Source organism: Paenibacillus ehimensis NBRC 15659 (assembly GCF_004000785.1).
GTDB lineage: Bacteria > Bacillota > Bacilli > Paenibacillales > NBRC-103111 > Paenibacillus_G > Paenibacillus_G ehimensis.
Genome location: NZ_BILX01000045.1, coordinates 1 through 51290, shown reverse-complemented (window position 1 = coordinate 51290; position 51290 = coordinate 1). Strand labels below are relative to the sequence as shown.

The following is a 51290-nucleotide window of genomic DNA, read 5'->3' as shown; positions in this document are numbered from 1 at the left end:
GCCAGCCGCAGCCGCTTCCTCGCTCCCCCCGGACCGCCGAAACTGACTCAAATGCCGAACGCAGCGAAGCTCGCAGCCATCGATCCAAGCGGCTTCCTCCGCATTTTCCGTCGGTACGATAACCCGCGCTATTCCGTGCTCCCGGGCCGTTGCTATCATGGATAAGACGCCGGGGACCGATCGGACGGAACCGTCCAGCGCGAGCTCTCCGATGATCAACGTATCCCTTAGCGCTTCGTCCGGCAGCTGTCCGCTCGTCTTGAGAATGCCCAGGGCGATGGCCAAGTCGAAGGCGGAGCCTTCTTTGCGCAAATCCGCCGGCGCCAGATTCACCGTAATCCGCTGCAAAGGAAACGTAAAACCGCAATTTTTGATCGCCGCCCGGACACGCTCCATCGATTCTTTGATGGCCACGTCGGGCAGCCCGACGATCATCATCTGCGGCAAACCATTGCTGAGATCCACCTCGACTTCGACCAGCTTTCCGTCCACGCCATGCAGACAAGCGCTAATCACTTTTCCGTACATAAATAAACACACCTTTCCCATGTCGATTCATGGCCAAAGGTGCTTCCTTATCCGCCTTATCCATATAACTGCTATTTTAATATGTCCACTCGTTCGGCGCAACCGAATCGTACCGCTCCCGGGACGTTTCCGGATAAAAAATGTACATTTGGCAAAAATAATCGACGAGGTGATCATGACATGCAGGAAAAACCTTATTTTTGTCCGAATTGCCGTTCCAACCGTGTCAAATTCAGCATGATCTCAAGCTTTTCCCAGCCCTTTCTCAAGGACGCGCTTTCCGGAACCGTTCAAGAGGTGGCCGAGCCGCAGCGCATCGAAGAAACCGAGCCGACCATTCAGTGTATGGTATGCAGCTTCACCGGAAACGAAATGCGTTTCGTGAAGCAAGCGGAACGGGAGCCCCGGGCGGCGACGCCGACCAATTCGACTTATTAATAACAGAAACTGCGTGCGGCGCATCTATTTCGGTATGTCGAATACCGGATCGATGCGCTTTTTACATGTTTCGCTGTCATGCATGGTTAATTTTCCAAATAACTATTCTTTTCGACGCTTATAAAAAAGATGTATCAAATATTTAACACAAAATATAAGGAAACCGCTCGAAAAAAGTGGTACAATGATAAAGGTTTGCCGTTTAGGACATGCTAATGTTTGGCAACCGGACGTTTATTAGCGAGTGGACTCGTCCCGTGCTTGGGAAGGGTCGATTCCATATAGTAAGTCATTACCGATAGGAGGATTTTGCTAAATGAATATCCATGAGTATCAAGGCAAAGCAGTGCTGAAACAGTACGGGGTTGCCGTACCGGAAGGAAAAGTGGCTTTCACGGTAGACGAAGCGGTGGAAGCGGCCAAGTCGCTCGGTACTCCCGTAGTTGTCGTGAAAGCGCAAATTCACGCCGGCGGCCGCGGTAAAGCGGGCGGCGTCAAAGTTGCCAAGAACCTCGACGAAGTTCGTACATACGCACAGGAAATCTTGGGTAAAGTCCTCGTTACGCATCAAACCGGCCCGGAAGGCAAAGAAGTAAAGCGCCTTCTGATCGAGCAAGGCTGCGATATTAAGAAAGAATACTACATCGGTCTCGTGGTCGACCGCGCTACGGGCCGCGTCGTCATGATGGCTTCCGAAGAAGGCGGAACGGAGATCGAAGAAGTTGCCGCCCGCACTCCGGAGAAAATTTTCAAAGAAGTTATCGACCCGGCTGTCGGTCTGCAAGCGTTTCAAGCGCGCAAGCTGGCTTATGCCATCAATATTCCGGGCGAGCTCGTAGGCAAAGCCGTTAAATTCATGACCGCTTTGTATACGGCCTTCGTCGAAAAAGATTGCTCCATCGCCGAGATCAACCCGCTCGTCGTTACGGGAGACGGCAACGTTATGGCGCTTGACGCGAAGCTGAACTTCGACTCCAACGCGCTGTTCCGTCATAAAGACATCGTCGAGCTGCGTGATTTGGACGAAGAGGACGCAAAGGAAATCGAAGCTTCCAAGTTCGACCTGAGCTACATCGCGCTCGACGGCAATATCGGCTGCATGGTTAACGGCGCAGGTCTGGCGATGGCGACCATGGATATTATCAAATACTATGGCGGCGAACCGGCCAACTTCCTCGATGTAGGGGGCGGCGCTACGAAAGAGAAAGTAACCGAAGCGTTCAAAATCATCCTGTCCGACGAGAATGTAAAAGGAATTTTCGTTAACATTTTCGGCGGCATTATGAAGTGCGACATTATCGCCGAAGGCGTTGTGGCTGCGGCGAAGGAACTGGGTCTGGACCGTCCGCTTGTCGTACGTCTGGAAGGCACGAACGTGGATCTCGGCAAAAAGATTTTGAACGAGTCCGGCCTTAACATCGTGGCTGCGGATTCGATGGCCGACGGCGCGCAAAAAATCGTTGCGCTGGTGAAGTAATCTCTTTCGGCAACAGCACCTTTTTCTTTCATTACTATTAGAGGATGTGAACTTTAACCATGTCTATTTTGGTTGATAAAAATACGAAGGTCATCACTCAGAACATGACAGGCAAGACAGGCATGTTCCATACGCTGGGCGGCCTGGAGTACGGCACGCAAATGGTAGCAGGCGCAGTTCCGGGTAAAGGCGGCACGAATGTTGATTTCACGCTGGAAAACGGCACGACTGTAACTCTTCCAGTGTACAACACCGTACTGGAAGCGAAAAATGCGACCGGCGCTACCGCTTCGGTCATCTACGTTCCGCCGGCTTTTGCTGCGGATTCGATCATGGAAGCCGTTGACGCCGAACTGGATCTCGTCATCTGCATCACCGAAGGTATTCCGGTGCTTGATATGGTCAAAGTCAGCCGTTACATGGAAGGCAAAAAGACCCGTTTGATCGGGCCGAACTGCCCAGGCGTCATCACTCCGGGCGAGTGCAAAATCGGCATCATGCCGGGCTACATCCATATGCCGGGCCATGTCGGCGTCGTATCCCGAAGCGGAACGCTGACTTACGAAGCGGTACATCAGCTGACGACTCGCGGCATCGGCCAATCGTCTGCCGTAGGAATCGGCGGCGACCCGGTTAAAGGCTCCGAGTTCATCGATATCCTGAAGCTGTTCAACGAAGATCCGGATACCTATGCCGTGATCATGATCGGTGAAATTGGCGGCTCCGCGGAGGAAGAAGCGGCAGAGTGGATCGCGGCGAACATGAAGAAGCCGGTTGTCGGCTTCATCGGCGGCCAAACGGCGCCTCCGGGGAAACGGATGGGCCACGCAGGCGCCATCATTTCCGGCGGCAAAGGAACGGCAGCGGAGAAAGTCGCAACGATGGAGCGCTGCGGTATCAAAGTAGCGCCAACGCCTTCCGAAATGGGCTCCACCCTGGTAAGCGTATTGGAAGAAAAAGGCCTGCTCGAAAAGTGCATCACCAAGAAGTAAGCAGCCTTTCGCATCAATGACGAGATGGCAAGCAGCCTCTCAAATCCGTATTGGATACGGGTTTGAGAGGCTTTTTTTATTTTGGCTAGACCTTACAAATGAAGAAAGTTGTTTCTGACTAAAGGAGTGAGCTATACTATATGGACAACCGAAGCATGCTATTTGCCTTGCATCATATGGAAGGTGTCGGTTCGAAGACGATTGGCAGGCTGATGCGCCAGTTTCCTCAATTATGCGATATCCTTTCGCTCAGGAGCGCCGATTGGCTCGAATTCGGCCTAACCCCGGCCCGGGCCGAACAAATGGTTAGAGGACTCCGCAATTTAACCGAAGCTCAACTGGACGCCAAGCGATCCCGTTACGAGGAGCTGCACATCGAATGGGTAGTGCTCGGGGATGACCGTTATCCGGCGATGCTTCTGGAGACGGCCGATCCGCCTTGGATTTTGTATTACCGGGGAGAGCTGGATATCGTAAACCGCCCGTGCATTGCCATGGTCGGGACGCGGACTCCGACCGCTTACGGAAAAATGACGGCCGAGCGCCTGGCCGAATCGCTTTCTGCAGCAGGAGTATGCGTGGTAAGCGGACTTGCCAGGGGGATTGACAGCGCAGCCCACGAAGGAGCTTTGCGCAGCCATGGGGGCACGATAGCCGTGCTGGGCTGCAGCATCGAGACGGTGTATCCGCCCGAGAACAAATCGCTTTACCGTAAAATTTCCGAATGCGGACTGCTTCTTTCCGAATACCCGCTCGACACAAGGCCGCATCCCGGCTTGTTCCCGCAGCGCAACCGCATTATTGCCGGACTGAGCCTCGGCGTTGTCGTGGTGGAAGCGGCGCTGAAAAGCGGCTCCCTTATCACGGTCGACCAGGCGCTGGAAGCTTCGCGCGACGTTTTTGCCGTTCCCGGGCCGATCTCCTCCCCCAAGAGCGAGGGCACGCTATCCCTGCTGAAGCAGGGCGCCAAGCTGGTCACCGAAGCGGCAGACATATTGGAGGAGTACGCAGGCCGGATATCCTTGGATCAAAAGGCATACATTATGAATACAACGGAAGTAAAGCCAGCCTTGTCTAAAGATGAGCAAAAAATTGTTGACATGCTTCGGATCCGACCTCTTACGATCGACGAGCTGCTTTCGCAAAGCCAATTTACCTTTGGACATTTGCATTCAGTTCTGATAAATTTACTAATGACGCGCAGGATCGTCGAACTACCGGGTTCGGTGTACGCCGTACCTTGATGGTCATACATATTTCCATTGTCGAAGGGGGCAAGACCCTATGGCCGATTCGTTAGTCATTGTGGAGTCACCCGCAAAAGCCAAAACGATCAGCAAATATTTAGGAAGCAAATATATTGTAAAAGCATCGATGGGGCATATTCGGGATTTGCCGAAAAGCCAGATCGGAGTCGAAGTCAAGAAAAATTTTGAACCGAAATATATTACGATTCGCGGTAAAGGCTCCGTGCTCAAAGAGCTTAAGGACGCCAGCAAGCGCGTTAAAAAAGTATATCTCGCAGCGGACCCTGATCGCGAAGGCGAGGCGATTGCCTGGCATTTGGCTCATTATCTTGAGCTGCCCGATCAGGAGGCGTGCCGTGTCGTATTTAACGAAATAACGAAGCAGGCGGTCAAGGATGCCTTTAAGACGCCCCGTAAAATCAATCAGGACTTGGTAAACGCGCAGCAGGCGCGGCGCATATTGGACCGGCTCGTAGGCTACAAAATCAGCCCGCTGCTCTGGAAGAAGGTCAAGAAAGGGCTATCCGCCGGCCGGGTGCAATCCGTGGCCGTAAAGCTGATCTACGACCGCGAGAATGAGATTAAAGCGTTCGTGCCCGAAGAGTATTGGACCATTACGGCCAAGTTGTCCTCGGGAAAAGCCGATTTCGAAGCGAAATTTTACAGCGTAGACGGCGAAAAGAAAGAGCTGAAGAACGAAGCGGAAGTGAACGCCGTCCTGGCCGCGCTTCAGAAGGCCGATTTTATTGTAAGCGAAGTCAGGGAAAAGGAGCGTCTCCGCAACCCGTCCCCTCCGTTCATTACAAGCTCGCTCCAGCAGGAGGCGGCCCGCAAATTAAACTTCCGCGCGGCCAAGACGATGTCCGTAGCACAGCAATTATATGAAGGAATCGATCTCGGCAGCGAGGGGACGGTCGGCTTGATTACGTATATGCGTACCGATTCGACCCGGATTTCCCCTGTGGCTCAGGAAGAAGCCAAGGAGTATATCGTGCAAAAATTCGGGGAGTCCTTCTATCCCGAAACGCCGCGCGTCTATACGAAGAAGAATACGAACGCGCAGGATGCGCACGAAGCGATACGTCCGAGCTCGGTGCTTCGGGAGCCGGACCAGATCAAAGAATACTTGAGCCGCGATCAATACCGCCTTTACAAGCTCGTTTGGGAGCGTTTCGTTGCGAGCCAAATGGCTTCTGCAGTTCTGGATACGATGACCGTCGATTTAACGGCCGCCAACACCATTTTCCGGGCCGTCGGTTCGAAGGTGAAGTTCCATGGCTTTATGAAGGTGTACGTGGAAGGCAACGACGATGCTGCGGCAGATACAGGGGATGACGACAAGCTGCTCCCGCCTCTGAAAGAAGGGGACAAGGTCAAAAAGCAGCAGATCGATCCGAAACAGCATTTTACGCAGCCTCCGCCGCGTTTTACGGAAGCGCGTTTGGTTAAAGCGTTGGAAGAAATGGGCATCGGACGTCCGAGTACCTACGCTCCGACCCTCGAAACCATCCAAAAACGCGGTTATGTGGCGATAGAAGAGAAGAAATTTGTGCCGACCGAGCTCGGCGAGCTGGTCATTCAGCAGATGATCGAATTTTTCCCGGAAATTTTGGATGTGGATTTTACCGCCCATATGGAAGAGGGGCTGGACCACATCGAGGAAGGGAAGGAAGATTGGGTCCGCGTGCTGAGCGAGTTTTACGAATCGTTTGAGAAGCGGCTGGAAGTGGCCGAGGAAGAGATGGAAAAGGTAGAAATTCAGGATGAGGTTTCCGATGAGATCTGCGAGAAATGCGGCCGCCATTTCGTCTACAAGATGGGACGCTTCGGCAAGTTTCTGGCCTGCTCCGGTTTTCCGGATTGCCGGAATACGAAGCCGATTGTCAAGGATACCGGCGTCACCTGTCCGAATTGCCACGAAGGAAAAATTATCGAACGCCGGAGCAAAAAAGGACGCATCTTCTATGGATGCGACCGCTATCCGGACTGCGATTTCGTCTCTTGGGATAAACCTGTAGGGCACCCGTGTCCGAAGTGCGGCGCGATGCTCGTCGAAAAGCGCAACAAATCAGGAACGTTCACCCAATGCGTATCCTGCGACTTTAGAGAAGAAGCGAAAGAAGAGCAAGATCAGGACTAACTTGTCATCTGGCTTCATATAGGAGGAACGGAAGTTGACTGAGGTACCGAAAGTGACCGTCATCGGCGCGGGCTTGGCAGGCAGCGAAGCTGCTTGGCAAATCGCAAGCCAAGGCGTGCCGGTGGTTTTGTACGAAATGCGTCCCGTAAAAAAAACGCCTGCGCACATTTCCGATCAATTTGCCGAGCTCGTCTGCAGCAATTCGCTGCGGGCTAACGGGTTGACGAATGCCGTGGGCGTATTGAAGGAAGAAATGCGCATTCTGAACTCGTTAATCTTGCGCGCGGCCGACAAGCATGCCGTTCCGGCCGGCGGGGCGCTTGCCGTCGACCGGGAAGGCTTCTCGGGCGAGGTGACGTCCTTGCTGCGCAACCATCCGCTGATCGAGGTGCGCAACGAAGAGCTGGAGTCGCTTCCCGAAGGGATTGTCGTCGTCGCGACCGGACCGCTGACCTCGCCTGCGCTTTCCAAGCATTTGCAGGAGCTGACGGGCGAGGAGTATTTATACTTCTATGATGCGGCAGCGCCGATTGTGGAAAAAGAATCGATCGATATGAGCAAGGTTTACCTTGCCTCCCGTTATGATAAAGGGGAAGCGGCCTATTTGAACTGCCCGATGACCGAAGAGGAATTCACGGTGTTCTATGAAGCCTTGATCTCTGCGGAAACGGCGCCGGTGAAGGAGTTCGAGAAAGAGATTTATTTCGAAGGCTGCATGCCGATCGAAGTGATGGCGAAGCGCGGCCGGCAAACCGTCCTGTTCGGTCCGATGAAGCCTGTGGGGCTAATCAATCCGCATACGGGCGAATTGCCATATGCGGTCGTTCAGCTGCGTCAGGACAACGCGGCGGGTACGCTCTACAATTTAGTAGGCTTTCAGACCCATTTGAAGTGGGGCGAACAGAAACGTGTATTTTCCCTTATTCCCGGATTGGAAAACGCGGAGTTTGTCCGGTACGGCGTCATGCACCGCAACACTTTCATCAATTCCCCCAGGCTGCTGCGCCCTACGTACCAGTTCAGAAACCGGGACAACTTGTTCTTTGCCGGACAGATGACCGGCGTGGAAGGATACGTCGAGTCGGCCGCTTCGGGGCTCATTGCGGGCATGAACGCGGCGCGCTACGCCAAAGGCCAGGAGCTGTTCGTACTGCCCCCGGATACCGCGCTCGGCAGCATGGCGCAATACATCACGACGGCAGATTTCAAGCATTTTCAGCCGATGAATGCCAATTTCGGGCTTTTTGCTCCGCTTGATGAGAAGATCAAGAACAAGAAGCTCAAATACGAAAAAATTGCTATGCGTGCAATTGAGAAAATTCAGAATTTTTCACAAAACCTATACAATTCGCCTTGTAAATAAAACATGTACTGTGTTACGATAGATCCGAATATTATCTTGCTCCGCTATCGCGGAGCCTTCCCCGAACTAAGCTTGAAACAGCTTAGTTTTCGTCTTGTAGACAACTAAATTTATGCAGAAGCAACAGGTTCTGGAAGCCCGCAGCGAGTGTTATTGTGGGCGGAAAAGCGCTTAATCCGAAGCTTTTCTTTACAATGGAGGAGGAATATCGGGCTCATGGAGCAATTTCACGCCACGACGATTTTTGCCGTCCGCCATCAGGGCAAGGGCGCTATTGCAGGGGACGGACAAGTGACCTTCGGCAACAGCATGGTCATGAAAAGTCAAGCCAAAAAGGTGAGAAGATTGTATCGCGGCAATGTCATAGCCGGTTTCGCCGGATCGGTCGCCGATGCGATTACATTATTCGAGAAGTTCGAGGCGAAGCTGGAAGAGCACCACGGCAATTTGCAGCGGTCGGCCGTCGAACTGACTAAAGATTGGCGGCAGGATCGTGTGCTGCGCAGGCTGGAGGCGATGATGATCGTGATGGACCGGAGCGGGCTGCTGCTTCTGTCGGGTAACGGGGAAATCATCGAGCCGGACGACGGCATCCTGGCGATCGGTTCCGGGGGCAGCTTTGCGCTCGCGGCCGGCCGGGCGCTGCACCGTTATGCGCCGCAGATGAGCGCGAAGGAGATCGCCCATGCCGCGCTTACGATGGCGGCCGAGATTTGCGTGTTTACGAATCATAATATCATTGTCGAAGAAATCGAATGATCCAGGAGGTTATGACGTTGAAGCAAATAGCCTTAACCCCCAGAGAAATCGTAGCCGAATTGGATAAGTATATCGTCGGACAGAAGCAGGCCAAGAAGTCCGTTGCCGTCGCGCTGCGCAACAGGTACCGCCGGAGCTTACTTGAAGAGTCGCTGCGCGACGAGATCGCGCCGAAGAACCTGTTAATGATCGGACCGACCGGCGTCGGCAAGACGGAAATCGCCCGCCGAATGGCAAAGCTGGTCAATGCGCCGTTTATCAAAGTCGAGGCGACCAAATTTACGGAAGTCGGATATGTCGGACGCGATGTCGAGTCGATGGTCCGGGATTTGGTGGAAACGTCGATCCGCATGGTAAAAGCGGAGAAAACCGATAAGCTTAAGGACCGTGCGGAGCAAATGGTTCACGACCGGATCGTATCCATCCTTGTACCTAGTCCGTCCAAGCATCGGGGTCAGCGCAATCCGTTGGAAATGCTGTTTGGCCAACAAAATGCGGGCCATACGGATACGGAGCCGGAAACGGATTCGTCGATTGCGTCCCGCAGGCAGGAAGTCAGGGAACGTCTTCTGAGCGGCGAGCTTGAGAATCAAGTGATTGAAATCGAGGTGGAGGATAGTTCTCCTTCGATGTTCGATATGCTGGCGGGACAGGGCAACGAACAAGCGGGCATGAATATGCAGGAACTGTTCGGAAGCCTGATGCCAAAGCGCACGAAAAAGCGCAAGCTCCCGATCAAAGAAGCGCGCAAGGTGCTGCTTCAGGAGGAAGCGCAAAAGCTGCTGGATATGGACGAAGTGATCCAGGAAGCGGTGAAGCGGGCCGAGCAGGGGGGCATCATTTTTATCGACGAGATTGATAAGATCTGCAGCTCCAGCCGCGGCAGCGGGCCGGACGTCTCGCGTGAAGGCGTGCAGCGGGACATTTTACCTATTGTCGAAGGATCGACCGTCATGACCAAATACGGCCCTGTAAAAACGGATTATATCTTGTTTGTGGCGGCAGGGGCATTCCATATCGCGAAACCGTCGGATTTGATTCCCGAGCTTCAGGGGCGGTTTCCGATCCGGGTCGAACTTAGCAGTTTATCGGAGCAGGACTTTGTGCTCATATTGAAGGAGCCGAAAAATGCGCTGACCAAGCAATATACGGCACTGCTGGAAACCGAAGGGATTCGAGTCGAGTTTTCCGATGAAGCGATTCTGGAAATCGCCCGGATTGCCGCGGACGTAAATCAGAATACCGACAACATCGGCGCCCGCCGGTTGCATACCATTTTGGAGAAATTGCTGGAGGATTTGTCCTTCGAAGCGCCGGAAATCACCCTTGAGCAGATCGTAATTTCACCGGAGTATGTCAGGGAAAAGCTGTCCGGTATCGTGCAGAACCGGGACCTCAGCCAGTATATTTTGTAATCGTCAACTTTGGAGGCAAGAGTAATGACACTTTTGATGAAAACCAGAAGGCTGAATAAACTGCTGCAAAAGGAAGCGGGGAATCCGGTCAGTTTTATGGATATGGCTGCAGTCCTAAGCGATATTTTGCAGGCGGATATATTTGTCGTCAGTCGGAGAGGGAAGGTGCTGGGAAGCGCGTTTACAACGCCCGTATTCGAGGCCGGCGTGAACGAAACGGTGCTCCAGGAAAACCGGTTTCCGCCCGAATATAACCAGCTTCTGCTCAAAGTGGAGGAGACATCCTCCAACTTGGAGGCAGGCAGCGAATTCGATATCTTTCGACAAATTTCAACAGATTCAGGCTTTTACATGACGATTGTGCCAATTATCGGTGGCGGTGAACGATTGGGAACGCTTGTTCTTACGAAAAACAACGGCATGTTTATCGATGACGATTTGATTTTGGCGGAATACGGTTCAACAGTCGTGGCGATGGAAATTTTGCGCGAAAAAGCGGAGCAAATTGAGATCGAAGCCCGGGGGAAAGCGGTCGTTCAGGTGGCGGTCGGTTCGTTATCCTTCAGCGAGCTGGAAGCGGTCGAGCATATTTTTGAGCAGCTTGAAGGGTCGGAAGGCCTGCTTGTAGCCAGCAAAATCGCGGATCGTGTAGGGATTACCCGTTCGGTGATCGTCAATGCCCTGCGCAAGCTGGAAAGCGCGGGTGTCATTGAAACGCGTTCGCTTGGCATGAAGGGAACGTATATTCGCATTTTGAACGATCAATTGATGGCTGGAATCCAAAGTGTGAAAGCGTAGTCAGTATTCTCAAAAACGTGAAATATTTAACATTTTGGGCTCTATATGCAAATATAGGGCTTTTTTCATATTGTATTCACTTCCAAGATCTCTCAATATAGATGTAGTTCTCGTTTACTACATTTTACGACAAACCCTATTGTATTTTTTTTATGTTTAGATGTCGAAGGAAGGAGGATATTACGTTATCTTGTTGAATAACTAGATTCAGAATCATCCTTGGAAAGTGGGAGTCAACGCATGAATATTTTAAACAAGCCCTCATTTCAAACGCTGGAGCGTGCTCTTGATGCCGCCGCACTTAGGCAAAAAGTGATTGCCGACAATGTGGCAAATGTCGACACGCCCTTTTTCAAACGGTCGGAAGTTCGTTTTGAAGAACTGCTGCAGCAGGAAATGAACGGAGCCGGGATTGAAGGGTATCGGACCGATCCGAGGCATTTTTATATCGGCCGCCCGGCAAAGCCGGAGCCGCAAATCGTTCGTGACAACCAGTCCATGATCAATAACAACTTGAATAACGTCGATATCGATTACGAAATGGCGCTTATGGCCAAAAACCAGCTTCGGTACAACGTAATGGTTCAGCAAGTCAGCGGCGAGATCAAAAAAATCAGAACAGCTATCGGCGGGAGAGTGTAACGGATGAGACTTACAAACGGATTTGACATCAGTTCTTCCGCACTAACGGCGCAGCGCTTTCGGATGGACGTCATTTCGTCCAATATTGCCAATGCGGATTCGACAAGAGCACGAATGGTCAACGGTAAATGGGTCCCGTACCAGCGCAAGCTTGTGTCTTTCGAACCAAAGCAGCAAAATTTCGCCGAGTCGCTTGCCAATGCCATGTCCGGTAAAAATGCGGGAGCCGGGGACGGCGTTCGGGTAACTCAAGTGATCGACGATCCTTCTCCTTTTAGGCAGCATTACGACCCGACGCATCCGGATGCGGACGAGAACGGCATGGTACTTTTGCCCAATGTGGACATTTTGAAAGAAATGGTCGATATGATCTCGGCTACCCGGTCCTACGAAGCTAACGTCACCGCGCTGAACGCTTCCAAGGCTTTGATCGGGAAAGCGTTGGAAATCGGGAAATAGTTAACGAAAAGGAGTAATAATTCATGATCGAATCCCTGAAATTGCAGCAGCCGCAGCAGATTGCCGGCGCCGTTCAACCCAAAATCACAAGCGCGTCCGAAGTTACGGACCAATTCGGAAAATTTTTGAGCGACGCCATTGCCGATTTGAATGCTAAGCAGTCCACCGCCGATGCAATGAAAGGCCAGTTCGTCACAGGAGAAATCTCCGACGTGCATCAACTGATGATCGCCTCTGAAAAAGCGTCCTTGGGATTAGAGCTCACGGTTCAAGTGCGAAACAAAGTCATCGAGGCCTATCAAGAAATCATGAGAACGCAAATCTAATCTTCAAACGTACCTGACGAGGGTTCATCAGATGGGGTGAAACAGTGAACGAAAATGTGCTCCAATATTGGAATCGAACGAAACAATATTGGAATCAATTCAGCAAAACGCAGAAGTGGACTGTTATCGCAACTGTGATTTTAGTCATACTGACGGTAGGTATTATTAGTTATAATTTTTCTAAAACCGAGTACGCCTTGGCTTATACGAACTTGCAGCCTAGCGACGCAGCGGCCATCAAAGCGTATTTGGACGGCGCCAAGATTCCGTATCAGCTCAGCGAAGACGGAAAAAGCATCGGCGTTCCGCGCAGTCAAGTAGCGAGCGTCAAGCTTGCCGTCGAATCGCAAGGCTTGAACAAAAACGGCAATGTCGGCTACGGCGCCTTCAGCCAAAGCAGCACCTTCGGCACAACGGACAGAGAATTCGACGTCAAGTACGTCAATGCCATTCAAGGCGAGCTGCAGCAGCTCATCAACTCGAACAATGCGATCGCAAGCTCCAAAGTATTGATCAGCTTGCCACAGGAAAGCTTGTTCTTGCGGAAGGGGGAGGAACCGGAGAAAGCATCGGCCTCCGTCGTGCTTGATATCAAGCCTGGCTATACGCTTGATCAGGCCAAGGTCGATACGATGTATAACTTGGTTTCCCACAGCATTAAAGGACTGCCGATCGAAAACATAACGATTTCCGATCAAAACGGCGATTTGCTCGAGTACTCCAAGGCGAATGGCAAAGTGAGCGGAGCTTCCAATCTTGCTTTGCAGCAGTTCGAAATCAACAACAAATTCAGAAACGACGTGCAGCGCAACGTGCAGCAAATGCTTGGCTCCATTCTCGGCCGGGACAAAGTGATCGTAAGTGTGTTCTCTACGATGAACTTCGATCAGACGAGACGCAAGGAGCAGCTGGTAACTGCGCCGAATACGGTAGACCAAACCGGGCTCGATATTTCCATTCAAGAGATCCAAAAGAACTATACGAGCGACGGCAGCGCAGGGACGTCCGGCGTACCGGGAACGGGCGCGACGGATGTGCCGGGATACCCAGGCAGCAGCAACAGCGGAAAGACGAATTCCGAAGAGCTGCAAAAAACGGTAAACCGGGAAGTCAACCGGATTACGAACGAAATTGAAATGACGCCCTACATAGTAAAAGATTTAACCATTAACGTTGGCATTGAACCGCCCGATCCGCAAAATCCGGCCTCGCTTACGCCAGATACAATTAAAGCGGTTAGGGACATTCTCATCAACGTCGTGCGTGCAGGCTTGGCCGATAACAAGCAACAAATAACGGATGCAGAGCTTGAAAAAAAGGTAACCGTGTTTCCTCACGTGTTCGCTAAAACGAACGAAAATCAGGGAACGAGTACAAATTCGATGCTGCTCTACGGTGCGCTCGGCGGATTGGCTCTTGCTTTGCTCGGCGGAGGCGCCTACTGGTTTGTGCGCAGACGCAAAGCGCAGCAAGAGGAAGAAGAAGAGATCCTGGACGAGTCGCCGCGAGTGGAATTCCCGACCATCGATATCGATAACTTGAACAATGAAAATCAAGTGCGCAAGCAGCTGGAACAGCTTGCCAAGAAAAAACCGGATGAATTTGTTAATCTGCTCCGCACTTGGTTAGTAGACGAATAGAGGTGTGCAACACTTGGCTAAAGTACAGCAACCGGGTTTAACGGGGCGACAAAAAGCCGCAATTCTTTTGATTAGTTTGGGTCCGGAAGTGTCCGCTCAAATTTTTAAACATCTGCGTGACGAAGAAATTGAGCAGCTCACTTTGGAAATAGCCAATGTCAGAAAAGTTGACAATGCCGAAAAAGAAGCGATCTTGGCAGAGTTCCATCAAATTTGCTTAGCCCAAGAATTCATATCGCAAGGCGGTATCACTTATGCGAAAGAGATTTTGGAGAAAGCGCTCGGATCTCAGAAAGCATTGGATATCATCAATCGGTTGACGGCGACGCTTCAAGTGAGACCTTTCGATTTTGCCCGGAAAGCCGATCCTGCTCAAATCTTGAACTTTATCCAGAATGAAAATTCGCAAACCATTGCTCTGGTTCTTGCTTACCTGCAGCCGGAGCAAGCCTCCATCATTCTGTCTTCGCTTCCTCAGGAGAAGCAGGCGGATGTGGCGAAGCGCGTTGCTTTGATGGACAGCACGTCGCCTGAGGTCATCAGTCAAGTCGAGCGTGTGCTTGAGCAGAAGCTTTCCGCCACGGTTACGCAGGATTATACGAATGCCGGCGGGATTTCGGCCGTCGTTCAGATTTTGAACGGCGTCGACCGCGGGACGGAGCGTACGATCCTCGATTCGCTCGAGATTCAGGATCCTGAGCTTGCCGAGGAAATCAAAAAGCGGATGTTCGTGTTCGAAGACATTGTCAACATCGACAACCGCTCGATCCAACGGATTATCCGCGACATCGAGAATGCCGACCTCCAGCTGGCGCTTAAAGTGGCCAGCGAAGAAGTTCGGGAAGCCATTTTCAAAAACATGTCCAAGCGGATGGCCGAAACGTTCCGGGAAGAAATGGAATACATGGGTCCGGTTCGGCTGCGTGACGTCGAAGAAGCACAGACACGCATCGTAGCTACGATCAGGCGTTTGGAAGAAGCCGGTGAAATCATCATCGCCCGTGGCGGAGGAGATGATATTATTGTCTAATGTCATCAAATCGTTTCAATATGTAGCTATGGAAGACCGCAAGCTTGTAGAGCCTCCGGCACCTCCCGTTCTCAAACAAGAACCGCTGCAAGACGGCGAACTGACGGAGGAGCAACAGCTTGAGCTCGACAATCTAATGCAGATGAAGGACCAGATTCTTCAAGACGCCGAATCGTTTGCCGAAGAACAAGTACGCGCCGCCATGGATGAAGCCGCAGCCATCAGACAGCAGGCCCAAGCCGAGATCGAAGCTTGGTGGGACGAGCGCAGGCAGCTGGATCAGGAAACGATCGAGCAAGCGATGGACCGGGGCTTCGAGCAAGGCTATCAGGAAGGATTGGCCAGAGCCGAAGCGGAGCTTCGCCAGCAGTACGACAGCATGCTGCAGGAAGCGTCGCAAATTTTGGAACAATCGTACGTACTGAAGCAGCAGATCATTCAAGAATCCGAGCCGTTCTTAATCGAGCTCAGCTGCTCGATTGCCGAGAAAATCGTCGACCGCCAGCTGACGCTGGAATCCGAATGGGTCATCGAGCTGATCCAAAAGGTACTGTCTCGTCGAAGAGAAAAGGGAATTATTGCACTTTGTGTGTCGCCTTCTCAATTCTCCTATATACAAGACGCACGAGAAGAACTTTTGTTGCACTTAGATTCGCAAGCGGAGCTACAAATTATTCCGGATGCTTCGGTACAAGATCGCGGTTGCGTTATTCGTTCCTCCTTCGGAAGCATCGACGCCCGCATCGACACGCAGCTGAACGAAATCAAGAATGCGCTTCGGCAAGTGGCGCTGCGAAGCGAGGGATCTTAGATCATGCAGGTGCCATCCGCACAGAAGTACATAGAGCATTTAAGCCAGGTGGACCCGATCCGCGTTAATGGAAAGGTCACTCAGGTCATTGGATTAACGGTCGAGTCGGAGGGACCGGATGCGAGCATCGGCGACGTATGCTACATCTATCCGCTCAAATCGAACCAGCCGCTCAAGGCGGAAGTTGTCGGCTTTAAGAACAACAAGGTTATCCTTATGCCGCTCGGCGAGCTTCATGCGATCGGACCCGGCTGCGATGTGGTCGGTACGGGCAAGCCGTTGACGGTGCAGGTAGGACACGAACTGCTCGGCAAAGTGCTGGACGGGCTCGGACAACCGCTGGACGGAACATTTTTGCCGTCGCGCATGACACAATATTCTACTAATAATATACCTAGCAATCCGTTAAAGCGGCCGCGCGTTCTGGATCCGATAAGCGTTGGCGTACGCTGCATCGACGGTTTGCTGACGATCGGCAAGGGACAGCGCGTCGGTATTTTCGCCGGGTCCGGCGTCGGCAAAAGTACGCTGATGGGAATGATTGCCCGCAACACGTCAGCCGATGTGAATGTGATTGCGCTTATCGGGGAACGCGGTCGGGAGGTGCTCGATTTTATCGAACGCGATCTTGGTCCCGAGGGGCTGGCCCGTTCCGTTGTCGTTGTCGCCACGTCGGATCAACCGGCGCTCATCCGGATCAAGGGGGCGCTGATCGCGACGGCCATCGCCGAATTTTTTCGCGATCGCGGGATGAACGTGATGCTGATGATGGATTCGGTGACCCGCTTTGCGATGGCACAGCGCGAAGTCGGCTTGGCGGTAGGCGAACCTCCCGCAACTCGCGGCTATACGCCTTCCGTATTTGCAACGCTTCCTAAGCTGCTGGAGCGGTCGGGCACCGGGCCTAAGGGCTCCATTACGGCATTTTATACGGTTCTAGTCGATGGGGATGATATGAATGAGCCAATTGCGGATGCCGTACGGGGAATACTGGATGGTCATATCGTGTTGAACCGTAACATAGCCAACCGCGGGCACTACCCCGCTATCGACGTTCTTGCGAGCGTAAGCCGGGTGATGAAAGAAATTGTTCCTCACGAGCAGCAGCTTGCGGCCGAAAACTTGAAAAGATTGCTATCTGTGTATAAAGATTCGGAAGATCTGATCAATATCGGGGCGTACCAGCGAGGATCAAATTCAGAAATTGATCAATCTCTCGACGCTATCCAAGCGATATGGGATTATACGCGGCAGCGCGTCACGGAGAAGCTGACATACGCGGAAGCGCAGGAAAGGCTAATTCGAGAATTTTACAGGGGATGAGAAGGAGCATGCGGTTTCGATACGCTTTTCAAAAAATCGTTGATTTGAAGATAAACGAGAAAACGCAAGCGGAATGGATGCTGTCCGAAGCGATCGGCAAAATGCGTGCGGAGGAATCTTCTCTGGCGGATTTGGAGAAAGCCAAGTACGAGATGCAGGAAGAGCTGCATAAGTCTTCCAGCCAAGTGACGACGGTATCCAACCTGCTCATGCTGCAAAGTTACGTGAACCATATTGACGGGCGCATTCAGCTCAAGCATAGGGATGTGCAAGCAGCCAAAACGATCGTGCAGCTCAAGCAGGATGATTTGACCGGTAAGATGCTTGAAGAAAAAGTATGGACGAAAGCGAAGGAAAGAGCGTTTCAGCATTTTTCCAGCGAAGTTTTGAAGAAAGAGCAAAATCAATTGGACGAAATGGCGACGAATCGTTTTAAACGGCTTTCGTAACTAATGAACATGCGGGGAGGTGAGGAAGTGGCAAACACAGATACGGAGCAGTCCTCCTCTTACGGAGCTATGGAGCGGTTTTTAATATGGTTCCTAATCCCTTTTGTTTTTACAGCTGTACTGCTCGGCGTTCTGCTGACGATTTTCGATTATGACGTAATGAACAACGTCCTGCGGGCGGCCAATAAAATTCCAATCGTAAACAGCATCGTCCCGGATCCGAAAACGAAGGAGACGGCAACCCAGTCGGAAGAGGCTCAACCCGCCGGGGCCGAGTCGTCCGCACCGGCACAGGATCATGCGAATACCGATACGACGGCGAAGCTTCAGGAATTGGAGCAGGCGCTGAAAAAGGCTGAAGCCGCGCTGCAGCAGCGGGATGAGACCATAAAGGAATTGCAGCTTAAGAATAGTACATTGGAAGAAAGCGCAAAAAGCAAGACCTTAAGCGATGAGGAGTATGCGCAGCAGATTCAACAGCTTGCCACCATGTATGCGAAGATGTCGCCAAGCAAATCGGCGCCGATTATGGAGAACCTAACCTCCAAAGAACTGGTTCTGGTGCTTGGGATGATGAAGCCGGATGAGCGCGTAAAGGTGTTGGAGAAAATGGACCCGAAGAAGGCCGCTGACGCTTCGATTCTGCTAAAGGACCAAACGAACGTAAGAGATACGGAGATTGCAGCCTTGCAGGAACGCGTGAAGGAATTGGCGGCACAGAGCAAGCAGCCTGCGGACAAGCTGAGCAAAGACGATTTGGGCAGCACGTTCGCGAATATGACGCCGAAAAGCGCAGCTACCGTCTTGCTGGAGATGCAAAAATCGAATCCCGACAAAGTGATCTCTATCTTGAGCTCTATGGATAGCGGCGGACGCTCCAGAGTTTTGTCGGCCATATCGGAACAGTCCAAGGAAACCGCAGCGCTGATCTCAGCCAGGCTGGTTCAATAAATATAATGGAAAGGAGGTGAAAAAAGATGGAAATTTCGACACAAACCTCTGTGGCTGCTTCTGCCGGGACATCTGCTGCCGGATCGAACGCTTCCGCCAGTACGGGGAGCGCAGCCGGAGGGGCCGGATCCTTCTCGTCGGCGCTAAGCGGAATGATGACGGGCGATGCTTCCGGAGCGGGGACTACCACCGCAGGAACCGCCGGCTTATCAGCACTTGCCCAGCTGATCGCTCCTTTACTTGCCGCGCTCCCGCAGACGGCGGATCAGGCTCAGGCTCAAACGGTGCAACAAATCGACGGCTTAATCCAACTGCTTGACTCGGCTAAGGGCGAGGATGCGAGCACGCTGATGAACAACCCGGATTTGCAAGCGTGGTTGCTGCAGCTTCAAGCGCTGCTGGCGGCACTTCCCCTGAATCAGCAGGAGACCGATCAAGCGGCTGTTCCAACAGGTGAAGGAAGCAATCCGGAAGAGAGTGCGGATGCGCTGAATCCGCTGCTGTTTATTCCTTTGACGCCTGCTGTGGACACGTCGGCGGAGACGAAGACCGGTGAACTTGGCTCGATTCAGCAGCCCAAAGCGCTGACGGCGCAGGAAGCCGCCGCATTGTTGAAACAGTTGAAAGACCTGGTAGCGGAAGGAAAAACAGATCCGAAGCTTCAGCAAACCGTAAAAGAGCTGCCGGCTGTTCTGTTATCGGCCGCGTCCAAATTAAGCGAACTGCAAAAACCAAGCGCCGATCAGCACCGCGTTTCTTCTACTATACAGACTGCGGCGACAGCGGAAGCGGCCCCGTCTTCGGATGCCGGGAAGCTTGTCCAAGTGGTCGCCAGCCCGGTGCAGAAGCTCGAAGCGCTTACAGCGAAAGCCTCGATAGTACAGCTTCATTTGGACCCGCCGAAAGGCGACGAAGGGCCTTTGTTTGAACCGCTGAACGCAGGAATGGCAGAAGGTGCGGAAAATCAGCCGATGCCGCTGCACGAGTACATTAAGCAGCAAGGCGGACATGCGCAGGTAAAAGCGCCGGTTGTGCAGATGCAAGCAGCTACCTTTTCGGAGGACATGACGCAGTTTGTCGTTCGTTCCTTGGTTATGGGGACCTCGGCGGACGGGATGACGGAGGCGAAAATTTCATTGTATCCTCAGCATCTCGGACATGTTGAAGTGAAGCTGACCATGCAAAACGGTCATCTGATTGCCCAGTTCGTAGCGGACAGCTTGGCCGGTAAGGAAATGCTGGAGAGCCAGTTGTCGCAGCTGAGAACGACATTGCAAAGTCAGGGCATCCAAGTGGAGAAGCTTGAAGTAAGCCAAAGCCAGAACTACCAGTCCGGCATGTTCCAGGAAGGACGCCAGCAGCAGTCCGGACAATCCTCCAAGCAGCAGAAAGCGGCCAGCGGCCGAATTGCCGCGATGGAAGACGAAGTGAAGGAAGAAGCGAAGACTTCGAGCGCCGCAGGCAGCCTGGGAACCGGATCGATTGACGTTACGGCCTAAGCAAGCTTACACCGATGGAGCAGGGGGTGAAACCGTGCCCGATTCAAATGTCAGCACCAAGAACATATGGCCGTATTACGCCAAAGGAAATATTCAAAAGGCCGGCAAAGCCGAGGAAAAAGGGAAATTGGGACAAGACGAATTTCTTAAAATTCTCATGACTCAATTGCAAAACCAAGATCCGACGCAGCCGCTGCAGGACAAAGAATTCATCGCTCAGATGGCTCAATTTACATCCGTCGAGCAGCTTACCAAAATGAGTTCGGAAATGAAAATGCTTCGGCAGTCGCTAGGATTTGCTTCCAGTTTGATTGGTAAAAAGGTTACCTACACCTACGTTGACAAAAACAACAAATCCATCGTCAAAACCGGAACTGTGGAATCCATCCTTATGAAGAAGGACGAGCAGTATGCAAAAATTAACGGCGACGAAGTGAAGATCGATCAGATCAGCCAGATTTCCAATCCGGAGGTAACTCCATGACGGATCGAATAACGGTTGGTCGTCTGTTTCCGAATGCACTAGCACCGCAGCCCGTACGACGAACGGACCCGGAACCAAGGGTTCAGACAACCTCGTTCGATGCGATGCTGCAAAATCAGCTCGTTCGTTTCAGTCATCACGCGGAAGAACGTTTGCGGCAGCGGGGCATTCAGCTTGGGCCCGAGCAGCTTGTCAAGCTCAATACCGCGATTGACAAAGCTGCGAGCAAAGGGGCAAAGGACTCGTTGATGCTGCTCAACGATACCGCTCTGATCGTCAACATCAAGAATCGCACGGTAGTTACAGCCATGGACGGAGCATCGATGAAAGACAACGTATTTACCCAAATCGACTCGGCCATGATTATTTCGTAAGATAGGCCGGCCCGAATTTCGGAGGCCAAGGTTGTGGACCGACTGAAACAACCGCAGAACGAACGTATGATAGAGCTTGCTGTAACTAACCTTAATTACATCATCATTGACAACTGTTTTCATCCATCGATGCGCAGTTGCAATATGGGAGGATAACTATCGATGTTAAGATCGCTTTATTCCGGCGTTTCGGGTATGAGAGGCTTTCAAACGAAGCTTGACGTCATCGGCAACAACATCGCAAACGTGAATACGTACGGCTTCAAAGGCAGTCGCGTAGCGTTCAAAGACATCATGAGCCAAAAGATCTCAGGGGTGACGGCCCCGACGGATACTGTGGGCGGCGTGAATGCCAAACAAATCGGACTTGGCGTGACGGTTGGCGCTATCGATACTCTCCACACTCCGGGCAGTGCCCAAACGACGAATAAAATAACGGATTTGCGGATTGACGGAGACGGGTTCTTCCTTGTATCGCCAACTACTGATGTAGATGGGCAGCCGCTCCTTACACGTGCCGGCAATTTTGATCTGGATGCCCAACGTCGTCTCGTTACGGCGGACGGTATGTTCGTTCTGAACACCGGGGGTACGGCTGTGGCGCTGGAAGACACCGTGACCTCGTTCTCGATTTCGCAATCCGGCGAAATTATTGCGATCGGAGCTGACGGGGCTGCAACGCCAACAAATCAGTTCATCGCCGTAGCCAAAGTAACAAATCCGGGCGGCCTTGAAAAAGTCGGCGGCAACTTGTACCGGACGACGCCAAACTCGAATACGGAAGAAATCGATCCTGCTGCTTCCTTAGCCAACAACCCAGCTACGGGAACCGGCGCTATCATTTCCGGGCAGCTGGAAATGTCCAACGTGGATTTAACGTCCGAGTTTACGGAAATGATCATCGCTCAGCGCGGCTTCCAGTCCAACTCGAGAATTATTACTACATCCGACGAAGTGCTTCAAGAAGTCGTCAATCTGAAACGATAGTTTGCTTCAAGGGGGAGGGACTCTCCCCCGATTTTATCCTTTCGGAGGTAACCGATGGTCCGCCTGACACGGCTTAATGGGAAAGCAATCGTCCTGAACGCGCTTTTGATCGAATCAATCGAAGAAACGCCGGACACTATGATCACGCTGGTGACCGGTAAAAAAATCATGGTGCTCGAGCCGGTGACGGAAGTAATGGACACCGTACACCGCTTTTTGCAAACCGTAGGTCTTGTCGGCGGTACGGTTAAGAGCCTGAATTCGGAGGGGTCGTAAGTTGTTTAAAAGCAGAATTTTCATTATGATTGTTGCTATTCTTATTGCGATTACATTGATATTGACGGCTGCGTTCGTCCTGTGGAACTATATGGATAAAGCGAATCAGAACCCTCAAGAGCAGGCGCAAAGTTCTGCCCGCGACGTAAAACAAGCCAAGAAGCTGACCCCGGATGAGGTCAAGCAAAATACAGTCATCATGAAAGACGTGCTTACCAATTTGGCCGGGGGCAATGGCAAATTCATTAAATTGAGCTTTGCCTTTGAACTTGAAAACAAGAAGGCCAAGGAAGAGTTTGAGAAGCTGGACAGCCAAATGAAGGCCATTGTCATTCAAACGCTTTCCGATATGACACCGGAGCAAGTATCGGGAAGCAAAGGCTTCGACAATCTCACTTCCGCCCTTATGAATAAAATGAACCCTCTTCTCCAAGCGGGAAAAATGAATCAAATCTTGATTACGGATTTCGTACTCCAATAACTACATAGCATACTGCAGCAGTTCAAAGGAGGTGACGCTAATGGTTGATGTTCTTTCACAGAATGAGATTGACGCCCTGCTAGCGGCGCTTTCTTCAGGGGAAATGGATGCGGAGGAGCTTAAAAAGGAAGAGACGCAGAAAAAAATACGGGTTTACGATTTTAAACGAGCCGTGCGTTTCTCCAAGGATCATATCCGGAGCTTAACCCGAATTCATGAAAACTTTGCCAGGTATTTGACGACTTATTTTTCCGCCCAGCTTAGAACCTTTGTCCAGATCAACGTAGTGCAGGTCGAACAGCTGCCTTACGACGAATTCATCCGGTCCATTCCGAAGATGACAATTCTGAACATCTTTGAAGCGGAGCCGCTGGAAGGCCGCATGGTGCTTGAGGTTCACCCGAACGTAGCCTTTGCGATGCTGGATCGGCTGTTAGGCGGAGCGGGGACATCCCCAACGAAAATCAATGCCTTGACCGAGATCGAGACCATTGTCATCGAACGGATTTTCAGCCGGGCCTTCGACAGTTTGCAGGAGGCTTGGAAGACGGTTATCGATTTGTCTCCGCGGCTGGAAGCCCTCGAAACGAACCCGCAATTTATGCAGATCGTCTCGCCTAACGAAACGATCGCGCTGATCTCGCTCAGCACCAAAATCGGCGACACGACCGGGATGATCAACCTGTGTATCCCGCATGTCGTCATCGAACCGATTATGCCGAGACTGTCGGTGCACCATTGGTTCGTTTCCCAGAAAAAAACAAGCGCGCCGGAGGAGCTGACGGCTCTGCAGTCGAGGCTGCATAAAGCGAAACTGCCGATTATCGCGGAGCTGGGTTCCTCCCAAATTTCCGTGAGGGAGTTTTTGAACCTCAACGCCGGGGATGTCATTACGCTTGGCAAATCCGTGAATGAGCCGTTAGACATTCGCATAGGGGAAAAGCTGAAGTTTTACGGCAGTCCCGGAACGACGCGAGGCAAGCTGGCTGTCCAAATCAGCGAGATTGTCCAAGAAGAAGGAGTGGAAGAGAATGACGAATAACAAGGATTATTTGTCTCAAGAAGAGATTGATGCGCTATTGAGACAATCGGGCGATAGCGGCTCCTCCGCTATTTCCGAATTTGTTCCTCAAGTAGAAGATTATTTGTCTTCTTTGGAGCAAGATGCGCTTGGCGAAATCGGAAACATTACATTCGGAAGCGCGGCTACTGCACTTTCCACCCTGCTTGGCAAAAAGGTGGATATTACGACTCCGAAAGTATCCATCATCGCTCATTCCGAGCTCGCCGACGAGTTTCCGAAGCCGCACGTGGCTGTCCATGTGAATTATGTCGACGGATTTCATGGGATTAACCTTCTGGTGATCAAAACCCGGGATGCTCAGGTCATCGCCGATTTGATGATGGGCGGAGACGGAACAGGACAAACGGAAGAGCTCAGCGAAATTCATATCAGCGCAGTTCAGGAAGCGATGAACCAAATGATGGGCTCGTCCGCTACATCGATGTCGACGATCTTCAACCGGTTTGTCAATATTTCTCCGCCGGGAATCGACATATTAAATTTAGCGTCAGGGGAAGGAACTGCCTCCCTGCCCCCAGAAGATGTATTTATCAAAATCTCTTTCCGATTGACGATCGGCGACCTGATTGATTCGACAATCATGCAGTTGCTGCCGGTTCCTTTCGCCAGAGAGATGGTGTCTACTTTAATGGGAGGTGGAGACGCAACAGAGGAACCTGCACCGGCGCCCGCCCAGTCCGCTCCCGTTTCCCAACCGGCACCGGAGCAGCCGGCCCATGCGGCGCCGAGCGCTTACGGACAAGATCCTTATTCGCAGCCTCCGGCAGGGCATCAACCGCCGCCGCAGCACGCTTATCAGCAGCCGGCGTACCAACAGCCGATGACTCCGCCTGCAGCGCAAGCTTATCCGCCGCAGCCGGCCAACTACGGTGTGCCGACGGCACGGGGAGTGAACGTACAGCCGGCTCAATTCGCCAACTTCAGTCATCCGCAGCTGTCTCCTGCAGAAGATACGAATTTGAATCTGCTGTTGGATATCCCGCTTAAAGTGACGGTGGAACTGGGCCGGACGCATAAGGTCATCAAGGACATTCTCGAATTGTCTCAAGGATCGATCATCGAGCTGGACAAGCTGGCCGGGGAACCTGTCGATATTTTAGTCAATAACAAATTGATCGCTAAAGGCGAAGTCGTGGTCATTGACGAAAACTTCGGTGTCCGCGTGACGGATATTGTGAATCAATGGGATCGGATTCAAAAATTGCAATAAAAAACAACTAACAAGATTACTCAAGCATTCTATAGGAGGAATGGTTACCCATGGCAAACCGTATTTTGATTGTAGACGACGCAGCATTTATGAGAATGATGATCCGAGATATTTTAACGAAAAACGGTTATGAAGTTGTCGGAGAAGCGAACGACGGCGCACAAGCGATTGAAAAATTTAAAGAGCTCCGACCTGATCTGGTTACGATGGACATCACGATGCCGGAAATGGACGGGATCCATGCGCTTAAAGAAATCAAGAAGATCGACGGAAACGCCAAGGTCATCATGTGCTCCGCGATGGGGCAGCAGGCTATGGTTATCGATGCGATCCAGGCAGGCGCCAAAGATTTCATCGTGAAGCCGTTTCAGGCGGACCGCGTTATTGAAGCGATTAAGAAAACCCTGGGATAATTCAGCTGCGGGGTTAAACGATGGGTCTTGCGCAAATTTGAAAGGAAAGTGAAATGTTGAGAAGACTCATAGCCAAGTTATCGTCCGGTGTTGCCATGGTTTGGATGCAAACAGCAGTATGGCCTGCTGCTGTTTGTTTCGCGGAACCGGAAAACCCGGCCCCCTCTGGGGCGGGAATGCTGGGAACGCCGGATCGACTTGTAACGGAAGGCAGTTCAGGGGGCACGTTCTGGATGGTCTTCCAAGTCCTTTTTTTTCTTCTACTTATTATCGGAATTTTTCTGGTCATCGTGAAGATGATTTCGCAGAAAAATAAATTTTTATCCGGGCGGTCGATTCGATCCTTGGGCGGATTGCCGCTCGGACAAAATAAATCGATTCAAGTTGTCGAAATCGGCCGGTCGCTTTATATCGTCGGAGTCGGGGAGAACATTCAGCTGCTCGAAAAGATCGAGGACGAAACCGAGGTCGCTTTGATTACGGAGCTGATGTCCTCCGGTCCGGCGTTTGCGGGCCCGACCTTCGATTCCATCGGGGGCTGGCTCAAAAAGCTCCGCAACAAGCCGGCAGTCGAGGAAGACATGGAAGTGACCGCCTCGTTCCAAGAGGTGTTTCACACGAAAATCCAGCATATGTCGGAGCAAAAGAAACAAATGGAGCAGCTGCTCAAGCAAGACACTACTTCAGATCGGTTGAATGATAAATGATGAAATTCAATAAGAGGCTCATTTTCCTGCTGATTCTTCTTGTTCTGTGCGGTTCGCTCGCAAGCCCTGCCTATGCGGCCGATCCGATTCCCGGAATCAACATCGATATCGGGACAACCGACAATCCGCAGGGGGCTTCGAGCGCCATTACCATCGTGCTGCTGATTACTATTCTCAGCATCGCTCCGGCCATTCTGATTCTGATGACCAGCTTTACCCGAATCGTCATCGTGCTCGGCTTTGTCCGGACGTCGCTCGGTACGCAGCAAATGCCGCCGAACCAAATGCTGATCGGTCTTGCGTTATTTCTGACCTTTTTCATCATGGCGCCAACGCTTGGGGATATCAACCAAACGGCTGTGCAGCCATATCTCAAGGGCGAGCTGACCCAGACGGCAGCGCTGGAGAAAGCATCCGTTTCGATCAAGAAGTTCATGTTTCAGCATACCCGGGAGAAAGACTTGAAGCTGTTCCTGGATTACACCAAGGCGCCACGGCCCAGCGGAGTGGAAGATACGCCGCTTACGGCACTTGTTCCCGCTTATGCGATTAGCGAGTTAAAGACGGCGTTTCAGATGGGCTTTATGATCTTTATTCCGTTTTTGGTCATTGATATGGTCATTGCCAGTACGCTGATGGCGATGGGGATGATGATGCTGCCGCCGGTAATGATTTCGTTGCCGTTCAAAATTTTGCTGTTCATTCTTGTGGACGGTTGGTATCTCGTCGTTCGTTCGCTTCTGCTCAGTTACAATACATAGACGGACCAGCCGGGAGGAGAGCACATTGAGCTCGGAATTTGTAATCAGATTGGCCGGAGAAGCGGTATACACCACGCTCAAAGCCAGCGCTCCGATGATGGTGCTGGCGCTGGCAGTCGGCTTGATCATCAGTGTGTTTCAAGCGACGACGCAAATCCAGGAGCAGACTCTTGCCTTTGTTCCGAAAATTGTCGTTGTACTGCTTGCGATACTTATATTCGGTCCTTGGATACTGACGACACTCGTTGATTTTACCTATAATCTGCTGAATAACCTGTATAAATACGTGGGATAGGTTGTGGGTGAAATGGAGTGGGTTTTGCAGTATCTTCCCGGATTTTTGTTGTTTTTTTGTCGGATTTCTTCGTTTTTTGTCGTTGCTCCCGTGTTTGCGGCTCGTAATGTGCCGATGCAGCTGAAGGTAGGGCTATCGTTTTTCGTTGCTTTTATTACTTTCTTCAGTATCGGGCTGGCGACGCCTGTGGCTATGGATTCAATGTATATTCTTTCCGTTTTCCGGGAAGTGCTTGTGGGACTATGTCTGGGTTTCATAGCTTATATGTTCTTTCAGGTCGTTCAGATTTCCGGTTCGTTCATCGACCTTCAGATGGGGTTCGGTATAGCGAACGTGATCGATCCGCTGACAGGAGCGCAAAGTCCGATTCTTGGCAACCTGAAGTACATGATCGCCATGCTGCTGTTCTTGAGCTTCAACGGCCATCATTACTTGCTCGAAGGGATTATGCGAAGCTACGAATGGATTCCTTTGAATAACGAGTTGTTTGTTAAAAATTATAACGGTCAGCTTTCGGACTTTATGCTGAAGACGTTCTCTCAAGTATTTGCCATAAGCTTTCAAATGGCGGCGCCGCTTGTCGTCGCGATGTTCCTGACCGATGTCGGTCTCGGGCTTCTCGCTCGGGTAGCCCCGCAATTCAACATTTTCGTCATCGGGATTCCGGTGAAAATTATCGTTGGTTTTATTTTGCTGCTTCTGTTGTTTCCGGGATACGAATTGATCTACAAAGAGAAATTCTCGACCATGCTGGAAACGATGTCCAAGTTTTTCGGATTGTTCGCTGGCAGTTAGCGTGTGAGGAGGCAGGCCGTGGCTGCATTACGTTTAAAGCTGGATTTGCAATTGTTCTCGGGAGAGAAAACGGAAGCGGCGACGCCTAAGAAAAAACAAGAAGCCCGCAAAAAAGGGCAAGTGGCCAAAAGCATGGAGGTGCCGGCCGCCTTCATCTTGTTTTTCTCCTTCTTATCGTTTTTCTTGTTCGGGAGCTACATGAAAGAGCGGCTCGTCAGTTTATTTCGCTCGATCTTCATCGACTTTCTTAATATGAACGTCACCCTGGATAACAGTATGGTGTTATTCGAAAATATCGCCACGCAAATGTTATTGATTCTCGGCCCGATTTTTTTGATCTCGATGGTCATCGGCGTTGTCGGAAATTATGTGCAGATCGGCTTTTTGTTTACCGGCGAACCGCTCATGATGAAGTTCAGCAAAATCAACCCCATTGAAGGGGCAAAGCGGCTGTTCTCCATGCGGGCCATCGTCGATTTTCTCAAGTCGGTGCTCAAGATGACCGTGATCGGCGTAGTTGTCTATACGACGCTCATGGCGGAAAAGGACAATATATTGCAGCTTGCGCGGCTGCCGCTGGAAGAAATTATCGCTTTCACGGCCTCCTTGACACTGCAATTGGGAATTAAAATCGGATTGATTTTGATCGTCATGTCGATTTTGGATTACATTTATCAGCGCTACGAGCATGAGAAGAGCTTGCGGATGTCCAAGCAGGATATTAAAGACGAATACAAGAAAACGGAAGGGGATCCGCTGATTAAAGGGAAGATCCGCGAGAAGCAGCGCCGAATGGCACTGCAGCGGATGATGCAGGACGTTCCTAAAGCGGACGTCGTCATCACGAACCCGACGCATTTTGCCGTCGCGCTCCAATACGATGCCTCTAAGATGCAGGCGCCTACCGTTATCGCCAAGGGAACCGATTACATCGCCTTGAAGATAAGGCAGATTGCCAAGGATAACGGCATCATAACGATGGAAAACAAACCGCTCGCCCGCGCATTATACGCGCAGGTTGAGATCGGAGAATCGATACCGGCCGATATGTTTCAGGCCGTAGCCGAGGTGCTGGCATACGTATACAAAGTTAAAGGAAAAGCGAACTAATCCCGGAAAGGAGGACACCCTGCAATGAAAGCAAAAGACCTGGTCGTGCTGATCGGCGTGATCGGCATCGTTCTGATGATGGTCGTCCCGCTGCCGATATGGTTGCTGGATGTCCTGCTGATTATCAACATATCGGCTGCACTCATGATCATCTTGATCGGCATGAACACACAGGACGCGCTTCAGTTCTCCATCTTTCCGTCGCTCCTGCTCATTACTACCTTGTTCCGGCTTGCGTTGAACGTATCGACAACCAGAAACATTTTGGCCCATGGGGACGCGGGCAACGTGGTCAGCACCTTCGGTTCGTTCGTTGCCCAGGGCAACATTGTCGTCGGTTTTGTGGTCTTTATCATTTTGGTGCTGGTGCAGTTTATCGTCATTACCAAAGGCTCCGAGCGGGTCGCTGAGGTGGCCGCACGGTTTACACTCGACGCGATGCCGGGGAAACAGATGAGTATCGACGCCGATTTGAACGCGGGGCTGATCAACGAACAGCAGGCCAGAGAACGTCGCGAGAAAATTTCACGCGAGGCCGACTTTTACGGCGCAATGGACGGTGCGAGCAAATTCGTCAAAGGAGACGCGATTGCCGGCATTATCATGCTGCTGATCAATATCATTGGCGGCTTGATTATCGGAATGGCGATGAAAGGGATGTCGATCAAGGAAGCCGGGGAGCTGTATTCGATCCTGACGATCGGGGACGGTCTCGTCAGCCAAATTCCGGCGCTGCTGATCTCTACGGCGGCGGGGATTATCGTGACGAGGGCGGCATCTGAAGGAAACTTGGCGCACGACTTGACATCGCAAATCTTTTCTTATCCGAAGCTGCTCTATATTGTGGCGGGGACGATTACGGCGCTGGGTATTTTTACACCGATTCATTTGATCACGACATTGCCAATCGCTGCCGTGCTTGCCTTCGCCGCTTACAAAATGCAACAGACGATGAACCGCAAGCAAGCCGCTGAAGTCCAACTGGAGGAGGAACAGCAGATCGAAGAAGTACGAAGCCCCGAAAGCGTCATCGGCTTGCTGCAGGTTGATCCGATCGAGTTCGAATTCGGTTACGGACTCATCCCGCTGGCCGATACGCAGCAGGGCGGCGACCTGCTCGACCGAGTCATTCTCATCCGCAGACAGTGCGCTCTCGAGCTCGGCATCGTCGTACCGGTGATCCGGATTCGCGATAACATTCAACTGCGTCCGAATGAATATGTCATTAAAATTAAAGGCAACACGGTTGCGCGCGGCGATTTGCTTCTTGGCCACTACTTGGCGATGAGCCCGGGAATCGACGACGATTCGATTACGGGGATCGATACGCTGGAACCGGCCTTCGGACTGCCGGCGCTCTGGATTGATGAGGCGACGAAGGAACGGGCCGAGCTTTCCGGCTACACGGTAGTCGATCCGCCATCCGTCGTAGCGACGCATCTGACGGAAATTATTAAGAAGCACGCTCACGAGCTGCTGGGCCGTCAAGAAACGAAGGCGCTTATCGAGAACGTCAAGGAGCATCACCCGGCGCTGGTCGAGGATTTAATCCCGAATGTGCTGTCGATCGGCGACGTGCAAAAAGTGCTGGTCAAGCTGCTTCGCGAAAAAATATCCGTCCGCGATCTCGTCACCATTCTGGAGACGCTTGCCGATTACGGCACGTATACCAAGGATCCGGAAGTGCTGACGGAATATGTCCGGCAGGGATTGTCCAGGCAAATTACGCAGCAATACACGACCGGCGGCGAGTCGCTGAAAGTCATTACCGTCGGGCCGACGCTCGAGAAAAAGATCGCGGAATCGGTACAGCAATCGGATCAGGGCAGTTATCTCGCGCTCGATCCGACGTCCAGCCAAGTGATCTACCAGAAGCTTGCCGATCAAGTGACCAAATTGCTTCAAGCCGGACAGCAGCCGATCGTTCTCACCTCACCCACCATTCGGATGTATTTGAGGCAGCTGCTTGAACGCACAATGCAGGACATTCCGGTTCTATCTTACAGCGAGCTGGAGCCGAGCGTTGAAATTCAGAGCATGGGGGTTGTTAATCTATGAGAGTGAAGCGATATGTCGTAGACTCCATGCCGGATGCCCTGCAAAAAATTCGCACGGACCTCGGGAAAGACGCTGTCATCATCAACACGAAAGAGATTCGTTCCGGCGGATTTCTCGGCATGTTTTCGAAGAAAAAGATCGAGGTGATCGCCGCTACGGATTCCGCGGCCGGAAGCGGACAGCCGGCTTCCGGCAAGTCGGCGACCGCTACCTTGGCGAAGCCGGCCGCCCCGGCGGCTAATGCGCTTGTGGGCAGTACGGCTGCGGCCGCCGCCTACGGGATGCAGCGGGACCGGGAGCGGGAAGCGCAGCCGGCGCTGTCGTTTCCCGATGTGCCGGACGTACTGCCGGCAAGCCCGCCCCTCCAGGCCGTCCCTGCGGGGGCGCCGCCGGTATCCGCAAGTGGCAGAGTCAGGGAAGATACGCTTCTTGAAGAGATCAAGCAGATGAAAGAAATGATGAAGAAGCTGTCTTCACAGCGTATGCCGGAGGCAGACCGAGATCCGGTCTTAACGGAGTTGGAGCGTCGGCTGCTCGACCAAGAGATCGATTCGCAGATTGTCCAGGAGCTTTTGGCCCGGGTATCGGAGGAAGCGGAAGCCGAAGACGTTCCGGTCACGGAAGAATTCGCGATTCGTTCCCTCCGGATGCAGCTTCACACCCTTCTTCAGCCGCAGGGCGGCAAAGCGATCGCTTTCGATACCCGCATCGCGCATTTTGTCGGGCCTACGGGCGTCGGTAAAACGACGACGATTGCCAAGCTGGCTGCCGAGCAAGTGCTGAAGCACCGCCGCAAGGTCGGGTTCATCACCTCCGACACGTACCGGATCGCAGCGGTGGAACAGCTCAAGACGTACGCTACCATCTTGAACCTGCCGCTGGAGGTGGTCTTTTCTCCGCTGGATTTGAACAAGGCATTCGAGAATTTGAAAGACTGCGACCTTATTTTTATGGATACGGCCGGCCGAAACTTCCGCAACGAGATGTACGTTTCGGAGCTGAATGCGCTGCTTCAATCCGGAGGGAAGAGCGAAACGTTCCTGGTCCTCAGCTTAACGACCAAGTACAAAGATATGAAGGCCATTACCTATAACTTCAGCAAGTTCAAATTAGATAAAGTACTGTTTACGAAAAAGGACGAGACCGATTCGTACGGCGCCGTCGTCAACCTCATCCGCGATTTCGGATTGCAGACATCTTATATCGCCAACGGGCAGAGCGTTCCCGACGATATCGAGGAGTTGAACGAGCGGCAGCTGATCGATTGGATTCTGGAGGATAACAACCATGAATGATCAGGCACAAGAGCTACGGAATCTGATCAAGCACCAAGGCAAATCCGCAGAAAAGCCGACACGTATCCTTGCCGTTACGAGCGGTAAGGGCGGGGTCGGCAAATCGAACTTTACGCTTAATTTTGCTCTTGCGCTTCAAAAAAAGGGGTTCAAAGTCCTCGTTTTCGACGCCGATATCGGTCTGGCCAATATCGACGTGCTTATGGGAATTACCCCCAAGTACAATTTGTATCATTTATTGAAAAAAGAAAAGACGATTTGGGACATCATTCATAACGGCTATAACGACTTGCAATTCATCGCAGGAGGATCGGGGTTTAACGACTTGATCCGGCTGTCCGAGGAACAATTGGATTATTTTCAAGAACAGATCGGCCAGTTGAACGGACATGCGGACTTTATTATTTTCGATACGGGGGCCGGGTTGTCCAAAGAAACGCTCAAGTTTATCGTTGCCGCGCAAGAAACGATCGTGGTGACGACGCCGGAGCCGACCTCGATTACCGATGCTTATGCCATTATCAAAATGGTGAGCTCGATGGATTACGACATCCGCTTCCGGCTGGTCGTCAACCGGGTGACCGATTGGCGGGAGGGCAAGCAAACCGCCGAGAAGATCAGTATGGTCGCCAAGCAATTTTTGAATCTGGACATTCCAACGATCGGCTACGTGCTTGATGATGCCGCGGTATCCAAAGCCGTAAAAAAGCAGGTGCCTTTCACCGTAGCTTTTCCGTCGAGCGGCGCTTCCAAATCGATGTATCTTCTGACCGATCATTTCATTGCGAACCAAAAGCCGGCGGACATGAGCTCGGGGGCGGTCAAAGGCTTCTTGAACCGAATGATTAAGCTGCTTAAATAAAAGAGAACGTCCTCCGACCTTCAGAATCAGACACAACGCAGAGGAGTGAAACGGATGCAGCCTTATGATGTGCTCGTGGTGGATGATTCGGTTTTTATGAGAAAAATCATCACCGACCTTATATCGGGGGACCCGGCGCTGCGGGTAGTAGGAACCGCGAAGAACGGCAAGGAAGCCGTGGAGCTGGTCAAAAAGTTGAATCCCCATGCAGTGACCATGGATATTGAGATGCCGGAAATGAACGGGTTGGATGCGCTTCGCGCGATCATGAATGAGCACCCTGTTCCGGTCATCATGTTAAGCAGTCTGACCCAAGAAGGCGCGGCGGAGACAATCAAAGCGCTCGAATGGGGGGCTGTTGATTTCGTCGGAAAACCGTCGGGTTCGATTTCACTCGATTTGCATAAAGTCAAGCAACTGCTGCTCGAAAAACTGCACATCGCGGTAAAAACGAACATGCGCAAGCTGTCTCGCCCCGCGGTGAGCAAGCCGTTGCTTAAAGCGCCGGAGGCGCCGAAAGATCCTCGGCCGATCCCGGCACCGGCCCCAAGAGCGGAAAGGCGAACGGCTGCCGGTACGGCCGGATTCGAACATATCGTCGCCATCGGCACCTCGACCGGGGGGCCTCGGGCGCTGCATCAAGTGTTGTCCGATTTCCCGGATGGCTTTCCCGCCCCGGTCGTTATCGTCCAGCATATGCCTCCTAACTTTACCAAGTCGCTGGCGCAGCGGCTCGACTCGGTTTCGAGGCTGCGGGTGGTTGAGGCGGAAGCCGGCATGATTCTCGAGAGCGGCACCGCTTATGTGGCCCCTGGCGGTTACCATATGACCGTAGCCCGCAATGGGCCACATTCTTACAAGATCCATCTGTCAAAAGAAGATCCGCGCAGCGGACACCGGCCGTCGGTGGACGTGCTTTTTGAGTCGCTTCTGCCGATGAGAGAGCTTAAACGCCACATCGTACTCATGACCGGTATGGGCTCCGACGGAGCCAAAGGGATGCTGGCGCTGAAGCAATCCGGGGCAGTGACGACGATCGCCGAATCGGAGGACACCTGCATCGTTTACGGCATGCCTCGCGCGGCGGTGGAGCTGAATTGCGTAACGCATGTGCTCCCCCAGCAGGAAATTACCGCGAAGCTGGTACAAGCCATCGCCCGCGAGCCCTGACTTCCGGGTAAGCCTGGATAGAGCAATTACCATGATGGAGGTGTAGATATGGAAATGAATCAATACCTCTCGATGTTTATCGATGAGTCGAGAGATCACTTGCAAGCGATGAACGAACATTTGCTCAGTCTGGAGAGCAGCCCGGAAGACATAACGATCGTGCAAAATATTTTTCGGTCGGCGCATACGTTGAAAGGAATGTCGGCGACGATGGGATTCGAGGATCTGGCGTCGCTGACTCACGAGATGGAGAACGTGCTGGACCTCGTCCGAAACCATAAGCTGAAGATGGATTCGTTTATTTTCGACTGTCTGTTCAAAAGTTTGGATTCCTTGGAATCTATGGTGGAGGATATCATTCAAGGCGGCACAGGCCAAGCGGACGTAACCGAAATCGTCGCCGCGCTGAAATCCATCGTGTCCGGCGATTACACCAAGGGCGGCGCAGCCGGAGGCGCGACCGCCAAAGCGGCGCAGACCACTGCCGCCGGGGCCGAGCTTGACGAATTTCAATACTCGATTCTTCAACAGTCGATCGAAGCAGGCATCCCTGTACTTCGCCTCGAAGTAACCGTCCGACAGGATTGCGTCTTAAAAGCGGCGCGCGCTTATATGGTGTTTAATGTGCTCGAGCAGAACGGGGAGGTCATCAAGTCCAACCCCTCCGTGGAAGATATCGAGCAGGAGCGCTTCGAGCAATCGTTTGTCGTTTATTACATATCCCAAATTGACAGCGAGGAGCTGCATAAGCAAGTCGCCAGCGTATCCGAAATCGATAAAGTGGACCTCATCGTTTTGGATCAGGCCAAGCTGACGGAACTCATGACTCCTCCTTCCGGGTCCAACGCTGCGGCCGCACAGGCGCAGGCACAAGCCGAGACGGCAGCCGCATCGACACAGGAAGCGCCGAAGCAGGAAGCCAAAAAAGCGCCTGCCGCCGGCGGCGCCCCTGTAGCCGGTCGCACGATCCGCGTCGACATCGAGCGGCTCGACACCTTGATGAACCTTTTCAGCGAGCTGTTGATTGACCGGGTACGGTTGGAGCAGCTTGCGAGCGAAATTCGCCGCAGCGAGCTGACGGAAACCGTCGAGCATATGTCCCGGGTGAGCAGCGATTTGCAAAATATCGTACTCAAGCTGCGCATGGTGCCGATCGATACCGTCTTTAACCGTTTCCCGCGCATGATCCGGGACGTCGCCAAGACGCTGGATAAAAAAGTAGACCTGATTATCACCGGCGCCGATACGGAATTGGACCGGACGGTCATCGACGAAATCGGCGATCCGTTGGTGCATTTGCTTCGGAATGCCGTCGACCATGGGGTGGAACCGGCTGCTGAGCGTGTTGCCCTCGGAAAGCCTGAGACCGGAACGATTTATCTGCGCGCGTATCATAGCGGAAACCATGTTTTTATCGAGATCGAGGAAGACGGACGCGGCATTAACCGGGACAAAGTGCTGAAGAAAGCGTTGGAAAACAATGTTTTGACGAAGGAGCAAGCCGAGCGAATTACGGATGACGAGATCAATCAGTTGATTTTTGCCTCAGGCTTCAGTACGGCGGATAAAATATCGGACATCTCCGGCCGCGGGGTCGGACTGGATGTCGTGAAAACGAAGATTCAAAGTCTAGGCGGACAAGTCCAAGTCGATTCGGTATGGGGGAAAGGCTCGAAATTTTCCGTTCAGCTTCCGCTGACGCTATCGATTATCTCGGCGATGCTGATCCGGCTCAATAACGAGAAGTACGCCATTCCGCTTTCTTCCATTGTGGAAACGATGGCCGTTCGTCAAGAGCAGATCCGCTCGGTTCACGGCAATCGCATGGTCGAGTACCGTACCGGGGTCATCCCGCTCGTCTCCTTGGCCGATCTGTTCGATGTGCCGGGAGGAACGAATATTTCCGAGAACGAAACGCAAGTGGTCATCATACGCAAAGGCGACAAAATGGCGGCGCTCGTCGTCGACGAGTTTATCGGCCAGCAGGAAATCGTGCTGAAGTCGCTCGGCAAATATTTGACCAAGCTGTTCGCGATTTCCGGCGCAACCATTCTGGGAGACGGACAAGTCGCGTTAATTATCGATACGAATGCCTTGATTAAATAGCGGGACGCAAAGACGGCTACATTCACGCGATAACTTAAGGAGGCTGCGAGTATGGGAGAAGAATTGAAAGTCATCGTGTTTGCTTTAGGAAAGGAAGAGTACGGGGTTGAGGTCGAGAAGGTCCGCACCATTGAACGGATGCAGCCGATGACGCGGGTTCCGAAAACGCCTGATTTTGTCAAAGGCGTCATCAATTTGCGCGGCGTCGTTACCCCCGTCATCGATCTGCGCGGCCGCTTCGGATTTCCAGAGACCGAGTATACCGATAACTCGCGGATCATTATCGTTGCCGTCGGCGACATCGAAGTCGGCCTGATTGTCGATTCGGCCAACGACGTCATCGATGTGAATTCGGATCATATCGACGATCCGCCGGAAATCGTAGGCGGCATTAAGGCCAAGTACCTGCACGGGATTGCCAAAGTAGGCGAAAGCCGGCTGCTCGTGCTGCTGAACCTGAAGGAAGTATTGAGCAAGAGCGAGATCGTTCAACTGGAGAATGTAGAGGAGTAGGCCTAGTGGAAGCATTTAATTCTTTTGCCGATTTTCAAATGGATGTACTGAAGGAAGTCGGAAATATCGGTGCCGGACATGCGGCTACTGCGCTCTCGCAGCTGCTCGATAAGCCTGTTGATATGCTCGTGCCCAAAGTCCGAATGGTTCCTTTTGAAGAAATCGCGGACAGCGTAGGAGGAGCCGAGCAAGCCGTTATCGCTATCTTTCTGAGAGTCGAAGGGGAAACGCCGGGAAATTTGTTCTTTATCCTGAAATTCGAGTCGGCTAAAAAGCTCCTTCGCAACTTAGCCGGAATCGAATCGGTGGAAGGCGAAGAGTACTCCGAAATGGAATTGTCCGCCCTCAACGAGATCGGCAACATTCTCGCAGGCTCGTACTTATCGTCCCTGGCGGATTTCACACAGCTGAACATGCAGCCCACCGTTCCTTCGCTTGCGATTGATATGGCGGGAGCGATTCTGAGCTACGGCCTGCTCCAATTCGGTCAAATGGGAGACCAGGCGCTTTTGATCGACACGAAGTTTCTGGACGGAAGCGACGAGGTGGAAGGGCATTTCTTCCTCATCCCGGACCCGGAGTCCTTCGAACGTATTTTCGTTGCTTTGGGAGTGCATACTCCATGATCCAAGACAATCTGATTAAAGTAGGAATGGCCGACCTGAACGTCGCTCACTTGACCGGTGTTCTCAAAACGACGGGGCTCGGTTCCTGCGTGGGCGTTACCTTATTCGATGCCAAGGCCAAAGTAGCCGGAATGGCCCACGTCATGCTGCCGACCTCGGATATTGCCAGAGAAGGAAAGCTGAACATCGCGAAATATGCCGATACGGCGATCCCCGAATTGATTCGCTTGATGGAGGATCTGGGGGCTCAAGTGAAGCGCATGGTTGCCAAAATGGCCGGGGGCGCACAAATGTTCGCTTTCGGCTCCCAATCGGACACGATGCGGATTGGACCGCGGAATGTCGAGTCCTGCAAGGATATGCTCAGCCGTTACCAGATCCCGATTATTGCCGAAGATACCGGCGGCAATTACGGACGAACCATCGAATTCGATTGCGAATCCGGTATGCTTATGATTCGCAGCGTACAACACGGAGTGAAGGAATTGTAAACCTATGATCGGATCGATACGTTGGAACTTTATCGTAGGAGCCGCGGCCTTCGTCATTACCTTTGCCTTGTCGATAACCGACAATATTTGGCTGACTACCTTGATTCGCAGCTTCTACAGCTTTGTCCTGATGTTTGTAATCGTATTTTTGTTCCGTTGGCTGCTTGGCACGGTTGCCGGATTTGCGGGCGCTCCGATTCCTGAGCATTCGGAAGAAGAGGATGAGCTTAAAGGGACGGCGGTCGATGTTATAACGCCCGATCAGGATGCGGAGCTGCATCAGATGCTGAAACCGTCGCCGGGTCCGAAGGACGCCGCGGAGACCGATTTTTCCCCGCTGAATCCGCCGAAGCTCTCAACGAAGATACAAGGGAGTCCTGACGAATTGGCACAGGCGGTTCGCCGAATGTCTGAAGAATAAGGATGGTGACTATCTGTCATGATCGCGCAAAAATCCCATTTGGCGAATATCGATGTTTGGAAGCAATGGAGAGAAGACAGACAATTGAAAGCGAAGCAGGCGCTCATCGAAACGTATTTGCCGCTCGTGGATTACGTTTCGGGTCGTCTTTCCATCGGTCTGCCTAAAAACGTTTCGAAAGAAGACTTATCCAGCTGCGGTATTATGGGCTTGATCGATGCCATCGAAAAGTTCGACTACGAGCGAGGACTGCAATTTGAAACGTATGCCTCCTGGCGCATTCGCGGAGCGATGATCGACGGGCTCCGTCAAGGCGACTGGGTTCCCCGTTCCGTGAGGGAGAAGGCTAAGAAGATCGAGGACGCTTATCAAAAGCTCGAGCAGCAATACTTGCGTTCCGTAACCGATAGCGAAATCAGCTCTTATCTGGATGTCAGCGAGCAGGAGTTTCAACATATGGTACAGGAAATCGCAGTGACGACTGTCTGTTCGATCGACGATCCTATCCGGGAGGAAGATTCGGAGACGCGGCTTTCCTTGTTAATTGACGAAAAAGCGAAGAGTCCGGAATCCAAAGTAAATGAAGTATATTTAAAGGAAACGTTAGCGAAAGCTATCGAACGGTTGACGGAAAAAGAGCGGACCGTCGTATCGCTCTTTTATTACGAAGAATTGTCTTTAAGCGAGATCGCCGAAGTCATGAATCTTTCCCCATCTAGAATATCACAGCTGCACTCAAAAGCGATTCTGCGGTTAAAAGGTTCTTTAAGCCGTCATAAGGCGCAGCTATTTTATGACTAAGGAGTCGGAAGGTGGGGAGAATGATGGCCGATCTGGCGATGCCGCTCAGCTATTATATGGATATATCGTTGTCCGACGACAAGCTGTTCGCTTACCTCAAGTTTGCGAATTGCGAGGATTCGTTCCGTGTCTCCAAAGGACAGCTTATGGAATTGCTTGCCTCGTATCACATCGTATACGGTATAGATGAGGAGAAAGTCGCCGCGATCGTCGACGATCCGAAGGCTTTCTTCTTCTCTCAGAACGTGATTGCAAAAGGCGATGCGCCGAAGAATGGTCAGGACGGGCGTGTCCAGATGATGTACGATTTGGACGACAACTCCAAACGTCCTGCTGAGCTGGAGGACGGCAAGGTCGATTATAAAGAAGTGACGACGATCCATAACGTGAAGAAGGGGCAGTTGATCGCCCAAAAAATTCCGGCCGGCGTAGGCGTTCCGGGTCGCGCGGTTACCGGGGAAACGCTGTTTGCAAAGGACGGGAAGGAAGCGCGCTTCAAGCTTGGCAAAAACGTCGTGACCGATCCGGAGCAAACGGCCATTTATGCCGCAATTGACGGCATGGTCACCAAGACGGACCGGGATAAGATCAATGTTTTTCCGATCTTCGAGGTGAACGGGGATGTCGATTATAATGTCGGAAATATCGATTTCGTTGGTTCCGTCGTCATCCGCGGGAACGTGCTGCCGGGCTTTCGCATAAAAGCCGCGGGAGATATCCGCATTACAGGCAGCGTGGACGCCGCAGACTTGGAGGCCGGCGGCTCCATCGAGATCAGCGCGGGGATTCTTGGTCATAACAAAGGAACGATCCGTGCCGGAAAACGGGTGAAAAGCTCTTTTATCCAGGATGCCAACGTGGAAGCGGGAGAGGAAGTGCTGGTCAGTCAGAGCATAATGCACTCTCAGGTGCGCGCCGGCAAACAAGTGGTATGCAAAGGCACCAAGGGACTGATTGTCGGAGGCATGATTCAAGCGGGCGACTCGGTCATTGCCCGAACGATCGGCAACTCCATGTCGACTGCGACGATCATCGAAGTCGGCGTCCTGCCGGAGCTCCGCAATGAGCTTCAGCAGCTGCGCATCCAGCAAAGAGCTTTAAGCGAGAACCTGGACAAAACGGATAAAGCTCTTGTGCTGCTGGACCAATTGGCGGCTGCAGGGCAGCTTGGACCGGACAAAGTAGCGATGCGGGTTAAGCTGAACCACACCAAGAAACAGGTTACGGAAGAAATTGCGAGCTCCAGGGAGCGGATGCTGGAAATTGAGAAATCGCTTGAGGACTCGGAAAAAGCAAAGGTCGAAGTCATTTCCAGCGCCTACAGCGGAACGAAAATCGTGATCGGGCGGTACACCAAGTTCATCAAAGATACCTCTCCGCGTGTCAGGTTTCAACTGATGGACGGTGACATTGCAATGCTTCCTATCGTATAACGGCCGACGAATGCGTACGGCTCGAAGGAGGGAACGCCGGTGAGCATGAAACCGGTTGAAATGCAGTTTGCGCTCCATAAGAACGACGAAGCCGGTCTGAAGCAGCATCAAATGGTGCAAAAGCGGGTGGAAGACCAGACCATGCTGAACAACGCCAATGAGAAGATGACTGTGAAAGAGCGTCAAGTCAGCGCCAAGGCGGAGGAGACCGGTCAAGCTTCGATCAAAGACGATCAGTCGGGCCATTCGGGCGAACGGGACCCGCGAGGCGGCGTAGGGGCGAAGAAGGCGGCCGAGGAAGCCAAGCAGCCCCCGGGCAGTACCGTACCGGAGCATCCGTTCAAGGGGCATCATATCGACTTGACCTTATAACTATTTTGTTGTGAAACTAGGTGAATGCAATTGGACCAACCTTGGGTATACATCGTGCTGGTCGGGCTTCTAATCGTGGTCTATGCAAAGATTATCCCGCGAAAATCCGAAGGAGCAGCCAAGACCGACGGCCCCATCGTAAGAGAGATGGAGCAGGCGATGGATCACTTGGCTATGGAGCTTGAGGAGCAGAACAAAGCGCTGATCGAGCTGTTTTCCGGGACGAAACAAACTTACGAGGAACATATGGCTCAACTGGCCTCGCGTGTGGAAACGTTGGAAAAGCAATGTCAGGAGCTGCGGGACGAACTGGGCCGGCTGACGTTCTCGGAGGAACAGCGGCGCGTGTCCCGCCAAGCCGACGCGTCGATGCCGGGAGAGGCGGTCGATACGGAGCCTGCCAAACCCGACATGCAGCCGGAAGCAACAAACAAGGCTCCGATGAATATGAAAGAGCGTTACGGCGAGCTGTTCGGCTTGTACGAGTCCGGCAAATCGACGGACTATATCGCCAAGAAGCTGGGCATGAACAAGGGGGAGATCAGTCTGATCCTGCAGCTTGCCAAACAGGAGGAACGATCGAATGCTTAAAAACAAATCCCTCCTGTACGGGCTCGGTACCGGTTTGATTTTGGGGGCCGTTCTGCTTCAGCTGATGAATGCGGTTGCCCCTGCGAGCACCGCCGCTTCCAAGCAGCCTGAGGCAGGGCAGGCGCCCGAAGAGATGGATCGGATCCGGCTCAAAGAGGTCGCTTCTACCTATTTTAATGTGTACGACAAAAATCAAAAGCTGTACGATCAACCGCAGGTTGATGCCATGATCGCGCAGAAGCTGCAAGAAGAGAGAGACAAGCAAGCCGCACAGCCGCAATCCGCTGCGCCGGACAAAGAAACGTATATTTATGTCTCCAAAGGCATGGGCGCCGCCCAGGTGGCGGATTTGCTGCAGCAGAGCGGCGTTATTGCCGACCGGACCGCCTTTGTGGATACGATGAAACAGAAGCAGCTTAACGACAAAATCGTCTCCGGTCTTCATGTGTTCAAGGGGGCGCAAGAGCTGACGCAAGTCATAGCCAACTTAACGATACAATAAAGAAAAATCAGACTCGCGCTATGGGGTCTGATTTTGTCTTTTTTTGTCGATTTGTCACGGGTGTTGCATACGGTTGTCAGTTATGGTATAGTAATTCTCGGTGTTAAAAACCACACGTCGGTTAAGTTCCGGTAACGGTGCTCCCGCTGGCTTCAGCAGATGCTTTCTTGAGCGTCGCGGTCAAGGAGTTTTACCGGAAGATGCGATCGACGGAGGAAACCCAAAAACCAATTTAGAGGAGGTGCGTGAGGATGGCAGTTATCTCCATGAAACAGCTGCTCGAAGCTGGGGTGCACTTCGGTCACCAAACCCGTCGTTGGAACCCGAAAATGGATCGATACATCTTCACCGAAAGAAACGGAATTTACATCATCGACCTGCAAAAAACGGTCAAAAAAGTTGAGGAAGCTTACAACTTCGTCAAGTCCGTAGCCGCAGAGAACGGCACGATCTTGTTCGTAGGTACGAAAAAGCAAGCTCAGGATTCGGTTAAAGAAGAAGCTGAGCGCTGCGGAATGTACTACATCAACCAACGTTGGCTCGGCGGTACGCTGACGAACTTCCAAACGATCCAAAAACGGATCAACCGCTTGCACGAGCTGGAAAAATGGGAGCAAGACGGCACGTTCGAAGTGCTGCCGAAAAAAGAAGTTATCATTCTTCGCAAGGAAAAAGATCGTCTTGAGAAGTTCTTGGGCGGCATTTCCCATATGAAAGGTCTGCCAAGCGCACTGTTCGTCATCGATCCGCGCAAAGAACGCATTGCCGTTGCGGAAGCACGCAAGCTCGGTATTCCGATCGTTGGTATCGTAGACACGAACTGCGATCCGGACGAAATCGACTATGTGATCCCGGGTAACGACGACGCGATCCGTGCCGTGAAATTGCTGACGGCTAAAATCGCCGACGCGGTTATCGAGGCTCACCAAGGCGAAGAGACTTCAGCTTAATGCATTGAATACGAGAAAGGGTGGTTTAAAGGTGCAAAATCCTTTCACCGCCCTTTTTTTGGGAATACATATCACATTCCAAGGAGGCCAAATCATGGCAGTTAGTGCAGCAGCAGTAAAAGAATTGCGTGAAAAAACAGGAGCAGGCATGCTCGATTGCAAGAAAGCATTGGAAGAAGCGAACGGCGATTTGACGAAAGCCGCCGAAATTCTGCGTGAAAAAGGTCTTTCCGCAGCGGCTAACAAAGCGGGCCGGATTGCGACCGAAGGAATGATCGAATCCTACATCCACGCGGGCGGCAAAATCGGCGTGTTGGTTGAAGTGAACAGCGAAACCGACTTCGTTGCTAAAAACGAGCAGTTCAGAACGTTTGTTCGCGACGTTGCTTTGCACATCGCAGCTTCCAACCCGAAATTCCTTCGCCGTGAAGAAGTTCCGCAAGAAGCGCTGGAGAAAGAGCGCGAAATCTTGACGAACCAAGCGCTGAACGAAGGCAAGCCGGAAAAAATCGTCGAGAAAATCGTCGAAGGCCGTCTGGCGAAATACTACGAGGAATACTGCTTGCTTGAGCAGCCTTTCGTTAAAGATCCGGACAAAACCGTAGAAGAAGTATTGAAAGAAAACATCGCAACGATCGGTGAGAACTTGTCGATCCGTCGTTTCGTACGTTTCGAACTCGGAGAAGGCTTGGAGAAGAAACAAGAAAACTTCGCTGAAGAAGTTATGTCCCAAGTTAAGCTGTAATTCAACAAGATAAATGCAAGGTAACGAGGAACACGCTGTGTTCCTTGTTTTTTAAAAGAAAGCTTTAGCGGTCTGATCGAAATGGAGGGGTTGGAGCTTGGAACGTCCGATTTATAAAAGAGTCATTTTGAAATTAAGCGGAGAGGCGTTAGCCGGACAGCAAGGTTACGGCATCGACTCCGAGATGATTTCGTCCATCGCCCAGCAGGTGAAGGAAGTAGTGGATCTTCAGGTGGAGGTCGCCATCGTCGTCGGCGGCGGCAACATCTGGCGCGGCATTGCCGGAAGCGCAAAAGGCATCGACCGGGCAACCGCAGACTACATGGGTATGCTGGCTACGGTGATGAACTCGCTGGCGCTGCAGGATGCGCTGGAAACGATCGGCGTACCGACACGAGTACAAACGTCCATCACGATGCAGCAGGTTGCAGAACCGTACATCCGCAGAAGAGCGATCCGGCACTTGGAAAAGGGCAGGGTTGTCATTTTTGCGGCAGGAACGGGCAATCCGTATTTCTCGACGGATACGACCGCGGCGCTTAGAGCAGCCGAAATCGAAGCGGAAGTGATCTTGATGGCGAAGAACAAAGTCGACGGCGTCTACACCGCCGATCCGTTCAAAGACGCTACCGCGCAAAAATTCGAAACGCTGACCTATCTCGAAGTGCTTAACAAAAACCTTGGCGTTATGGACTCGACCGCATCCTCCTTATGTATGGACAACAATATTCCGCTGGTCGTCTTCTCGATTACGGAGAGCGGCAATATCAAGCGCGTCGTAGTTGGGGAGAAGATCGGCACGATCGTAAAAGGGAGTGTGTAATCTATGCCGCAATCCATTAAAAAAAGTGCGGAAGAACGCATGGAGAAAGCGATCGCCGCGCTGAAAAAGGAGCTGGCTTCGCTTCGTGCGGGGCGGGCGACCCCTGCCCTGCTGGATCGCGTTCAAGTCGAATACTACGGTTCTATGACACCGGTAAACCAGCTGGCGAACATTAATACGCCGGATTCCCGCACGCTGATGATTCAGCCGTGGGACAAAAGCTCGGTTGCCGCTATCGAAAAAGCGATTATGAAATCCGATCTCGGATTGACGCCTTCCAACGATGGCAGTGCGATCCGTATCGTCATTCCGGCTTTGACGGAAGAACGCCGTTCCGAGCTTGTCAAAATGACGCGCAAGTTCGGCGAAGAAGCGAAAGTGGCGATTCGCAACATCCGCCGCGACGCGAACGACGATATCAAAAAACTGGAGAAGACGGGCATATCGGAAGACGAATCCCGGCGTCATCAGGACGACATCCAGAAGTTTACGGACAAGCATATCGCGGAAGTCGATAAAGTATTGGCTGCCAAAGAAAAAGAAATCATGGAAGTGTAACCGGTAAAGACCCCCTTATTCGAGGGGGCTTTTAGTCTTTCCTGATGGGGGATTCAGACATGATGTCATTCAAAAAATGGTTTGGAAGCAAACCGGAGGGAGAGCAAGCCGCTCTCCAACTGGATGCGGACAACATTCCGAACCATGTCGCCGTCATCATGGACGGTAATGGCCGATGGGCACAAAAGCGGGGACTGCCGCGGGTGGCAGGCCACCATTCAGGTATGAAAAACGTAAAGAAAATTACGATGGCCGCAAACAGCATCGGTGTGAAGGTGCTGACCTTGTATGCTTTTTCCACGGAAAATTGGAAGAGACCGAAGGAAGAAGTCGACTACTTGATGAAGCTGCCGATGGAATTTTTTCCGAAAGAAATCGACGAACTGATTGCGAATAACGTTCAGATCCGCATGACAGGCTGGCAGGAAGGTCTGCCTGATTACACGCTGAAAGCGGTTCAGGACGCGATTGATCAAACGAAGCATAACACCGGCCTCATCTTGAATTTTGCGCTGAATTACGGAAGCCGTAAAGAAATGCTGAAGGGCATTGAGCGGCTCGCTCAGGATATGAAAGAAAATAAAGTCGCCGCGGACGAAGTGGACGAGGCGCTTTTCTCCAAATATTTATTAACCGATCCGCTCCCGGACCCCGATCTTCTGATACGCACCAGCGGAGAGCTGCGGATCAGCAACTTTATGCTATGGCAGTTAGCCTATTCGGAGCTGTTTTTTACAGATTTGTGCTGGCCGGAATTTACGGAGCAGCATTTCTACGAAGCAGTCGGGGAATACCAGCGCCGCGCCAGAAGATACGGCGGTTTATAACGGCGGTTGACAACAGGTAGGGGCAGTTCGGCATAATGTCCGTCTGCCAGCATAAACGATGGAGGAATCGATTTGAAGCAGCGAATTGTCACAGGAGTCGTGGCAGGGCTCGCCTTTTTCATCCTGTTGTACTTGGGAGACTATTGGTTTGCCGGGTTAATCCTGGTTTTATCGCTGATCGGGTACGACGAGTTTTTAAGGATGAACGGCCTTCATAAGAACAAAACGATCGGGCTTTTAGGCTCTCTTGGGGTGATTGCCCTTGTCATACCGTGGCAGGTGGCAGGAATTTCGATAGAGCGCCTGATTTGGTTATTTCTGTTTGTTTTTATGGCCGTCACCGTTATTTCGAAGAACAAAATTACGATCGATCATATTGCTACGGCATTTTTGGGCATGGTGTACGTCGGTATCGGCTTTCATTACATGGTGGAGACGCGCTGGCTTTCCGAGAACGGGCTTTATTGGACGCTGCTCGTGTTTTTATGCATCTGGTCAACCGATTCCGGCGCGTATTTTACCGGATCGGTAATTGGAAAAACACCGCTCTGGCCAGCCATTAGTCCGAAGAAATCCGTCGAGGGAGCGATCGGCGGCACGGCTTTGTCCGTTGTCGTTGCACTCGGCTTTGCCTGGTACCGTCCGGAACTTCTCAGCTTTGCGCAGGCGATTTGGATCGGGCTCATCATTGCGGTTGTCGGTCAGATGGGCGACTTGATTCAGTCCGCGTACAAGCGGGTGAAGGGCATCAAAGATACGGGAACGATCCTGCCGGGACACGGCGGCGTGCTTGATCGGACCGACAGCTGGCTGATCGTGTTTCCGTTCCTTCATTTAGCGGCTCTGCTCCCGCACGTATAACTATTGCCCCGAGGTGAACGTTGGTGAAAAAAGTCAGTATTCTGGGGTCGACCGGGTCCATTGGAACCCAGACCTTGGATGTCATATCGCATTATCCGGAACGGTTCGAGGTGGAAGGGCTTGCCGGGGGGTATAATATACCGCTCCTGATTGAGCAAATCGAGCGCTTTCGCCCCCGTAAGGTATCCGTTGCCACGAAGGAAGCGGCGGAACAGCTGCGTACGGCAGTGAAATCGGACGTTCAGGTTCTTCACGGCGAAGAGGGGCTGCACGAAATTGCGGCAGGGACCGATGCCGAGCTGGTCGTTACCGCTATTGTCGGCAGTCAAGGACTTAAGCCGACGCTGGCCGCGATCGACGCGGGCAAGCACATCGGTATTGCCAACAAGGAGACGTTGGTTAGCGCAGGACATCTCGTGACGGAATTGGCAAAGCGCCGCGGCGTCGCTTTGCTTCCGGTCGACAGCGAGCATTCAGCCATATTCCAATGCTTGAACGGAGAATCGCGGGACCGCGTACATAAAATTACGTTGACCGCTTCCGGTGGATCGTTTCGCGATCGTACCCGGGATGAGCTTACTCACGTAACTGTGGAAGATGCGCTCAAGCATCCGAATTGGTCGATGGGCGCGAAAGTCACGATCGATTCGGCGACGATGGCGAACAAAGGGCTGGAAGTGATCGAAGCCCACTGGCTATTCGGATTGCCCTACGATCAGATTGAAGTGCTGATTCATCCCGAGAGTATAATCCATTCGTTCGTCGAGTTCGTAGATTACAGCATCATCGCCCAATTGGGGATGCCGGATATGCGGGTGCCGATTCAGTACGCGTTGACCTATCCGGACCGGATGGCGACGCCTTCCGAGCGTTTGCGCTTATCCGATGTCGGAAAGCTGCAGTTTCGCGAGATGGATTTCGATCGTTATCCGTGTCTGCGGATGGCGTACGAAAGCGGACGGATGGGCGGCTCCATGCCTACCGTATACAATGCGGCCAACGAAGTTGCGGTCGAACGGTTCTTAAAAGGGGAAATCTCATTCTTGGCCATCGAAGAGCTGATTGCCAAGGTTATGGACAAACATTCCCCGGTCCCGGCCCCGGATTTGTCCGCCATCTCAGAGATCGACCGGTGGGCTAGGCAAGAGGCGCGGAGCCTGCACTAAAATGGGCCGTTCGAAGATGCGACGCCAGGGCATCTTTCGGGGAAGCCGCTCATATGTTCATATCATGAGTCCCGGCTTGTATTCCCTTTGGGATTAATGTTAATCTTAAAGGAAGGCTTCGGACAATTTTTCATGCAGCCACTAAACATTTGCCCATAACTTGGATATGAACATTTGCGCTTAAGGAGGCCGTACACCCATTGGCTAACATCCAGAACGTATTTCAAATTGTTCTTTTGTTTTTTGTTCTAGTTACGATTCACGAATGGGGACATTTTTACTTTGCCAAACGAGCGGGCATTCTCGTTCGCGAATTCGCCATCGGCTTCGGTCCCAAGCTGCTCTCCTTCAAACGCGGAGAAACCCGGTATACGCTCAGACTGCTTCCGATCGGCGGCTTCGTCCGCATGGCCGGGGAAGACCCGGAAATCGTTCAGATCAATCAGGGTCAACGCATCGCCGTGCAGCTGGAGGACAATCAGGTCACGCACATTTATTTGAACGAGTTTGAAAGCCGCCGGGATGCGATTGAAGGCGTCGTCGAGCAGATCGATCTGGAAAAGGATTTGTTCGTCCGCCTGGATGTCGACGGGGAAATCGAACGCTATTCGATTCATCCTCAAGCGATGATGGTGTCCAAGGAAAAAGAAACCCAGATTGCCCCATGGAACCGCCAGTTCGGGAGCAAGACGGTAGGACAGCGGGCGATGGCCATCTTTGCCGGACCGCTGATGAATTTTATTCTTGCCTTGGCGCTCTTTATAACCTTTGTGTTCGTGGCAGGAGTGCCCAACCGGGTCAAAATTCAGGAAACCGTTCCGGCTTCCGCTGCGGAGAAAGCGGGACTGCAGTCCGGCGACATTATTCTTCAGGTGGATCATGTGCAAATCGGCTCCGACCGCAGCAAGCTGACGAACTTGATTCAACAATCTCCGAATAAACCGATGGTATGGATTATTGAGCGCAACAAGGAGCAAATCCGTAAAGAAGTGACTCCGCTCATGGACAAGGACGGCGTAATTCGCGTCGGCGTCTCGCTCCTGACTGAAACGCGGCCTGCTACCGTGCTGGAAGGATTTACGGGAGGCTGGAACAGCCTTGTTTCCGCAACTACCATCATCATGGACGGCTTTGGCAAGCTGGCGACGCTTCAGGTCAAAATGGACGACTTGGGCGGTCCGGTGAGGATCGTCGAATTTACAAGCGAGCAGGCCAGTGCAGGTTTTGCCCAATACATTTCGTGGATGGCCATTATGAGTCTTTATTTGGGATTGTTTAATCTGCTGCCGATCCCCGCGCTGGACGGAAGCCGGCTGGTGTTCTTGCTGCTGGAGGCGCTCCGCGGCAAGCCTGTCGATCCGAGCCGGGAAAGCATGGTCCATTTTGTCGGCTTCGCGATGCTGATGCTGCTTATGATAGCCGTCACTTATAACGATATATTACGATTGATTAAAGGATAACGAATTGCCGTCCGTAGGGGGAAAACAGAACGATGTCGAACCAAAAGCAAGACAAACAGTTTGTCAAAGAGATTACGCCGCAGGGCGAGGATTTCTCCCGCTGGTATATTGATGTCATTAAAAAGGCGGATCTCATGAGCTACTCGCCGGTCCGCGGATGCATCGTATTTAAACCGGAAGGGTACGAGCTCTGGGAAAATATCCAGAGGGAGCTGGACCGCCGGTTTAAGGAAACGGGACACCGCAACGCTTATTTCCCGCTGTTCATTCCCGAGAGCTTTTTCCAAAAAGAAAAAGAGCACGTGGAAGGCTTCAACCCGGAGCTGCCGTGGGTAACGGAAGCCGGCGGCGAGAAGCTCGAAGAGCGGCTGGCGATTCGCCCGACGTCCGAGACGATGATCGGCCACATGTACGCGGAATGGATTAATTCCTACCGCGACCTGCCTCTCTTGATCAACCAGTGGGCCAACGTGGTCCGCTGGGAAAAGCGGACACTGCCATTTCTGCGCACGAGCGAATTTTTATGGCAGGAAGGCCATACGGCACATGAGGACGAGGCCGATGCGCGTAAAGAAACGATGCAGATGCTGGAAATTTATCGTTCTTTTGCCGAAGAGTTCCTGGCGATTCCGGTCATCATGGGTCAGAAGACGCCTTCCGAGAAATTCGCGGGGGCCGTCGATACGTATTCCATCGAAGCGATGATGAAAGACGGCAAAGCGGTACAAGCGGGGACTTCCCACTATTTGGGCACCAACTTCGCCGTGGCGTTCGATATTAAATATTTGGACCGCGAGAACCAGCATCGGTTCTGCCATACGACCTCCTGGGGCGTAAGCACCCGTCTCATCGGAGCCCTGATCATGGTCCACGGCGACGACCGCGGTCTGGCTTTGCCGCCGAAGATCGCACCGACGCAAGTCATCATGATTCCGATTGGCCCTCCGAAGACGAGAGAGCAGGTTGTCGGCCGCGTAGACGAGCTGTATGCCCAGTTGAAGCAGGCTGGTGTACGCGCGAAAGTGGACGATCGTCCGGATCAAAGTCCGGGCTGGAAATTTAACGAATACGAGATGCGTGGCGTACCGGTCCGCGTTGAGTTGGGACCGCGGGACATGGAAAACGGGCAAGTGGTCTTGGTGTCCCGGATTACCGGGGAGAAGCGTGTCGTCCGGCAGGACCAATTTGTAGAAGAAGTGCAAAAATTGTTGACGGAAACGCAGCAGGAAATGTATGATCGAGCCAAGCGGTTCCGTGACGAAAGCATGACGGAAGCGGATACGTTGGACGAGCTGAAATCGTTCCTCGAGCAGAAACGCGGCTTCGCGTTGTCGGGGTGGTGCGGTTCTGCGGCTTGCGAAGCGCAGGTTAAAGAAGAGACCGGCGCCACGAGCC

56 protein-coding genes are annotated in these 51290 nt (G+C 52.3%); 55 read left to right on the top strand and 1 reads right to left on the bottom strand.

The window, feature by feature from the left end; genetic code table 11:
* Positions 1 to 528: magnesium chelatase domain-containing protein (locus PEH01S_RS22460; RefSeq protein WP_281281516.1), on the bottom strand; the 528-nt coding region annotated here is incomplete at its 3' end.
* A 180-nt stretch (positions 529 to 708) separates the two neighbouring features.
* Here PEH01S_RS22460 and PEH01S_RS22455 point away from each other — a divergent pair.
* The 55 genes from PEH01S_RS22455 to proS form a co-directional block, all read left to right on the top strand.
* Positions 709 to 966, top strand: a complete 258-nt coding sequence (locus PEH01S_RS22455) for a hypothetical protein (RefSeq protein ID WP_025850767.1) — start codon at positions 709 to 711, stop codon at positions 964 to 966.
* Positions 967 to 1282: 316 nt separating this feature from the next.
* Positions 1283 to 2443, top strand: a complete 1161-nt coding sequence (gene sucC, locus PEH01S_RS22450) for an ADP-forming succinate--CoA ligase subunit beta (RefSeq protein ID WP_025850766.1) — start codon at positions 1283 to 1285, stop codon at positions 2441 to 2443.
* 59 nt (positions 2444 to 2502) lie between these two features.
* Positions 2503 to 3435: a succinate--CoA ligase subunit alpha gene (gene sucD, locus PEH01S_RS22445; RefSeq protein ID WP_025850765.1), complete on the top strand. Its 933-nt coding sequence runs from the start codon at positions 2503 to 2505 to the stop codon at positions 3433 to 3435.
* A gap of 140 nt (positions 3436 to 3575) precedes the next feature.
* Positions 3576 to 4679 (top strand): DNA-processing protein DprA, encoded by a 1104-nt coding sequence (dprA, locus tag PEH01S_RS22440; RefSeq protein WP_127488111.1) that lies wholly within the window; start codon positions 3576 to 3578, stop codon positions 4677 to 4679.
* A gap of 40 nt (positions 4680 to 4719) precedes the next feature.
* Positions 4720 to 6822 (top strand): type I DNA topoisomerase, encoded by a 2103-nt coding sequence (topA, locus tag PEH01S_RS22435; RefSeq protein ID WP_025850763.1) that lies wholly within the window; start codon positions 4720 to 4722, stop codon positions 6820 to 6822.
* 34 nt (positions 6823 to 6856) lie between these two features.
* A complete protein-coding gene (gene trmFO / locus PEH01S_RS22430; RefSeq protein ID WP_025850762.1) occupies positions 6857 to 8185 on the top strand; it encodes an FADH(2)-oxidizing methylenetetrahydrofolate--tRNA-(uracil(54)-C(5))-methyltransferase TrmFO in 1329 nt (442 codons plus the stop codon).
* Between the two features lie 216 nt (positions 8186 to 8401).
* Positions 8402 to 8944, top strand: coding sequence for an ATP-dependent protease subunit HslV (gene hslV, locus PEH01S_RS22425; protein WP_010491321.1), 543 nt, complete (start codon positions 8402 to 8404; stop codon positions 8942 to 8944).
* Positions 8945 to 8955: 11 nt separating this feature from the next.
* A complete protein-coding gene (gene hslU / locus PEH01S_RS22420; RefSeq protein ID WP_173426586.1) occupies positions 8956 to 10359 on the top strand; it encodes an ATP-dependent protease ATPase subunit HslU in 1404 nt (467 codons plus the stop codon).
* Positions 10360 to 10383: 24 nt separating this feature from the next.
* Positions 10384 to 11157, top strand: coding sequence for a GTP-sensing pleiotropic transcriptional regulator CodY (gene codY / locus PEH01S_RS22415; protein WP_025850760.1), 774 nt, complete (start codon positions 10384 to 10386; stop codon positions 11155 to 11157).
* Between the two features lie 240 nt (positions 11158 to 11397).
* Positions 11398 to 11799: a flagellar basal body rod protein FlgB gene (flgB, locus tag PEH01S_RS22410; RefSeq protein ID WP_025850759.1), complete on the top strand. Its 402-nt coding sequence runs from the start codon at positions 11398 to 11400 to the stop codon at positions 11797 to 11799.
* 3 nt (positions 11800 to 11802) lie between these two features.
* Positions 11803 to 12258, top strand: coding sequence for a flagellar basal body rod protein FlgC (gene flgC, locus PEH01S_RS22405; RefSeq protein WP_025850758.1), 456 nt, complete (start codon positions 11803 to 11805; stop codon positions 12256 to 12258).
* Between the two features lie 23 nt (positions 12259 to 12281).
* Entirely contained in the window at positions 12282 to 12584 is a 303-nt protein-coding gene (fliE, locus tag PEH01S_RS22400) for a flagellar hook-basal body complex protein FliE (RefSeq protein ID WP_025850757.1), read from the top strand.
* Positions 12585 to 12628: 44 nt separating this feature from the next.
* Complete coding sequence (fliF, locus tag PEH01S_RS22395; RefSeq protein ID WP_127488109.1) at positions 12629 to 14224, top strand: flagellar basal-body MS-ring/collar protein FliF; 1596 nt, start codon at positions 12629 to 12631, stop codon at positions 14222 to 14224.
* A 4-nt stretch (positions 14225 to 14228) separates the two neighbouring features.
* Positions 14229 to 15254 carry a flagellar motor switch protein FliG gene (gene fliG, locus PEH01S_RS22390; RefSeq protein ID WP_029191232.1) on the top strand — a complete coding sequence of 342 codons (1026 nt, stop codon included), beginning with the start codon at positions 14229 to 14231 and terminating at the stop codon, positions 15252 to 15254.
* Entirely contained in the window at positions 15247 to 16065 is an 819-nt protein-coding gene (locus PEH01S_RS22385; protein ID WP_025850754.1) for a FliH/SctL family protein, read from the top strand. Before fliG ends, PEH01S_RS22385 begins: the two co-directional genes overlap by 8 nt.
* A 3-nt stretch (positions 16066 to 16068) precedes the next feature.
* On the top strand, positions 16069 to 17388 hold the full coding sequence (fliI, locus tag PEH01S_RS22380; RefSeq protein WP_025850753.1) for a flagellar protein export ATPase FliI: 1320 nt from the start codon (positions 16069 to 16071) through the stop codon (positions 17386 to 17388).
* A gap of 8 nt (positions 17389 to 17396) precedes the next feature.
* Positions 17397 to 17837 carry a flagellar export protein FliJ gene (gene fliJ / locus PEH01S_RS22375; RefSeq protein WP_127488107.1) on the top strand — a complete coding sequence of 147 codons (441 nt, stop codon included), beginning with the start codon at positions 17397 to 17399 and terminating at the stop codon, positions 17835 to 17837.
* 27 nt (positions 17838 to 17864) lie between these two features.
* On the top strand, positions 17865 to 18788 hold the full coding sequence (locus PEH01S_RS22370; protein WP_127488105.1) for a MotE family protein: 924 nt from the start codon (positions 17865 to 17867) through the stop codon (positions 18786 to 18788).
* A 26-nt stretch (positions 18789 to 18814) separates the two neighbouring features.
* Positions 18815 to 20287, top strand: coding sequence for a flagellar hook-length control protein FliK (locus PEH01S_RS22365; protein WP_127488103.1), 1473 nt, complete (start codon positions 18815 to 18817; stop codon positions 20285 to 20287).
* Positions 20288 to 20321: 34 nt separating this feature from the next.
* A complete protein-coding gene (locus tag PEH01S_RS22360; protein ID WP_025850749.1) occupies positions 20322 to 20771 on the top strand; it encodes a flagellar hook capping FlgD N-terminal domain-containing protein in 450 nt (149 codons plus the stop codon).
* Positions 20768 to 21145, top strand: a complete 378-nt coding sequence (locus PEH01S_RS22355; protein WP_025850748.1) for a TIGR02530 family flagellar biosynthesis protein — start codon at positions 20768 to 20770, stop codon at positions 21143 to 21145. Before PEH01S_RS22360 ends, PEH01S_RS22355 begins: the two co-directional genes overlap by 4 nt.
* Before the next feature lie 162 nt (positions 21146 to 21307).
* On the top strand, positions 21308 to 22132 hold the full coding sequence (gene flgG / locus PEH01S_RS22350; protein WP_025850747.1) for a flagellar basal body rod protein FlgG: 825 nt from the start codon (positions 21308 to 21310) through the stop codon (positions 22130 to 22132).
* A 54-nt stretch (positions 22133 to 22186) separates the two neighbouring features.
* Complete coding sequence (locus PEH01S_RS22345; RefSeq protein WP_010491294.1) at positions 22187 to 22408, top strand: flagellar FlbD family protein; 222 nt, start codon at positions 22187 to 22189, stop codon at positions 22406 to 22408.
* Position 22409: 1 nt separating this feature from the next.
* On the top strand, positions 22410 to 22889 hold the full coding sequence (locus PEH01S_RS22340; RefSeq protein WP_025850746.1) for a flagellar basal body-associated FliL family protein: 480 nt from the start codon (positions 22410 to 22412) through the stop codon (positions 22887 to 22889).
* Positions 22890 to 22929: 40 nt separating this feature from the next.
* Entirely contained in the window at positions 22930 to 23931 is a 1002-nt protein-coding gene (gene fliM, locus PEH01S_RS22335; RefSeq protein WP_025850745.1) for a flagellar motor switch protein FliM, read from the top strand.
* The gene (fliY, locus tag PEH01S_RS22330) at positions 23921 to 25183 is read left to right on the top strand and encodes a flagellar motor switch phosphatase FliY (RefSeq protein ID WP_025850744.1); all 1263 of its coding nucleotides are present in this window, start codon (positions 23921 to 23923) and stop codon (positions 25181 to 25183) included. Before fliM ends, fliY begins: the two co-directional genes overlap by 11 nt.
* 50 nt (positions 25184 to 25233) lie before the next feature.
* On the top strand, positions 25234 to 25596 hold the full coding sequence (locus PEH01S_RS22325) for a response regulator (protein WP_025850743.1): 363 nt from the start codon (positions 25234 to 25236) through the stop codon (positions 25594 to 25596).
* Positions 25597 to 25829: 233 nt separating this feature from the next.
* Positions 25830 to 26303, top strand: a complete 474-nt coding sequence (locus PEH01S_RS22320; protein WP_246063033.1) for a flagellar biosynthetic protein FliO — start codon at positions 25830 to 25832, stop codon at positions 26301 to 26303.
* The gene (gene fliP / locus PEH01S_RS22315; protein ID WP_025850741.1) at positions 26300 to 27064 is read left to right on the top strand and encodes a flagellar type III secretion system pore protein FliP; all 765 of its coding nucleotides are present in this window, start codon (positions 26300 to 26302) and stop codon (positions 27062 to 27064) included. The genes PEH01S_RS22320 and fliP overlap by 4 nt, the downstream gene beginning before the upstream one ends.
* Positions 27065 to 27089: 25 nt before the next feature.
* The gene (fliQ, locus tag PEH01S_RS22310) at positions 27090 to 27359 is read left to right on the top strand and encodes a flagellar biosynthesis protein FliQ (RefSeq protein WP_025850740.1); all 270 of its coding nucleotides are present in this window, start codon (positions 27090 to 27092) and stop codon (positions 27357 to 27359) included.
* Positions 27360 to 27371: 12 nt separating this feature from the next.
* Positions 27372 to 28154: a flagellar biosynthetic protein FliR gene (fliR, locus tag PEH01S_RS22305; protein WP_127488101.1), complete on the top strand. Its 783-nt coding sequence runs from the start codon at positions 27372 to 27374 to the stop codon at positions 28152 to 28154.
* Positions 28155 to 28172: 18 nt separating this feature from the next.
* Positions 28173 to 29264 (top strand): flagellar biosynthesis protein FlhB, encoded by a 1092-nt coding sequence (flhB, locus tag PEH01S_RS22300; protein WP_025850738.1) that lies wholly within the window; start codon positions 28173 to 28175, stop codon positions 29262 to 29264.
* Between the two features lie 24 nt (positions 29265 to 29288).
* Positions 29289 to 31322 carry a flagellar biosynthesis protein FlhA gene (flhA, locus tag PEH01S_RS22295; protein WP_025850737.1) on the top strand — a complete coding sequence of 678 codons (2034 nt, stop codon included), beginning with the start codon at positions 29289 to 29291 and terminating at the stop codon, positions 31320 to 31322.
* Positions 31319 to 32617, top strand: coding sequence for a flagellar biosynthesis protein FlhF (gene flhF, locus PEH01S_RS22290; RefSeq protein WP_127488099.1), 1299 nt, complete (start codon positions 31319 to 31321; stop codon positions 32615 to 32617). The genes flhA and flhF overlap by 4 nt, the downstream gene beginning before the upstream one ends.
* On the top strand, positions 32610 to 33479 hold the full coding sequence (locus tag PEH01S_RS22285) for a MinD/ParA family protein (protein WP_025850735.1): 870 nt from the start codon (positions 32610 to 32612) through the stop codon (positions 33477 to 33479). Before flhF ends, PEH01S_RS22285 begins: the two co-directional genes overlap by 8 nt.
* Positions 33480 to 33533: 54 nt before the next feature.
* Positions 33534 to 34649, top strand: coding sequence for a protein-glutamate methylesterase/protein-glutamine glutaminase (locus PEH01S_RS22280; RefSeq protein WP_127488097.1), 1116 nt, complete (start codon positions 33534 to 33536; stop codon positions 34647 to 34649).
* Between the two features lie 48 nt (positions 34650 to 34697).
* Complete coding sequence (locus tag PEH01S_RS22275; RefSeq protein WP_025850733.1) at positions 34698 to 36755, top strand: chemotaxis protein CheA; 2058 nt, start codon at positions 34698 to 34700, stop codon at positions 36753 to 36755.
* 51 nt (positions 36756 to 36806) lie between these two features.
* The gene (locus tag PEH01S_RS22270) at positions 36807 to 37268 is read left to right on the top strand and encodes a chemotaxis protein CheW (protein ID WP_127488095.1); all 462 of its coding nucleotides are present in this window, start codon (positions 36807 to 36809) and stop codon (positions 37266 to 37268) included.
* Between the two features lie 5 nt (positions 37269 to 37273).
* Positions 37274 to 37894 (top strand): chemotaxis protein CheC, encoded by a 621-nt coding sequence (locus PEH01S_RS22265; RefSeq protein WP_025850731.1) that lies wholly within the window; start codon positions 37274 to 37276, stop codon positions 37892 to 37894.
* On the top strand, positions 37891 to 38385 hold the full coding sequence (locus tag PEH01S_RS22260; RefSeq protein WP_025850730.1) for a chemotaxis protein CheD: 495 nt from the start codon (positions 37891 to 37893) through the stop codon (positions 38383 to 38385). The genes PEH01S_RS22265 and PEH01S_RS22260 overlap by 4 nt, the downstream gene beginning before the upstream one ends.
* Positions 38386 to 38389: 4 nt before the next feature.
* A complete protein-coding gene (locus PEH01S_RS22255) occupies positions 38390 to 38806 on the top strand; it encodes a hypothetical protein (RefSeq protein ID WP_025850729.1) in 417 nt (138 codons plus the stop codon).
* An 18-nt stretch (positions 38807 to 38824) separates the two neighbouring features.
* On the top strand, positions 38825 to 39607 hold the full coding sequence (locus PEH01S_RS22250; protein ID WP_025850728.1) for a FliA/WhiG family RNA polymerase sigma factor: 783 nt from the start codon (positions 38825 to 38827) through the stop codon (positions 39605 to 39607).
* Between the two features lie 23 nt (positions 39608 to 39630).
* Entirely contained in the window at positions 39631 to 41040 is a 1410-nt protein-coding gene (locus tag PEH01S_RS22245) for a DUF342 domain-containing protein (RefSeq protein ID WP_127488115.1), read from the top strand.
* Positions 41041 to 41079: 39 nt separating this feature from the next.
* The gene (locus PEH01S_RS22240) at positions 41080 to 41412 is read left to right on the top strand and encodes a hypothetical protein (protein ID WP_025850726.1); all 333 of its coding nucleotides are present in this window, start codon (positions 41080 to 41082) and stop codon (positions 41410 to 41412) included.
* 30 nt (positions 41413 to 41442) lie between these two features.
* Positions 41443 to 42003, top strand: coding sequence for a DUF6115 domain-containing protein (locus PEH01S_RS22235; protein WP_025850725.1), 561 nt, complete (start codon positions 41443 to 41445; stop codon positions 42001 to 42003).
* On the top strand, positions 41996 to 42505 hold the full coding sequence (locus PEH01S_RS22230) for a hypothetical protein (protein WP_127488093.1): 510 nt from the start codon (positions 41996 to 41998) through the stop codon (positions 42503 to 42505). Before PEH01S_RS22235 ends, PEH01S_RS22230 begins: the two co-directional genes overlap by 8 nt.
* A gap of 251 nt (positions 42506 to 42756) precedes the next feature.
* A complete protein-coding gene (gene rpsB / locus PEH01S_RS22225; RefSeq protein ID WP_025850723.1) occupies positions 42757 to 43455 on the top strand; it encodes a 30S ribosomal protein S2 in 699 nt (232 codons plus the stop codon).
* Positions 43456 to 43549: 94 nt separating this feature from the next.
* A complete protein-coding gene (tsf, locus tag PEH01S_RS22220) occupies positions 43550 to 44200 on the top strand; it encodes a translation elongation factor Ts (RefSeq protein ID WP_127488113.1) in 651 nt (216 codons plus the stop codon).
* Positions 44201 to 44297: 97 nt separating this feature from the next.
* Positions 44298 to 45023: a UMP kinase gene (gene pyrH / locus PEH01S_RS22215; RefSeq protein ID WP_010491262.1), complete on the top strand. Its 726-nt coding sequence runs from the start codon at positions 44298 to 44300 to the stop codon at positions 45021 to 45023.
* Positions 45024 to 45026: 3 nt separating this feature from the next.
* Positions 45027 to 45581, top strand: coding sequence for a ribosome recycling factor (frr, locus tag PEH01S_RS22210; RefSeq protein WP_025850721.1), 555 nt, complete (start codon positions 45027 to 45029; stop codon positions 45579 to 45581).
* A gap of 59 nt (positions 45582 to 45640) precedes the next feature.
* Positions 45641 to 46408 (top strand): isoprenyl transferase, encoded by a 768-nt coding sequence (locus PEH01S_RS22205; RefSeq protein WP_025850720.1) that lies wholly within the window; start codon positions 45641 to 45643, stop codon positions 46406 to 46408.
* Positions 46409 to 46480: 72 nt separating this feature from the next.
* A complete protein-coding gene (locus tag PEH01S_RS22200; RefSeq protein WP_025850719.1) occupies positions 46481 to 47269 on the top strand; it encodes a phosphatidate cytidylyltransferase in 789 nt (262 codons plus the stop codon).
* Positions 47270 to 47292: 23 nt separating this feature from the next.
* The gene (locus tag PEH01S_RS22195) at positions 47293 to 48435 is read left to right on the top strand and encodes a 1-deoxy-D-xylulose-5-phosphate reductoisomerase (protein ID WP_127488091.1); all 1143 of its coding nucleotides are present in this window, start codon (positions 47293 to 47295) and stop codon (positions 48433 to 48435) included.
* Between the two features lie 200 nt (positions 48436 to 48635).
* Positions 48636 to 49895 carry an RIP metalloprotease RseP gene (gene rseP / locus PEH01S_RS22190; RefSeq protein ID WP_025850717.1) on the top strand — a complete coding sequence of 420 codons (1260 nt, stop codon included), beginning with the start codon at positions 48636 to 48638 and terminating at the stop codon, positions 49893 to 49895.
* Positions 49896 to 49927: 32 nt separating this feature from the next.
* On the top strand, positions 49928 to 51290 hold a 1363-nt coding region (gene proS / locus PEH01S_RS22185), incomplete at its 3' end, for a proline--tRNA ligase (protein WP_127488089.1).

Excerpts from the sequence above, each read along its gene's own strand:
- PEH01S_RS22365 (WP_127488103.1), top strand. The coding sequence starts at position 18,815 with ATGGAAATTTCGACACAAACCTCTGTGGCTGCTTCTGCCGGGACATCT.
- PEH01S_RS22345 (WP_010491294.1), top strand. The coding sequence starts at position 22,187 with ATGGTCCGCCTGACACGGCTTAATGGGAAAGCAATCGTCCTGAACGCG.
- flgG (WP_025850747.1), top strand. The coding sequence starts at position 21,308 with ATGTTAAGATCGCTTTATTCCGGCGTTTCGGGTATGAGAGGCTTTCAA.
- sucD (WP_025850765.1), top strand. The coding sequence starts at position 2,503 with ATGTCTATTTTGGTTGATAAAAATACGAAGGTCATCACTCAGAACATG.
- fliM (WP_025850745.1), top strand. The coding sequence starts at position 22,930 with ATGGTTGATGTTCTTTCACAGAATGAGATTGACGCCCTGCTAGCGGCG.
- fliP (WP_025850741.1), top strand. The coding sequence starts at position 26,300 with ATGATGAAATTCAATAAGAGGCTCATTTTCCTGCTGATTCTTCTTGTT.
- PEH01S_RS22275 (WP_025850733.1), top strand. The coding sequence starts at position 34,698 with ATGGAAATGAATCAATACCTCTCGATGTTTATCGATGAGTCGAGAGAT.
- hslU (WP_173426586.1), top strand. The coding sequence starts at position 8,956 with ATGACGTTGAAGCAAATAGCCTTAACCCCCAGAGAAATCGTAGCCGAA.
- PEH01S_RS22205 (WP_025850720.1), top strand. The coding sequence starts at position 45,641 with ATGATGTCATTCAAAAAATGGTTTGGAAGCAAACCGGAGGGAGAGCAA.
- fliE (WP_025850757.1), top strand. The coding sequence starts at position 12,282 with ATGATCGAATCCCTGAAATTGCAGCAGCCGCAGCAGATTGCCGGCGCC.
- tsf (WP_127488113.1), top strand. The coding sequence starts at position 43,550 with ATGGCAGTTAGTGCAGCAGCAGTAAAAGAATTGCGTGAAAAAACAGGA.
- frr (WP_025850721.1), top strand. The coding sequence starts at position 45,027 with ATGCCGCAATCCATTAAAAAAAGTGCGGAAGAACGCATGGAGAAAGCG.
- PEH01S_RS22270 (WP_127488095.1), top strand. The coding sequence starts at position 36,807 with ATGGGAGAAGAATTGAAAGTCATCGTGTTTGCTTTAGGAAAGGAAGAG.
- PEH01S_RS22320 (WP_246063033.1), top strand. The coding sequence starts at position 25,830 with ATGGTCTTCCAAGTCCTTTTTTTTCTTCTACTTATTATCGGAATTTTT.
- fliY (WP_025850744.1), top strand. The coding sequence starts at position 23,921 with ATGACGAATAACAAGGATTATTTGTCTCAAGAAGAGATTGATGCGCTA.
- dprA (WP_127488111.1), top strand. The coding sequence starts at position 3,576 with ATGGACAACCGAAGCATGCTATTTGCCTTGCATCATATGGAAGGTGTC.
- PEH01S_RS22280 (WP_127488097.1), top strand. The coding sequence starts at position 33,534 with ATGCAGCCTTATGATGTGCTCGTGGTGGATGATTCGGTTTTTATGAGA.
- fliI (WP_025850753.1), top strand. The coding sequence starts at position 16,069 with ATGCAGGTGCCATCCGCACAGAAGTACATAGAGCATTTAAGCCAGGTG.
- hslV (WP_010491321.1), top strand. The coding sequence starts at position 8,402 with ATGGAGCAATTTCACGCCACGACGATTTTTGCCGTCCGCCATCAGGGC.
- flgC (WP_025850758.1), top strand. The coding sequence starts at position 11,803 with ATGAGACTTACAAACGGATTTGACATCAGTTCTTCCGCACTAACGGCG.
- rpsB (WP_025850723.1), top strand. The coding sequence starts at position 42,757 with ATGGCAGTTATCTCCATGAAACAGCTGCTCGAAGCTGGGGTGCACTTC.
- PEH01S_RS22230 (WP_127488093.1), top strand. The coding sequence starts at position 41,996 with ATGCTTAAAAACAAATCCCTCCTGTACGGGCTCGGTACCGGTTTGATT.
- PEH01S_RS22255 (WP_025850729.1), top strand. The coding sequence starts at position 38,390 with ATGATCGGATCGATACGTTGGAACTTTATCGTAGGAGCCGCGGCCTTC.
- topA (WP_025850763.1), top strand. The coding sequence starts at position 4,720 with ATGGCCGATTCGTTAGTCATTGTGGAGTCACCCGCAAAAGCCAAAACG.
- PEH01S_RS22355 (WP_025850748.1), top strand. The coding sequence starts at position 20,768 with ATGACGGATCGAATAACGGTTGGTCGTCTGTTTCCGAATGCACTAGCA.
- fliR (WP_127488101.1), top strand. The coding sequence starts at position 27,372 with ATGGAGTGGGTTTTGCAGTATCTTCCCGGATTTTTGTTGTTTTTTTGT.
- PEH01S_RS22285 (WP_025850735.1), top strand. The coding sequence starts at position 32,610 with ATGAATGATCAGGCACAAGAGCTACGGAATCTGATCAAGCACCAAGGC.
- sucC (WP_025850766.1), top strand. The coding sequence starts at position 1,283 with ATGAATATCCATGAGTATCAAGGCAAAGCAGTGCTGAAACAGTACGGG.
- PEH01S_RS22245 (WP_127488115.1), top strand. The coding sequence starts at position 39,631 with ATGGCCGATCTGGCGATGCCGCTCAGCTATTATATGGATATATCGTTG.
- codY (WP_025850760.1), top strand. The coding sequence starts at position 10,384 with ATGACACTTTTGATGAAAACCAGAAGGCTGAATAAACTGCTGCAAAAG.
- PEH01S_RS22325 (WP_025850743.1), top strand. The coding sequence starts at position 25,234 with ATGGCAAACCGTATTTTGATTGTAGACGACGCAGCATTTATGAGAATG.
- flhF (WP_127488099.1), top strand. The coding sequence starts at position 31,319 with ATGAGAGTGAAGCGATATGTCGTAGACTCCATGCCGGATGCCCTGCAA.
- PEH01S_RS22455 (WP_025850767.1), top strand. The coding sequence starts at position 709 with ATGCAGGAAAAACCTTATTTTTGTCCGAATTGCCGTTCCAACCGTGTC.
- PEH01S_RS22250 (WP_025850728.1), top strand. The coding sequence starts at position 38,825 with ATGATCGCGCAAAAATCCCATTTGGCGAATATCGATGTTTGGAAGCAA.
- flhA (WP_025850737.1), top strand. The coding sequence starts at position 29,289 with ATGAAAGCAAAAGACCTGGTCGTGCTGATCGGCGTGATCGGCATCGTT.
- flgB (WP_025850759.1), top strand. The coding sequence starts at position 11,398 with ATGAATATTTTAAACAAGCCCTCATTTCAAACGCTGGAGCGTGCTCTT.
- fliJ (WP_127488107.1), top strand. The coding sequence starts at position 17,397 with ATGCGGTTTCGATACGCTTTTCAAAAAATCGTTGATTTGAAGATAAAC.
- PEH01S_RS22260 (WP_025850730.1), top strand. The coding sequence starts at position 37,891 with ATGATCCAAGACAATCTGATTAAAGTAGGAATGGCCGACCTGAACGTC.